The organism is Rhodococcus sp. RDE2, from assembly GCF_020885655.1.
Lineage (GTDB): Bacteria > Actinomycetota > Actinomycetes > Mycobacteriales > Mycobacteriaceae > Rhodococcus > Rhodococcus pyridinivorans.
In genome coordinates this window covers 3724551-3781311 of the sequence record NZ_AP025186.1, presented here as the reverse complement: position 1 = coordinate 3781311, position 56761 = coordinate 3724551, and the positions used below count along the sequence as shown (strand labels likewise).

59 protein-coding genes (2 of these 59 only partly in view) are annotated in these 56761 nt (G+C 69.2%); 49 read left to right on the top strand and 10 right to left on the bottom strand.

All coding sequences use genetic code 11. The annotated features are described in order from the left end of the window. The 11 genes from rplE to map form a co-directional block, all read left to right on the top strand. A protein-coding gene (rplE, locus tag LPH33_RS17705; protein ID WP_006554599.1) for a 50S ribosomal protein L5 crosses the window boundary here: on the top strand, positions 1-20 show its 3' portion. Its footprint begins 547 nt before the window's first position; the window shows 20 of its 567 coding nt (coding positions 548-567); its start codon lies off the left edge, out of view; its stop codon occupies positions 18-20. 4 nt (positions 21-24) lie between these two features. Continuing rightward, positions 25-210, top strand: coding sequence for a type Z 30S ribosomal protein S14 (locus LPH33_RS17700; RefSeq protein WP_006554598.1), 186 nt, complete (start codon positions 25-27; stop codon positions 208-210). Between the two features lie 172 nt (positions 211-382). Beyond that, entirely contained in the window at positions 383-781 is a 399-nt protein-coding gene (rpsH, locus tag LPH33_RS17695) for a 30S ribosomal protein S8 (protein ID WP_006554597.1), read from the top strand. Positions 782-796: 15 nt separating this feature from the next. Further along, on the top strand, positions 797-1336 hold the full coding sequence (gene rplF / locus LPH33_RS17690; RefSeq protein WP_016694616.1) for a 50S ribosomal protein L6: 540 nt from the start codon (positions 797-799) through the stop codon (positions 1334-1336). A 2-nt stretch (positions 1337-1338) separates the two neighbouring features. After that, on the top strand, positions 1339-1746 hold the full coding sequence (gene rplR / locus LPH33_RS17685; protein ID WP_229565289.1) for a 50S ribosomal protein L18: 408 nt from the start codon (positions 1339-1341) through the stop codon (positions 1744-1746). Positions 1747-1777: 31 nt separating this feature from the next. Then, positions 1778-2425 carry a 30S ribosomal protein S5 gene (gene rpsE, locus LPH33_RS17680; protein WP_006554594.1) on the top strand — a complete coding sequence of 216 codons (648 nt, stop codon included), beginning with the start codon at positions 1778-1780 and terminating at the stop codon, positions 2423-2425. Further along, on the top strand, positions 2425-2604 hold the full coding sequence (gene rpmD / locus LPH33_RS17675) for a 50S ribosomal protein L30 (protein ID WP_006554593.1): 180 nt from the start codon (positions 2425-2427) through the stop codon (positions 2602-2604). The genes rpsE and rpmD overlap by 1 nt, the downstream gene beginning before the upstream one ends. Before the next feature lie 2 nt (positions 2605-2606). Continuing rightward, a complete protein-coding gene (gene rplO, locus LPH33_RS17670) occupies positions 2607-3050 on the top strand; it encodes a 50S ribosomal protein L15 (RefSeq protein WP_006554592.1) in 444 nt (147 codons plus the stop codon). A 227-nt stretch (positions 3051-3277) separates the two neighbouring features. After that, a complete protein-coding gene (gene secY / locus LPH33_RS17665; RefSeq protein WP_059382411.1) occupies positions 3278-4591 on the top strand; it encodes a preprotein translocase subunit SecY in 1314 nt (437 codons plus the stop codon). After that, positions 4588-5133 carry an adenylate kinase gene (locus LPH33_RS17660; RefSeq protein ID WP_006554590.1) on the top strand — a complete coding sequence of 182 codons (546 nt, stop codon included), beginning with the start codon at positions 4588-4590 and terminating at the stop codon, positions 5131-5133. The genes secY and LPH33_RS17660 overlap by 4 nt, the downstream gene beginning before the upstream one ends. Positions 5134-5147: 14 nt before the next feature. Then, positions 5148-5945: a type I methionyl aminopeptidase gene (map, locus tag LPH33_RS17655; RefSeq protein WP_059382410.1), complete on the top strand. Its 798-nt coding sequence runs from the start codon at positions 5148-5150 to the stop codon at positions 5943-5945. Between the two features lie 79 nt (positions 5946-6024). Here the strand turns inward: map and dtd are convergent, their stop codons facing one another. Continuing rightward, the gene (dtd, locus tag LPH33_RS17650; protein ID WP_059382409.1) at positions 6025-6462 is read right to left on the bottom strand and encodes a D-aminoacyl-tRNA deacylase; all 438 of its coding nucleotides are present in this window, start codon (positions 6460-6462) and stop codon (positions 6025-6027) included. Between the two features lie 219 nt (positions 6463-6681). Here dtd and infA point away from each other — a divergent pair, with 219 nt between their 5' ends. From infA to LPH33_RS17605, 9 genes are all read left to right on the top strand, one after another. Then, positions 6682-6903 carry a translation initiation factor IF-1 gene (infA, locus tag LPH33_RS17645; RefSeq protein WP_006554587.1) on the top strand — a complete coding sequence of 74 codons (222 nt, stop codon included), beginning with the start codon at positions 6682-6684 and terminating at the stop codon, positions 6901-6903. A 92-nt stretch (positions 6904-6995) separates the two neighbouring features. Further along, on the top strand, positions 6996-7109 hold the full coding sequence (rpmJ, locus tag LPH33_RS17640; RefSeq protein WP_003938068.1) for a 50S ribosomal protein L36: 114 nt from the start codon (positions 6996-6998) through the stop codon (positions 7107-7109). Between the two features lie 209 nt (positions 7110-7318). Beyond that, entirely contained in the window at positions 7319-7687 is a 369-nt protein-coding gene (gene rpsM / locus LPH33_RS17635) for a 30S ribosomal protein S13 (protein ID WP_016694609.1), read from the top strand. Then, positions 7687-8100, top strand: coding sequence for a 30S ribosomal protein S11 (rpsK, locus tag LPH33_RS17630; RefSeq protein WP_006554585.1), 414 nt, complete (start codon positions 7687-7689; stop codon positions 8098-8100). Before rpsM ends, rpsK begins: the two co-directional genes overlap by 1 nt. A gap of 22 nt (positions 8101-8122) precedes the next feature. Further along, the gene (gene rpsD, locus LPH33_RS17625; RefSeq protein WP_006554584.1) at positions 8123-8728 is read left to right on the top strand and encodes a 30S ribosomal protein S4; all 606 of its coding nucleotides are present in this window, start codon (positions 8123-8125) and stop codon (positions 8726-8728) included. A 101-nt stretch (positions 8729-8829) separates the two neighbouring features. Further along, positions 8830-9891, top strand: coding sequence for a DNA-directed RNA polymerase subunit alpha (locus LPH33_RS17620; protein WP_016694607.1), 1062 nt, complete (start codon positions 8830-8832; stop codon positions 9889-9891). 30 nt (positions 9892-9921) lie between these two features. Then, positions 9922-10476, top strand: a complete 555-nt coding sequence (gene rplQ / locus LPH33_RS17615) for a 50S ribosomal protein L17 (RefSeq protein ID WP_006554582.1) — start codon at positions 9922-9924, stop codon at positions 10474-10476. 65 nt (positions 10477-10541) lie between these two features. Beyond that, positions 10542-11378: a tRNA pseudouridine(38-40) synthase TruA gene (gene truA, locus LPH33_RS17610; RefSeq protein WP_229565288.1), complete on the top strand. Its 837-nt coding sequence runs from the start codon at positions 10542-10544 to the stop codon at positions 11376-11378. Positions 11379-11413: 35 nt separating this feature from the next. Next, entirely contained in the window at positions 11414-12415 is a 1002-nt protein-coding gene (locus LPH33_RS17605; RefSeq protein ID WP_229568379.1) for an alpha/beta hydrolase, read from the top strand. A gap of 251 nt (positions 12416-12666) precedes the next feature. Here LPH33_RS17605 and LPH33_RS17600 read toward each other — a convergent pair whose 3' ends face one another. Next, positions 12667-13533, bottom strand: a complete 867-nt coding sequence (locus LPH33_RS17600) for a phosphotransferase family protein (RefSeq protein WP_229565287.1) — start codon at positions 13531-13533, stop codon at positions 12667-12669. A gap of 59 nt (positions 13534-13592) precedes the next feature. Then, the gene (locus LPH33_RS17595) at positions 13593-14735 is read right to left on the bottom strand and encodes an acyl-CoA dehydrogenase family protein (RefSeq protein WP_120279958.1); all 1143 of its coding nucleotides are present in this window, start codon (positions 14733-14735) and stop codon (positions 13593-13595) included. 69 nt (positions 14736-14804) lie between these two features. Between LPH33_RS17595 and LPH33_RS17590 the strand changes: the two genes are divergently transcribed. Both LPH33_RS17590 and LPH33_RS17585 read left to right on the top strand, forming a co-directional pair. Further along, complete coding sequence (locus LPH33_RS17590; RefSeq protein WP_145693362.1) at positions 14805-15410, top strand: TetR/AcrR family transcriptional regulator; 606 nt, start codon at positions 14805-14807, stop codon at positions 15408-15410. Continuing rightward, complete coding sequence (locus tag LPH33_RS17585; RefSeq protein ID WP_229565286.1) at positions 15407-15982, top strand: NADPH-dependent FMN reductase; 576 nt, start codon at positions 15407-15409, stop codon at positions 15980-15982. The genes LPH33_RS17590 and LPH33_RS17585 overlap by 4 nt, the downstream gene beginning before the upstream one ends. On the opposite strand, the gene eccE is transcribed toward LPH33_RS17585, so the two are convergent. Then, positions 15970-17643 (bottom strand): type VII secretion protein EccE, encoded by a 1674-nt coding sequence (eccE, locus tag LPH33_RS17580; protein ID WP_229565284.1) that lies wholly within the window; start codon positions 17641-17643, stop codon positions 15970-15972. The two genes, LPH33_RS17585 and eccE, sit on opposite strands and share 13 nt — an antisense overlap. Before the next feature lie 150 nt (positions 17644-17793). On the opposite strand from eccE, the gene eccB reads away from it, so the two are divergent. Then, the gene (gene eccB / locus LPH33_RS17575) at positions 17794-19248 is read left to right on the top strand and encodes a type VII secretion protein EccB (protein WP_229565283.1); all 1455 of its coding nucleotides are present in this window, start codon (positions 17794-17796) and stop codon (positions 19246-19248) included. A 1-nt stretch (position 19249) separates the two neighbouring features. Here eccB and mycP read toward each other — a convergent pair whose 3' ends face one another. Together mycP and eccD are read right to left on the bottom strand one after the other, a co-directional pair. Further along, positions 19250-20617 (bottom strand): type VII secretion-associated serine protease mycosin, encoded by a 1368-nt coding sequence (gene mycP / locus LPH33_RS17570; protein ID WP_229565281.1) that lies wholly within the window; start codon positions 20615-20617, stop codon positions 19250-19252. Continuing rightward, complete coding sequence (eccD, locus tag LPH33_RS17565; protein ID WP_229565279.1) at positions 20614-22068, bottom strand: type VII secretion integral membrane protein EccD; 1455 nt, start codon at positions 22066-22068, stop codon at positions 20614-20616. The genes mycP and eccD overlap by 4 nt, the downstream gene beginning before the upstream one ends. Before the next feature lie 194 nt (positions 22069-22262). Here eccD and eccCa point away from each other — a divergent pair, with 194 nt between their 5' ends. The 9 genes from eccCa (at position 22263) to LPH33_RS17520 (ending at position 32840) form a co-directional block, all read left to right on the top strand. Next, positions 22263-26246, top strand: coding sequence for a type VII secretion protein EccCa (gene eccCa / locus LPH33_RS17560; protein WP_229565277.1), 3984 nt, complete (start codon positions 22263-22265; stop codon positions 26244-26246). Further along, positions 26246-27784 (top strand): type VII secretion-associated protein, encoded by a 1539-nt coding sequence (locus tag LPH33_RS17555; RefSeq protein WP_229565275.1) that lies wholly within the window; start codon positions 26246-26248, stop codon positions 27782-27784. The genes eccCa and LPH33_RS17555 overlap by 1 nt, the downstream gene beginning before the upstream one ends. Positions 27785-27914: 130 nt before the next feature. Further along, positions 27915-28268, top strand: coding sequence for a WXG100 family type VII secretion target (locus LPH33_RS17550; protein WP_229565273.1), 354 nt, complete (start codon positions 27915-27917; stop codon positions 28266-28268). 60 nt (positions 28269-28328) lie between these two features. Then, complete coding sequence (locus tag LPH33_RS17545) at positions 28329-28619, top strand: WXG100 family type VII secretion target (RefSeq protein WP_016690931.1); 291 nt, start codon at positions 28329-28331, stop codon at positions 28617-28619. A gap of 289 nt (positions 28620-28908) precedes the next feature. Beyond that, positions 28909-29352, top strand: coding sequence for a 50S ribosomal protein L13 (gene rplM / locus LPH33_RS17540; protein WP_006550055.1), 444 nt, complete (start codon positions 28909-28911; stop codon positions 29350-29352). Beyond that, entirely contained in the window at positions 29349-29852 is a 504-nt protein-coding gene (gene rpsI, locus LPH33_RS17535; protein WP_006550056.1) for a 30S ribosomal protein S9, read from the top strand. Before rplM ends, rpsI begins: the two co-directional genes overlap by 4 nt. A gap of 152 nt (positions 29853-30004) precedes the next feature. Then, a complete protein-coding gene (gene glmM / locus LPH33_RS17530) occupies positions 30005-31345 on the top strand; it encodes a phosphoglucosamine mutase (protein WP_160874400.1) in 1341 nt (446 codons plus the stop codon). Positions 31346-31464: 119 nt separating this feature from the next. Next, positions 31465-31854 carry a hypothetical protein gene (locus tag LPH33_RS17525; protein ID WP_088897620.1) on the top strand — a complete coding sequence of 130 codons (390 nt, stop codon included), beginning with the start codon at positions 31465-31467 and terminating at the stop codon, positions 31852-31854. Next, entirely contained in the window at positions 31851-32840 is a 990-nt protein-coding gene (locus LPH33_RS17520) for a hypothetical protein (protein ID WP_088897621.1), read from the top strand. The genes LPH33_RS17525 and LPH33_RS17520 overlap by 4 nt, the downstream gene beginning before the upstream one ends. Before the next feature lie 24 nt (positions 32841-32864). On the opposite strand, the gene LPH33_RS17515 is transcribed toward LPH33_RS17520, so the two are convergent. After that, positions 32865-33713, bottom strand: coding sequence for a hypothetical protein (locus tag LPH33_RS17515; RefSeq protein ID WP_016690935.1), 849 nt, complete (start codon positions 33711-33713; stop codon positions 32865-32867). A gap of 128 nt (positions 33714-33841) precedes the next feature. Between LPH33_RS17515 and glmS the strand changes: the two genes are divergently transcribed. The 8 genes from glmS (at position 33842) to tsaD (ending at position 42310) form a co-directional block, all read left to right on the top strand. Continuing rightward, the gene (gene glmS, locus LPH33_RS17510; protein WP_229565270.1) at positions 33842-35707 is read left to right on the top strand and encodes a glutamine--fructose-6-phosphate transaminase (isomerizing); all 1866 of its coding nucleotides are present in this window, start codon (positions 33842-33844) and stop codon (positions 35705-35707) included. A gap of 28 nt (positions 35708-35735) precedes the next feature. Further along, positions 35736-37187, top strand: a complete 1452-nt coding sequence (locus LPH33_RS17505) for an NAD(P)H-hydrate dehydratase (protein ID WP_088897624.1) — start codon at positions 35736-35738, stop codon at positions 37185-37187. 58 nt (positions 37188-37245) lie between these two features. Further along, complete coding sequence (alr, locus tag LPH33_RS17500) at positions 37246-38418, top strand: alanine racemase (RefSeq protein WP_229565269.1); 1173 nt, start codon at positions 37246-37248, stop codon at positions 38416-38418. Positions 38419-38422: 4 nt separating this feature from the next. Then, the gene (locus LPH33_RS17495; protein ID WP_016690938.1) at positions 38423-39481 is read left to right on the top strand and encodes an alpha/beta fold hydrolase; all 1059 of its coding nucleotides are present in this window, start codon (positions 38423-38425) and stop codon (positions 39479-39481) included. Between the two features lie 22 nt (positions 39482-39503). Further along, positions 39504-39962, top strand: coding sequence for a tRNA (adenosine(37)-N6)-threonylcarbamoyltransferase complex ATPase subunit type 1 TsaE (gene tsaE, locus LPH33_RS17490; RefSeq protein ID WP_088897626.1), 459 nt, complete (start codon positions 39504-39506; stop codon positions 39960-39962). Positions 39963-40041: 79 nt separating this feature from the next. Next, complete coding sequence (gene tsaB / locus LPH33_RS17485; protein ID WP_106199146.1) at positions 40042-40710, top strand: tRNA (adenosine(37)-N6)-threonylcarbamoyltransferase complex dimerization subunit type 1 TsaB; 669 nt, start codon at positions 40042-40044, stop codon at positions 40708-40710. Further along, on the top strand, positions 40707-41237 hold the full coding sequence (gene rimI, locus LPH33_RS17480) for a ribosomal protein S18-alanine N-acetyltransferase (RefSeq protein ID WP_229565267.1): 531 nt from the start codon (positions 40707-40709) through the stop codon (positions 41235-41237). The genes tsaB and rimI overlap by 4 nt, the downstream gene beginning before the upstream one ends. Positions 41238-41281: 44 nt before the next feature. Beyond that, complete coding sequence (gene tsaD, locus LPH33_RS17475; protein WP_088897727.1) at positions 41282-42310, top strand: tRNA (adenosine(37)-N6)-threonylcarbamoyltransferase complex transferase subunit TsaD; 1029 nt, start codon at positions 41282-41284, stop codon at positions 42308-42310. 39 nt (positions 42311-42349) lie between these two features. On the opposite strand, the gene LPH33_RS17470 is transcribed toward tsaD, so the two are convergent. Continuing rightward, positions 42350-44104 carry an Hsp70 family protein gene (locus LPH33_RS17470; RefSeq protein ID WP_229565265.1) on the bottom strand — a complete coding sequence of 585 codons (1755 nt, stop codon included), beginning with the start codon at positions 44102-44104 and terminating at the stop codon, positions 42350-42352. A 311-nt stretch (positions 44105-44415) separates the two neighbouring features. On the opposite strand from LPH33_RS17470, the gene groES reads away from it, so the two are divergent. Continuing rightward, complete coding sequence (gene groES / locus LPH33_RS17465; RefSeq protein WP_006550071.1) at positions 44416-44718, top strand: co-chaperone GroES; 303 nt, start codon at positions 44416-44418, stop codon at positions 44716-44718. A gap of 87 nt (positions 44719-44805) precedes the next feature. Continuing rightward, positions 44806-46416: a chaperonin GroEL gene (gene groL / locus LPH33_RS17460; RefSeq protein ID WP_088897630.1), complete on the top strand. Its 1611-nt coding sequence runs from the start codon at positions 44806-44808 to the stop codon at positions 46414-46416. Between the two features lie 233 nt (positions 46417-46649). Here groL and LPH33_RS17455 read toward each other — a convergent pair whose 3' ends face one another. After that, entirely contained in the window at positions 46650-46943 is a 294-nt protein-coding gene (locus LPH33_RS17455; protein ID WP_006550073.1) for a WhiB family transcriptional regulator, read from the bottom strand. 523 nt (positions 46944-47466) lie between these two features. On the opposite strand from LPH33_RS17455, the gene LPH33_RS17450 reads away from it, so the two are divergent. The 3 genes from LPH33_RS17450 to LPH33_RS17440 all read left to right on the top strand — a co-directional run bounded on the left by LPH33_RS17450 (position 47467) and on the right by LPH33_RS17440 (position 50177). Then, entirely contained in the window at positions 47467-48402 is a 936-nt protein-coding gene (locus LPH33_RS17450) for a hypothetical protein (RefSeq protein WP_016690946.1), read from the top strand. A 127-nt stretch (positions 48403-48529) separates the two neighbouring features. Beyond that, positions 48530-49108 (top strand): sigma-70 family RNA polymerase sigma factor, encoded by a 579-nt coding sequence (locus LPH33_RS17445; protein WP_019288580.1) that lies wholly within the window; start codon positions 48530-48532, stop codon positions 49106-49108. Continuing rightward, the gene (locus LPH33_RS17440; RefSeq protein ID WP_229565263.1) at positions 49101-50177 is read left to right on the top strand and encodes an anti-sigma-D factor RsdA; all 1077 of its coding nucleotides are present in this window, start codon (positions 49101-49103) and stop codon (positions 50175-50177) included. Before LPH33_RS17445 ends, LPH33_RS17440 begins: the two co-directional genes overlap by 8 nt. Positions 50178-50287: 110 nt before the next feature. Here LPH33_RS17440 and LPH33_RS17435 read toward each other — a convergent pair whose 3' ends face one another. Next, the gene (locus LPH33_RS17435) at positions 50288-50698 is read right to left on the bottom strand and encodes a DUF5319 domain-containing protein (RefSeq protein WP_006550077.1); all 411 of its coding nucleotides are present in this window, start codon (positions 50696-50698) and stop codon (positions 50288-50290) included. 260 nt (positions 50699-50958) lie between these two features. Between LPH33_RS17435 and guaB the strand changes: the two genes are divergently transcribed. The 4 genes from guaB to guaA form a co-directional block, all read left to right on the top strand. Beyond that, positions 50959-52482, top strand: coding sequence for an IMP dehydrogenase (gene guaB, locus LPH33_RS17430; RefSeq protein ID WP_026060895.1), 1524 nt, complete (start codon positions 50959-50961; stop codon positions 52480-52482). A 71-nt stretch (positions 52483-52553) separates the two neighbouring features. Beyond that, positions 52554-53687 (top strand): GuaB3 family IMP dehydrogenase-related protein, encoded by a 1134-nt coding sequence (locus LPH33_RS17425; RefSeq protein WP_016690950.1) that lies wholly within the window; start codon positions 52554-52556, stop codon positions 53685-53687. A gap of 181 nt (positions 53688-53868) precedes the next feature. Then, positions 53869-55593, top strand: coding sequence for a GMC oxidoreductase (locus LPH33_RS17420; RefSeq protein ID WP_160874386.1), 1725 nt, complete (start codon positions 53869-53871; stop codon positions 55591-55593). 67 nt (positions 55594-55660) lie between these two features. Continuing rightward, a protein-coding gene (guaA, locus tag LPH33_RS17415; protein ID WP_145693352.1) for a glutamine-hydrolyzing GMP synthase crosses the window boundary here: on the top strand, positions 55661-56761 show its 5' portion. 474 nt of this gene lie beyond the right edge of the window; only the first 1101 of its 1575 coding nucleotides appear in the window; its start codon is at positions 55661-55663; its stop codon lies off the right edge, out of view.

Here is a 56761-nt window from a genome sequence, read left to right as displayed (position 1 = left end):
TCCCGTTCAAGGAGAACTGAGCCCATGGCTAAGAAGGCACTGGTCAACAAGGCCAACAAGAAGCCGAAGTTCGCGGTGCGCGCCTACACCCGCTGCCAGCGCTGCGGGCGCCCGCACTCGGTCTTCCGCAAGTTCGGACTCTGCCGCATCTGCCTTCGCGAGATGGCACACCGCGGAGAACTTCCGGGAGTTCACAAGAGCTCCTGGTGACGTGAGCGGTGGGCGGAGGACGAGATGTTCTCCGCCCACTGTCACGCTGTCATGGGTTCGTCGCCGATCCGGCCGACGAACCCGCTATCGAACCGAGTTTCGATGTAGGCCCACGGCCGGCACGTTCCGGCGTTGCATGGGAACCGCATCGAGAAAGGTGAACAGGTCAGCCATGACCATGACCGACCCCATCGCAGACTTCTTGACGCGTCTGCGTAACGCCAACACGGCGTACCACGACGAGGTCAAGCTCCCGTCCTCGAAGATCAAGGTGAACATCGCCGAGATCCTCAAGCGCGAGGGCTACATCTCCGACTACCGCACCGAGGACGCCGAGGTGGGCAAGACCCTCATCGTCGACCTCAAGTACGGACCTTCCCGTGAGCGCAGCCTTGCCGGCGTGCGTCGCGTGTCGAAGCCCGGCCTGCGCGTGTACGCGAAATCCACCAACCTGCCCAAGGTCCTGGGCGGCCTCGGCGTGGCGATCATCTCCACGTCCTCCGGTCTGCTCACCGATCGCCAGGCGGCCAAGCAGGGAGTGGGCGGGGAAGTCCTCGCCTACGTCTGGTAAAGGGAGGCCACCACAATGTCGCGAATCGGAAAACTCCCCGTTGCAGTTCCTTCGGGCGTCGAGGTCACCATCGACGGCCAGGATGTTGCAGTCAAGGGTCCCAAGGGCAACCTGTCCCTGACGATCGCCGAGCCGATCGCCGTCGCCAAGGGCGAGGACGGGGCAATCAACGTCACGCGCCCGAACGACGAGCGTCGCAGCCGCGCGCTGCACGGCCTGTCGCGGACGCTCGTGCAGAACCTCATCGTCGGCGTGACCGAGGGTTACACCACGAAGATGGAGATCCACGGCGTCGGCTACCGCGTGGCTCTCAAGGGCAAGGACCTCGAGTTCTCGCTCGGCTACAGCCACCCCGTGCTGATCGAGGCTCCCGAGGGCATCACGTTCGCCGTCGAGAACCCCACGCGCTTCTCGATCTCGGGCATCGACAAGCAGAAGGTCGGCCAGATCGCGGCCAACATCCGCCGGCTGCGCAAGTCCGACCCGTACAAGGGCAAGGGCATCCGCTACGAGGGTGAACAGGTCCGTCGCAAGGTCGGAAAGACGGGTAAGTGATCATGAGCCAGACCGAGAACCAGAAGGCCAAGCGCATCCCGCGCGGCAAGGACGCCTCCACCACGCGTCGCCTTTCGAAGACGCGTCGTCACTTCCGCCTCCGCAAGAAGCTCTCCGGCACCGCCGAGCGTCCCCGCCTCGTCGTCAACCGGTCGTCGCGCCACCTGCACGTGCAGCTGGTCGACGATCTGACGGGCACCACCCTCGCCGCAGCGTCGTCCATCGAACCCGATGTGCGCGCTCTCGAGGGCGACAAGAAGGCTCGCGGCGCGAAGGTCGGTCAGCTGATCGCCGAGCGCGCGAAGGCTGCCGGCGTGGAAGCCGTGGTCTTCGACCGCGGTGGCCACACCTACAGCGGACGCATCGCGGCCCTCGCGGACGCGGCTCGCGAAAGCGGGTTGAAGTTCTGATGACCATTTTCTCGAACGGAAGGAACGCCTGATGCCGGGACGTCAGCGGCGTGACGGCGGCAACGGCCCCGCCGGACAGAACCCCAACAGCGGTGACAACCGTGGCGGTCGCGACCGCCGCGACCGCGACTCGCGCGGCGGCAACGCTGCCGAGAAGTCGAACTACATCGAGCGTGTCGTCTCGATCAACCGTGTGTCGAAGGTCGTCAAGGGCGGTCGTCGCTTCAGCTTCACCGCTCTGGTGATCGTGGGCGACGGCAACGGCCTGGTCGGCGTCGGCTACGGCAAGGCCAAGGAAGTTCCCGCGGCCATCCAGAAGGGTGTCGAGGAAGCTCGCAAGAACTTCTTCCGCGTCCCGCTCATCGGCGGAACCATCACCCACCCCGTCCAGGGAGAGGCTGCAGCCGGTGTCGTCCTGCTGCGTCCGGCTTCCCCCGGTACCGGTGTCATCGCCGGTGGCGCTGTGCGCGCGGTGCTGGAGTGCGCGGGTGTCCACGACATCCTGTCGAAGTCGCTCGGCTCCGACAACGCCATCAATGTGGTGCACGCGACGGTTGCGGCCCTCAAGGGTCTGCAGCGTCCCGAGGAAGTCGCGGCTCGCCGTGGCCTCACCCTCGAGGAAGTTGCTCCCGCCGGCATGCTGCGCGCACGTGCACAGGCTGCTGGGAGCGTGAAGTAATGGCAGAGCTGAAGATCACCCAGATCAAGAGCACCATCGGGGCCAAGTCGAATCAGCGCGACAGCCTCCGGACCCTCGGTCTGCGGAAGATCCGCCAGTCCGTCGTCCGCGAGGACAACGCGCAGAACCGCGGCCTCATCAACGTGGTGCGTCACCTCGTCACTGTTGAGGAGGTCTGAGAATGACCATCAAGCTGCATCACCTGCGCCCGGCTCCGGGTGCGAAGACGGACAAGACCCGCGTCGGACGCGGTGAGGGTTCGAAGGGCAAGACCGCCGGCCGCGGTACGAAGGGCACGAAGGCACGCAAGAACGTGTCGCCGGCCTTCGAGGGTGGCCAGATGCCCATCCACATGCGTCTGCCGAAGCTCAAGGGCTTCAAGAACGCATTCCGTACCGAGTACCAGATCGTCAACGTCGGGGACATCGCTCGCGTGTTCCCCGAGGGTGGACAGATCGGTGTCGCGGACCTCGTGGCGAAGGGTCTGGTTCGCAAGAACCAGCTCGTCAAGGTCCTCGGCGAGGGCGAGCTGACGGTGGCCGTGCAGGTCACCGCCGACAAGTTCTCGGCCTCCGCTCAGGAGAAGATCGCTGCAGCCGGTGGCAGCGCGACCGTCCAGGCCTGACCTGTACTTTCGCGTGTGAGTCACGGCTGTCGAACGGCCGCGGTGCAGATATCTGCACCGCGGCCGTTCGCGCGTTCACAGCGGTGTCACAGGCTGCGTTCGCAGCGGTGACATAGGCTACCGGGCTACCCCTCTCATCGGGGCCCACTGTTAGAGTTTCAGAGTTGTCCACCGTCCGACGGATCCTTCTCGATCCGTCGTCCCCGATCGGCCCGCCAGGAGGATCTTTGCTTTCCGCCTTCGTCTCGGCCCTCAGGACACCGGACCTGAGGCGGAAGATTCTCATCGCCCTCGGGCTCGTGGCGCTGTACCGCCTCGGTGCTACCGTGCCGTCCCCGGGCGTCGACTACGGCAACGTCCAGGCCTGTGTCGATCAGCTCGCCGGCAGTGAGCAGGCCGGCATCTACTCGCTGATCAATCTGTTCTCCGGCGGCGCACTGTTGCAGCTGTCGGTCTTCGCGATCGGCATCATGCCGTTCATCACCGCGAGCATCATCGTCCAGCTGCTCACCGTGGTCATTCCACGCTTCGAGGAACTGCGCAAGGAGGGCCAGTCCGGCCAGGCCAAGATGACGCAGTACACGCGTTATCTCGCCGTCGCGCTCGCCGTCCTGCAGGCCACCGGCATCGTCGCCCTCGCCGCCCGAGGGCAGCTGCTGCAGGGCTGTTCGGAGCCGATCCTCGCCGACGACAGCATCTTCGGGATGGTCGTCATCGTGCTGGTGATGACCGCCGGTGCCGCCGTCGTCATGTGGTTCGGTGAGCTCATCACCGAACGCGGTGTCGGCAACGGCATGTCGCTGTTGATCTTCTCCGGTATCGCGGCCGCGCTGCCGAGCGAGGGTCGCATGATCCTCGAATCCCGCGGCGGTCTCGTCTTCGCGATCGTCTGCGTCGTGGCCCTGGCCCTCATCACCGGCGTCGTGTTCATCGAGCAGGGTCAGCGCCGCATCCCGGTCCAGTACGCCAAGCGCATGGTCGGCCGTCGTATGTACGGCGGGTCGTCGACCTACCTGCCGCTGAAGGTCAACCAGGCGGGCATCATCCCTGTCATCTTCGCGTCGTCGCTGCTGTACCTGCCCAACCTCGTTGCGCAGCTCACCGGTGCCACGACGAACCCGGATCCGAGTTGGTGGCAGCGGATCATCAACGAGTACCTGGTCAATCCGAACAACCCGGTCTACATCGCGATCTACTTCGCGCTGATCGTGTTCTTCGTCTTCTTCTACGTCGCCATCACCTTCAATCCGGAGGAGCGGGCCGACGAGATGAAGAAGTACGGCGGCTTCATCCCGGGCATCCGCCCCGGTCGCCCGACCGCCGAATATCTCAGTTTCGTGCTCAACCGCATCACGGTTCCGGGCTCGATCTACCTCGGTCTCATCGCGACGCTGCCGAACTTCTTCCTGTCCGGCAGCCAGACGGCCTCGAGCATCTTCGGTGGCGCCGCGGTTCTCATTCTCGTCAGTGTCGCGCTGGACACTGTCAAGCAGATCGAAAGTCAACTGATGCAGCGCAACTACGAAGGGTTCCTCAAGTGAGACTTGTACTGCTCGGTCCTCCCGGTGCCGGCAAGGGCACACAGGCCGCGATTCTGTCCGAGAAGCTCGGCGTCCCCGCCATCTCGACGGGCGATCTTTTCCGCGCGAACATCGGGCAGGGCACCCCGCTCGGAGTCGAGGCCAAGAAGTACATCGACGCGGGGGAGCTCGTTCCCGCCGAGATCACCAACAACATGGTGCGTGAGCGTCTGGCCGAGCCCGACGCCGCCAACGGCTTCCTCCTCGACGGCTTCCCACGCAGCGTGGAGCAGGCCAAGGAACTCGAGAACATCCTGAAGGATCTCGGCGTCGAGCTCGACGGCGTGCTCTCCTTCGTCATCGACGAGGACGTCGTGGTCGAGCGCATGCTCGCCCGCGGTCGCGCCGACGACACCGAAGACGTGATCCGCAACCGTCTCCGGGTCTACCGTGAGGAGACGGCCCCGCTGCTCGACTACTACGCCGACTCGATCATCACGGTCGACGCGATCGGTGAGGTCGAGGAGATCAATTCGCGGGCACTGTCCGCACTCGGAAAGTAGACGGGTAGTTCGATATGGGTTTCGGGCGCAAGCGCTCAGTGGTTCCGTTCCGCACCTCGGGTGAACTCGACGCGATGGCGGCGGCGGGAGCCGTGGTCGGTGCCGCACTCGTCGCAGTGCGTGAGGCGGCCAAGCCGGGCGTGAGCACCCTGGAACTCGACCAGGTGGCGGAATCGGTCATCCGTGATGCGGGGGCCGTTCCGTCCTTCCTGGGCTACCACGGCTTCACCGGTTCGATCTGTTCGTCGGTCAACGAGGTCGTCGTCCACGGCATCCCGTCCGCGTCGGTGGTGCTCGCCGAGGGCGACCTCGTCTCGATCGACTGCGGCGCGATCCTCGAGGGCTGGCACGGCGACTCGGCGTGGACCTTCGGGATCGGGGAGCTGTCGCAGGCCGACATCGACCTGAGCGAGGCCACCCGCCTGTCGCTCGAGGCCGGTATCGCGGCGATGCTCCCGGGCAACCGCCTGACCGACGTCTCGCACGCGATCGAGCAGGGCACGCATGCCGCCGAGAAGTTGCACGGCCGCTCGTACGGCATCGTCGACGGCTACGGCGGTCACGGCATCGGGCGCGAGATGCACATGGATCCGTTCCTCCCCAACGAGGGCAAGCCGGGCAAGGGCCCGAAGCTCGTCGTCGGGTCGGTGCTCGCCGTCGAGCCGATGCTCACCCTCGGTACCTACGAGACCGAGGTCCTCGACGACGAGTGGACGGTCGTGACCGTCGACGGCAGCCGGGCCGCGCACTGGGAGCACACGGTCGCGGTCACCGAGGACGGCCCCCGCATCCTCACCGTCCGGCCGGAGTGACGGCATCCTCACCGTCCGGCCGGAGTGACGGCATCCTCAGCGTCCGGCCGGAGTGACGGTCGCGGTCACGCCGCGTGGTTCAGACCTCGACGAGGAGCGTGACCGGTCCGTCGTTGACGAGGCTCACCTCCATGTGGGCCCCGAACTTCCCGGTCTCCACCGTCGCGCCGAGATCTCGTAGAGCGTTCGCGAACGCATCGACGAGAGGTTCGGCGATCGGGCGGGGAGCGGCGGCCGACCACGACGGACGCCGGCTCTTCCTCGTGTCGGCCATGAGCGTGAACTGACTGACCACCAGGATCGGGGCGCCGACGTCGGAGGCGGAGCGCTCGTCCTCGAGGATGCGCATCGTCCACACCTTCCGGGCGAGTGTCGCGGCCTTGGCCTCGTCGTCGTCGTGCGTGACGCCGACCAGCACGAGCAGGCCGTGACCACCTTCGGCCGGCGTGATACGGGCCACCTCGGCTCCGTCCACCGCCACTGCCGCCGTGGTCACCCGCTGGATCAACGCCCGCACGTGCGGTCCTCCTCCTGGTCGTGGGCACGAGTGTGCCCGAGCTCATTTGTCCTGGACGGTCAACTTCCCGTACCATTGATCGGTGGTGCGCGCTGCGCTCCGATCGGTCCCGTGTCGAATTCCTTCGAATCTCGGTTCGTGTCCGGTCCCGGAGTTGCCGAGCGTCACGGTAACGGATGCCGATGCAACCACAACGCCGAACAACGGATCGCGGAGGATATGGCTAAGAAAGACGGGGCAATCGAGGTCGAGGGCCGGGTAATCGAACCGCTGCCCAATGCGATGTTCCGCATCGAGCTGGAGAACGGGCACAAGGTTCTCGCCCACATCAGCGGAAAGATGCGTCAGCACTACATTCGTATCCTTCCCGAGGACCGCGTTGTCGTGGAGCTTTCTCCCTACGACCTCACGCGTGGACGCATCGTCTACCGCTACAAGTAACGAAGCTTCCCCGGCCACACGGTCGGGGAGAATCATGTCGCCGGGCCGGCTCTGCCGTGTCCGGCGGCGCACATACAGGAGATCGGACTTACGTGAAGGTTCAGCCTAGCGTCAAGAAGATCTGCGAGAAGTGCAAGGTGATCCGCCGTAACGGTCGGGTCATGGTGATCTGCGAGAACCTGCGCCACAAGCAGCGTCAGGGCTAGATCCACCTTCGTCTCGAAGATCTGCTTGGCAACAAGCACGAAGACCTTCCAGCACCAGTCGCGTGGTTACGATCCTCGATCCGTCGAGGAGCTGCGCGATCAACCCCCGGTACGGAGGCCGGGGCCCCACTGTGTTTATGAATCACACAGTTCTTCGACGCAGGGGACGGGCTGGGAGCAGACCTCCGCACACCGAATAGGAATGCCACATGGCACGTCTCGCAGGTGTCGATCTTCCCCGCGAAAAGCGGATGGAGATCGCACTCACGTACATCTACGGCATCGGCCGTACCCGCTCCAAGGAGATCCTCGAGGCCACGGGTGTCAACCCGGACCTGCGCAGCAAGGATCTGACGGACGAGGACCTCGCCAAGCTCCGCGAGTACATCGAGGAGAGCTACAAGGTCGAGGGTGACCTCCGTCGCGAGGTTCAGGCGGACATCCGCCGCAAGATCGAGATCGGCTGCTACCAGGGCCTGCGACACCGTCGTGGTCTGCCCGTGCGTGGACAGCGCACCAAGACCAACGCCCGCACCCGCAAGGGTCCGAAGCGCACCGTCGCAGGAAAGAAGAAGTAATGCCTCCCAAGTCACGCAGCACCGGTCCGAAGAAGACCCAGAAGGCACGGCGCAGGGACAAGAAGAACGTTCCGCACGGTGCCGCTCACATCAAGAGCACGTTCAACAACACCATCGTGTCCATCACGGACCCGCAGGGCAACGTGATCTCCTGGGCGTCCTCCGGCCACGTCGGCTTCAAGGGTTCGCGCAAGTCGACCCCGTTCGCCGCGCAGCTCGCCGCCGAGAACGCCGCCCGCAAGGCGCAGGAACACGGTGTCAAGAAGGTCGACGTCTTCGTCAAGGGCCCGGGCTCGGGCCGCGAGACGGCGATCCGTTCCCTCCAGGCCGCAGGCCTCGAGGTCGGCACCATCTCCGATGTCACCCCGCAGCCGCACAACGGTTGCCGTCCGCCCAAGCGGCGTCGCGTCTAACGGGAAAGGAAGGTAAAGAATAATGGCTCGTTATACCGGTCCCGTTACCCGTAAGTCGCGTCGTCTTCGCGTCGACCTGGTCGGAGGCGATCAGGCCTTCGAGCGTCGCCCCTACCCGCCCGGCCAGCACGGCCGCGCGCGGATCAAGGAGAGCGAGTACCTGCTCCAGCTGCAGGAGAAGCAGAAGGCCCGCTTCTCGTACGGCGTCATGGAGAAGCAGTTCCGTCGCTACTACGAAGAGGCCGCCAGCCGCCCCGGCAAGACCGGTGAGGTTCTGCTGGTCATCCTCGAGTCGCGCCTGGACAACGTCGTCTACCGTGCCGGCCTCGCCCGCACGCGTCGTCAGGCCCGCCAGCTGGTGAGCCACGGCCACTTCCTGGTCAACGGCAAGAAGGTCGACATCCCCAGCTACCGCGTCTCGCAGTACGACATCATCGATGTCCGCGAGAAGTCGCTGAGCACGCTGCCCTTCCAGGTCGCCCGCGAGACCCAGGGCGAGCGCCCGGTTCCGGGTTGGCTGCAGGTCGTCGGCCCGCGTTTGCGGGTGCTGGTCCACCAGCTCCCCGAGCGCGCGCAGATCGACATCCCGCTGCAGGAACAGCTGATCGTCGAGTACTACTCGAAGTAAGACACCTCGGTGTCGTGGTGTCCTCCGGTCCGTCCGGGCGGGAGGACACCGCTCCATTCCACTAGGGCGTCATATGGCGGACGCCCACAAGGAGGCAACAGATGCTCATCTCTCAGCGACCCACACTGACCGAAGAGGTCATCGCTGAAAACCGCTCGAAGTTCGTCATCGAGCCGCTCGAGCCTGGCTTCGGGTACACCCTCGGCAACTCGCTTCGTCGCACCCTGCTCTCGTCGATCCCGGGCGCCGCTGTCACCAGCATCCGTATCGACGGTGTTCTCCACGAGTTCACCACCGTTCCCGGCGTGAAGGAGGATGTCACCGACATCATCCTGAACCTCAAGGGTCTCGTGGTGAGCTCCGAAGAGGACGAGCCGGTCACCATGTACGTCCGCAAGCAGGGACCGGGCACCGTCACGGCCGGCGACATCGTGCCCCCGGCCGGTGTCACCATCCACAACCCGGATCTGCACATCGCCACCCTGAACGACAAGGGCAAGCTGGAGATCGAGCTCGTCGTCGAGCGCGGTCGCGGCTATGTTCCTGCCGTGCAGAACAAGGCGTCCGGCGCCGAGATCGGCCGTATCCCGGTCGACTCGATCTACTCGCCGGTGCTCAAGGTGACGTACAAGGTGGAAGCGACCCGCGTCGAGCAGCGCACCGACTTCGATCGGCTCATTCTCGACGTGGAGACCAAGAACTCGATCAGCGCGCGGGACGCGCTCGCCTCGGCGGGCAAGACCCTCGTGGAGCTCTTCGGTCTGGCTCGTGAGCTGAACGTCGAAGCAGAAGGCATCGAGATCGGTCCCTCGCCCGCCGAGGCCGACCACATCGCCTCCTTCGGACTTCCGATCGAGGACCTCGACCTCACGGTCCGGTCCTACAACTGCCTCAAGCGCGAGGGTGTCCACACCGTCGGCGAGCTCGTGGCACGGACGGAGTCCGACCTGCTCGACATCCGCAACTTCGGCCAGAAGTCCATCGACGAGGTCAAGGTCAAGCTGCACTCGCTCGGCCTGTCCCTCAAGGACAGCCCGGCATCGTTCGACCCCAGCACCGTCGCCGGCTACGACGCCGCGACCGGTACCTGGAGCGATACCGAGGCCGGCTCCTTCGGTGACAACGACGGCAACGAGGACTACGCCGAGACCGAGCAGCTGTAGCAGCTCACGGTCCGTTACTAGGAGAAAATCATGCCCAAGCCCAAGAAGGGCGCCCGCTTCGGCGGATCGGCCTCGCATCAGAAGGCGCTCATGGCCAACCTGGCCACCGCGCTCTTCGAGCACGGCCGCATCACCACCACCGAGGCCAAGGCCAAGGCCCTGCGCCCGTACGCCGAGAAGCTCGTCACGCACGCCAAGGCCGGCACGCTGGCCTCGCGTCGTGAGGTGCTGAAGGTCATCCGCAACAAGGACGTCGTCCACTCGCTGTTCGCGGAGATCGGTCCCTCCTTCGAGGACCGCAACGGCGGCTACACCCGCATCATCAAGACGATGCCGCGCAAGGGCGACAACGCCCCCATGGCCATCATCGAGCTGGTGCGCGAGAAGACCGTCACCTCCGAGGCCGACCGCGCACGTCGCGTCGCCGCCTCGCAGGCACCCGCCGAGGACAACGCGGTCCAGGCCGTCGAGGCCGAGGCCACCGACGCCGAGGTCGCGAACGCCGACGCCGTCGTCGAGGGTGTCGAGGACACCAACGCCACGGCTGCCGACGCACCCGAGGCGGACGAGGCCAAGAAGGACTAGTCCACTTGGTTTCGGCATCTGCTGAAGCTCACGAGCCCGCCGTCCCTTCCGAGGGCGGCGGGCTCGTGGCTTCTCACGAGACAACCCGTCTGCGACTCGACATCTCGTACGACGGCACCGACTTCTCCGGCTGGGCACGGCAACCCGGACGTCGCACCGTGTGCGGGGAGATCGAGGAGAGGCTCTCCGCGATCGTCCGTACCCCCGTGCTGCTCACCGTCGCCGGTCGCACCGACGCCGGCGTGCACGCGTCCGGGCAGGTCGCCCACGTCGACGTCCCCACCGCGGCGCTGCCCGACGATCCGTCGCGCTGGGTCCGCCGTCTCGCACGATTCCTGCCCCGCGACGTGCGGGTCACCGGGATCTCCGTCGCCCCCGAACATTTCGACGCCCGGTTCTCGGCGATCCGGCGTCACTACGAATACCGCCTCACCACAGCGGTGTACGGCGCCGAGCCGCTGCGTGCCCGCGACACCGTCGCGTGGCCCAAGGCCGTTGATCTCGATGCGATGCAACGCGCGTCGCAGTCGCTGCTCGGCCTGCACGACTTCGCTGCCTTCTGCAAGCGACGCGAGGGTGCGACGACCGTACGCGAACTGCAGCGATACGACTGGACCCGCAAGGGTGACATCCTCACCGCCTACGTCAGTGCCGACGCCTTCTGCTGGTCGATGGTGCGTAGTCTCGTCGGCGCGGCGCTGGCCGTGGGGGAGGGGCGCCGCAGCGTCGAGTGGATGACGGCTCTGCTGGAGGAACGTGAACGTGCGGCCTCCGTCGCGGTGGCACCGGCCCACGGCCTGTCACTGGTCCGCGTCGACTACCCTGCTGACGAGGAACTGGCCGCGCGCAACGCTGCGACGCGGGAGATGCGCGGGCCCATCACGCCCGGCTGTTGCGGATGAAGGGAACGAATGTGCGCGCACGACGGTTTGCGTTGATAGGGACGATCGGGGCGCTCGCCGTCTCGTCGCTGGTCCTGCCCGGTGCCGCGGTCGCCCACGCCGAGGACCTCCCGGCCGCCGCGACCGGCGAGACCCGGTCGCAGAGCGCGACTGTCGAACGCATCGAGAAGCACACCGACCGCGACTGGTCGCTGTTCGTGTACTCGCCGTCGATGGAACGCACCATCGAGCTGCAGGTGCTGCGCCCGGCCGACACGAGCGCGCCGCGACCGGTCTTCTACCTGCTCAACGGTGCCGGCGGGGGACTGGACCGGGCGACCTGGCGCGAGCAGACCGACATCGTGGAGTTCTTCGGCGACAAGAACGTCAACGTCGTCACCCCGGTCGGTGGCGCGTTCAGCTACTACACCGACTGGCTCGAGGACGATCCCGTTCTCGGACGCAACAAGTGGACGACCTTCCTCACCGAGGAGATCCCGTCGGTGGTCGACGAGACGCTCGACGCGAGCGGCCGCAACGCGATCGCCGGTGTGTCGATGTCGGCGACGTCGGCGCTGGCGCTCGCCCAGCAGGCGCCCGATCTCTACCAGGCGGTGGGTTCGTACAGCGGATGCGCCGAGACCGCGTCGGAGATCGGTTCGCGCTACGCGGAGATCGTCGTCGCGTTCGGCGGGGGCGAGGTCGAGAACATGTGGGGACCGGTCGCCGGTGAGCACTGGACCGAACAGGACGTCGTGCTCAACGCCGAGAAGCTGCGCGGCAAGGCCGTATACGTCTCCACGAGCAGCGGTGTCCCGGGCCCGTACGAACTGAAGGCATGGGAGCAGGACGGTGTCGCCGTCCTTCCCGACGTGGCTCTGCTCGGGCTCATCGAAGCCGGCGTGAACGACTGCACGACGCGACTGCGCGGTGCGCTGGACGCAGCCGGGGTCGAGGCGGCCTACTCGGTCCGTCCCGACGGCACCCACACCTGGGGCTACTGGCAGGAGGCCCTGCACGAGTCGTGGCCCGTGCTCGGCGAGGCCATCGGCGCCTGAGCCGGACGCGCCGAGAAAGACCCGAGGGGGTGAGGTCCGCGACCTCACCCCCTCGGGCGTTCTCACATGCTCGTCAGATCAGCCAGTCCAGGAAGTGGAGGACATTGCTGATGAGGGCGTCGAGCGAACCGAGAAGCATGTGGTGACCTCCATGTCGAAAACGAATCGGACGTATGTCCAGAACTGATTCAAGCGAAACTGCCGGTAACGGGCAACATCGGCGAATGTGACAAATATCCGTCGAGAAGTTGTTAACGCGCGCCTGTCGACGTGCGAGCAAGAGCCTCGGCGATCATGCGATGCCCCTCGGCCTCGTAACAGTCGTCGCCCACATGGAAGGCCCACACCGCGACCGCGACCGCCGCGCGGACACGTTGGCGGAACCACGCGTCCTCCTCGCGCGGGTCCTCGCCGTAACCGCGCAGGAAGGCCTGCTCGGCCCCGGGGACCCGGAGGAACTCGCGCACCGCGAGCCGCTCGAAGTCCTCACCCGCCGGGCGCATCGCGGCACGGCCGAAGTCGATCACCTTCACTGTGCCCGCGTCGTCGGCGAGCCAGTTCCGGCTCTGCCAGTCGCCGTGGGTGGGCACCAGGGTGGCCGTAGGCGTCGGCCACCCCTCGACCATCGAGCGCAACCGGCCGGCGACATCGGGGCCGATACGGTGCGGCGCCGCGAGCCACCGCAGCGTCTTCGTGTTCGCCGATCGCTCGTATCCCTCGTCCACCACACGTTCCTGGCGGTGGAACTGCGCGAGCAGCGCGCCGGCCTGTTCGTAGACGTCCGGACGGGACGACGCGGCCGTGCCCTGAACGAGCCGGCCCGGAAGGTATTCCGTCACGACGAGTTTCGCCGCGCGGTCGGCGAACACCATCCGGGCGGCGCGACCGCACCGGACCCACGGAGCGGTCCACCGTTCGTGGGCGCTGATCTCGCGGCCGATGTGCCGGTCCGGAGTTCCGCCCGCCTTCACGACCAGTCGCCCGTCGTCGGTGTCGACCGCGAGGACGGTGGTCGACACCAGGCCCCAACTCATGTCGGCGACCACGACGATGCGGCCGAACCGTTGCGTCAGCAGGTGGCGTTGCTGTGGAGTGAGCCGCTCCAGGGCGTCCGGCATGCAGGCACTCTAGCGATCTTTCGCCGCGGGAACCCCTGCCGCTTCCGGCTCGCGATCGATCACCCCGCGAGGGAGCGTGCGATCACGAGTCGCTGAATCTGATTGGTGCCCTCGAAGATCTGGGTGATCTTCGCGTCGCGCATGAAGCGCTCGACCGGGAAGTCGCGGGTGTAGCCGTATCCGCCGAGGACCTGGACCGCGTCGGTCGTGACCTTCATGGCGGCATCCGTCGCGACGAGTTTGGCCACCGATGCCTGTCGCGAGTAGGACAGGCCGGCGTCCTTTCGCCGGGCGGCGTCGAGATAGGTGGCACGGGCCGAGTCGACGGCCGCGGCCATGTCGGCGAGGACGAACCCGAGGCCCTGGTGGTCGATGATGCGCTTGCCGAAGGCCTGTCGTTCCTTGGCGTAGGCCGTCGCCTCGTCGAGCGCGGCCTGGGCCAGACCCGTCGCGACGGCGGCGATTCCCAGGCGTCCGGAATCCAGTGCGCTGAACGCGATCGGCAGTCCCTGTCCCTCGACGCCGATCCGGCGCTCGGCCGGGACGAAGGCGTCGTCGTAATGGGCGGAGGTGGTGGGGATGGCGTGCAGGCCCATCTTCTCCTCGGGCTTGCCGAAGGACAGGCCCTCGGTGCCGGCGGGCACGAGGAAGCACGAGATGCCCTTGCTGCCGGTGTCGGCCGTGCGGGCGAACAGGGTGTAGAAGTCGGCCTTGCCGCCGTTGGTGATCCACGCCTTCGAGCCGGTGATGCGGTAGCCGCCGTCGACGGGCTTCGCGCGGCACGCGAGGGCCGCGGCGTCGGATCCGGCCTGCGGCTCGGAAAGGCTGTACGCGCCGATGGTGTTGCCGCCAAGCATCTCCGGGAGCCACTTGTTCTTCTGCTCGTCGGTGCCGTGGGTGGCGAGCGCGAAACACGACAGTCCGTGCACGCTCACCGCGACCGCCACGGCCGCCCAGCGGGCGCCGAGTTCCTCGAGGACCTGCAGGTAGACCTCGTAGGGCTGGTCGCCGCCGCCGAACTCCTCGGGGTACGGCAGGCTCAGCAGTCCTGCGGCGCCGAGTGCGGGGAAGACGCCCTCGGGGAAGGTCTCCTTGCGCTCGTGCTCGTCGACGCGCGGGGCGAGTACCTTGTCGGCGACGTCGCGGGTGAGGTCGATCAGGTCGTAGGCCTCGCGGGTGGGAAGCAGACGCTCGACGGGCACGGTGGTTCCTCCTGGAAGGCTGGGGACCGAAAATAGTACTGAGGACGATACTGCAGTACTGTTTTCGGTATGGCAAGAGTCGGTAGCCGGCGACCCACCGCCCGGCAGGCGCAACTGTTCGACGATCTGGTCGCGTTGTTCCTGGCAGAAGGCTTCGCGCACCTGACCCTCGACGACATCGCCGCGCGCCTGCGCTGCTCGAAATCGACGCTCTACACACTCGCGGAGAACAAGGACCGGCTCGTCTACGCGGCGACCGTCCACTTCTTCAAGGGTGCCGCCGAACGGGTCGAGGCCGACGTCGCGCGGGCCGCGGACGCCCAGGCACGCATCGGCGTCTATCTCGAGGCCGTGGGGCGCGAACTCGAACCCGCCTCCACGCGGTTCATGGAGGACATCGCCCACACGCCGGTCGCGCGCGAGGTCTACGAACGCAACACCCGATTCGCCGCCGACCGCGTCCGCCAGCTCATCTCCGACGGCGTCACGGCCGGCGAACTGCGCGACGTCCACGCGGCGTTCGTCGCCGACGTCGTCGCCTCGGTCATGGTGCGTATCCAGCAACGGCAGGTGGCCGAGGCAACCGGTCTCGAGGACGCACGTGCCTACCGGGAACTCGCCGCGCTGCTCGCGCACGGGCTCTCGGCCGCACCGCACCTACGATCGACCCCATGACCACGGCTGCACCGAACGATCCGATCCGCCTCGAGGTCGTCGTCGCCAGTGTCCGTGCCGGTCGCATCGCCCCGGTCGTCGCCGACTGGTTCGCGGCCACCGCGCGACAGCACACCGAGTTCGACGTCGGCGTTCTCGATCTCGCCGAGACCCCGCTCCCGCAGGACCTCTCGGGCGGGCCCGTCGCCGACGACTTCACCCGTCGCATCGGTGCCGCGGACGCCTTCGTGATGGTGACCTCCGAGTACAACCACGGCTATCCCGCCGCGCTGAAGACTGCCATCGACACCGTCAAACGTGAATGGCGTACCAAGCCGGTCGGATTCGTCTCCTACGGTGGCCTGTCCGGCGGCCTGCGCGCCGTCGAGCAGTTGCGGCAGGTCGTCGTCGAGGTCCACATGGTGCCGGTGCGGCAGTCGGTGAGCTTCCACCGCGTCAAGCACGCATTCGCGGCCGACGGCACCACCACGGACGAGGCCGCGATCGACGGCGCGGAACGCATGCTCGACCAGATCGCGTGGTGGGCTCGCACCGTCCGCGCCGGAACCGCTCTCGACCGCTATCCCGGCTGAGGCGCCGGATCCGGCATGCGCGACCGGCCGAGATGGGTGCTCTCCGCCGCGATCGTCACGAGTGTGAGGGGCGTGCGTTCGTCGCCCGCCGTGAGCACGACGCGGTCCCCGGCCGCTCCGGGTTGCAGCAGTGACACCGTGGGACGCTCGCGCGGCCATCCGTCCGGGTGGATGTGCACGTGGATCGCGGTCGCGTGCGGCATGGACGAGGTGGGCGGGACGCCGTCGTGGACGACCGTGTCGAAATCGCGGTCGCCCGCGTACTCGCCCGCCAGACGCAGCCGGTCGGGTCCGGCCGCGGATCCGACCAGGCCGCGCCACGCGCCGGGGCGGTCGGTGTGGACGACGACCCGCGCCCCCACCGCGACGGCGCGGAAGACCACTTGCTGGGCGAGATACAACTCGCCTGCGATGTGGACCGATCGGACGCCGGGACCGGTGAGACGCGCGGTGACGGCGCGGCCGGCGTCGTCCGATCCGACGAGCTGCCCGCACCCACCGGCCGGAAGAGCGAGGGCGTCGAGTCCACCGGGGCGCGATTCGCGCAACGGAACCCGGTCCTCCAGCTGCGGAACCCCGAGGGGCAGCGCAGCGGTGAGGAGTTCCGCGTGACGTCCGTACGCCGGGAGCAGTCCGGCAACCGAGGGGACGTCCGCCTCGCGCGTGGTGAACCGTGCCAGCGCCCCGACCCGAACCGACCCGTCATCACCCGGTCGCAACCGGAGGACCAGCGTCGACGCCAGGGTCGGATGCGACCAGACCGCCGCCGTGTGGTGGCGGTCGATCCGCCGGGGGTCGAAGGCGCCGCCCGAGTCGAAGACGGAGGACAGGGAGACATGCCGGTGCGTCGGGACCCACTCCGTCGCCGGGACCCCGTGGGAGATGCGCAGCGCCGCCTGTTCGATCTCGCTCGCGGTGAGCAGTCGCGCACCGTACCCGGCGTCGGCGAGCGCGCGGATCACGCGCCGCGCCGCCGCGACGACGGTCCGGGCCGCACCCTCGGAGCCTCCGCCCCGACGGGCGGCAGCGCTCGCGCAGGACGTGACGTCGAGTCGGAGCACCACCCGCACCGTGCGTTCGGCCGCGGCGGGAAGCGGACCCAGCAACTGCGCGTAGGCCTGGCCCGCGGGGGTCGAGTCGCGAACCCGGCGCCCCTGCACCACGACATCGATCCCGTCCAGGACGACATCGTGCCGGTACAGGCACGCGGCGATCGCGTCGAGGGGAAGGGTTCGCCCCGTCTCCTCGCTGTCGCGCCCGAGCCGGGCGATCGCGCCGGCCGGGGAGGTCAGCTCGAGAACGACGGTCGCGTACGGGCCGTCCCATCGCACCCCCACCGGGACCGCCGACCCGACATGGAAGTCGCGGAGGACACCCGAGACGGGGACAGCATTCGTGCGTCGGCGCAGAACGGTCGCGATCCACTCGGACGTGCCGCGTCCGCCGACCCGCATGAGACACAGCGCGGCGGGCGGTACGGCGATCGCGCAGGCCACCCACACGGACGCCCCCGACACCACCGCCAGCGCCCACACGAGGACGGCGACGCACTGCGCACCCACGAGCCGCACGGCGACGCGACTTCTCGCCTCACCTGCTGTTGTGCGGACCCGTGCACTGTCGGGTGCTGTGCTGACCCGTGAATCCTCCGTCTCGGACACGGTCCGTTGCATCGATCCCCCCGAACGACGGCCGGCAATGATTCGGGCGCGGTGCCGACCTTCCCCCTGACCGCGCAGAGCGCGTGTGGTGAGCGCCCGACAGGACTGTACTGTGTTGCGCCAGAGAGCGTGCCGTACGGGGGGAGATCGATGGCAGCGCAACCGACCACGCGATGGCAGGTCAGTGGATACCGCTTCCTGGCGCGGCGCATGGATCATGCGTTGGTGCGGGGTGACGTACGAATGATCCACGACCCCATGCATTCCCAGTTCCGGGCGCTCGTCGTCGGCGTCGTCGTCGCGTGTGTCGTGCTGGGAGGCTGTGCCGCCCTTGCCCTGTTCCGGCCCCAGGACCGGATCGGTGATGCGTCCGTCGTCGTCGGCCGCGACTCCGGTGCGCTCTACGTCGCGATCGACACGACCTTCCATCCCGTCCTGAACCTCGCGTCGGCACGGCTGATCCTCGGATCACCCGCCGAACCTGCGGTCGTCGCCGACGAGGAACTGACGACACGACCGCGCGGACCGCTGGTGGGGATCCCGGGTGCGCCGTCCTCCCTGGCACACGATGCGGAGGTGGTGCCGTGGACGGTCTGCGACGTCGCCGATCCGAACGGCCTGCAGTCCTCGACCACCGCCGTGCTCGCCGGCACACCCGACCACCGGGCAGGCTCGGTGCTCGCCGACGACGAAGCGCTCCTCGTGACCGCGGACGGCAGATACCACCTGCTCTACGAGGACAGACGCGCCGAGATCGACCCGAACGACCGGTCCCTCGTGCGCCTGCTGGGCATCGACATCTCCCGCGCGCGCCCCGCGAGCCCCGGACTGCTCGCCGCCGTGCCGGAGGCACCGAAGCTGACGGCACCCGTCATCACCGGCGCCGGAGGCGTCCCGAGCGTGTCGATTCCGGGTGCGCGCGTCGGGTCGGTCGTCTCGGTGTCCGAACCGGACGGTCAGAGTTTCCACGTGGTGCTCGAGAACGGTGTGCAGGAGGTCTCGCGGGCCACCGCACATCTCATCCACTTCTCGGATTCGCAAGGAGCACCGGAGATCCCCGTGGTTCCACCCGACGTCCTCGCGGCCGCGCCGGTCGTGCACGAACTGCCGGTCGACACCTTTCCCGAGGTCGTCCCGCGGATCGTCGATCCGGGGGAGAGGCCCGTGGCGTGCTCGACCTGGCAGCCGGGCACGGCCGAGGACGACCGGCACCGCTCGGCTCTGCGGTTGTCCGCGGGGACGGCCCTGCCCACCGGCAAGGACGCCGTGCCCGTGGTCCCGGCCCAGGCCGACGGTGCCGGACCGCAGGTCGACGCGATCCACATCCCGCCGGGCCGCGGCAGATACGTGCAGACCACTTCGCTGACCTCGGACACCGACCGTCTCGGTTCGTTGTTCTACGTCGCCGACACCGGCGTGCGGTACGGCATCACCGATGCGGACGCCGCTGCGGCGCTCGGCCTCACGGATCCACCCGCCCGGGTCCCGTGGCCGATCCTGCAGTTGCTCGCTCCGGGACCCGCGCTCGGCCGGGAGCAGGCGCTGCTGGCACACGACGGTGTCGCCGCCGACCCGGGGGCGGTCCCCGTCCGGGCGGGCAACTGATTCAGGTCCGTGATCGGGCGAGTCGTCGTGCCGGTGCGGTGAGGACGAGAACGAGGGCGGTCGCGGCGATCACGGTTGCAGCCGAGATCAGTGCGATGGCGCGCGGCCGATGATCCGGTACCGGGGGAGGAGTCGGCTCGGCGACGGCAACCGCCGGCACCGGCTCCGCGCGCTCGGCCGGTAGCGGCGCGGTGACCGCGGCGAGCGGATCGACGACCCCGTGCCCCACCCGCGGATTCCATCCTTCCGCGGGTGAGTGGGCGGTGTTCTCGATGCGCGCCATCACCTCCCGGGCGGACAACTGCGGATGCCGCGAGCGCACCAGCGCGACCGTCGCCGCGACGAGCGGCGCCGCGAAACTCGTCCCGGATACCGGCCTGCCGCCCTGGGGTCCGGGGATCAGGTCGGCCAGACCGTCGGTGCCGGGATTGAGCGAGACGAGCCCACTCCCGGGAGCGGCGACGTCGACCCACGGCCCGGGCAGGCTGTACTCGGCCGGCGTGCCGTCGTCCTCGACCGCACCGACGGTGAGGACGTACTCGTCGTACCAGGCCGGTGATGCCAGGGTGACGACCGAATCCCACGGATCCGCACCGGGATCGGCCGGATCCACCGAGCGCGGATTGCCTTCGCGGCAGGTGTCGGTGTTGCCGGCCGCCGCGACGACGACCGCGTCGTGCACATCCGTCGCGTACTGCACCGCCGCGCCCAGTGGACCGTCGACGAGGCCTTCGGCGACCGTCCGACAAGCGACCTCGGAGATGTTGACGACGGTGGCGCCGAGATCCACCGCCTGCCGGACGGCCGCGGCGAGGGTCCGTACGTCGCCGTATCCGGAGGCGTTGCGCGCGGCATCGTCGTCCGACCGGGAGCGATCGGAGAAATGGCCACTGGACTGGCGGATGGCGATGATCCCGACGTCGGGTGCGCCACCGGCGAAACCCGACCCGGGTGTCGGTCGCGCCGCGATCAGGCCGGCGACGAGCGTGCCGTGCGCGTCGCAGTCCTCGGTGCCGTCGCCCGTGGACACGTAGTCACCACCCGGCCTCGGGGCCGGCAACCGCGGATGCGGATGGACCCCGGTGTCGATGACAGCGACCACCTGCCCCGCTCCCCGGGTGATCGGCCACACGGACGCGAAGTCGAGGATGCGTTGTGCCCGAGGGATCTGTGGCCCGTCCGGAGCATCCGGCAGTTCCGCGCACAGCACCCGCATCTCGGTGGCCTCGGGAGGTGCTGGCGTCGCGCCGGCGGGCAGTTGCGCCGGATCGGGTACCGGCGGCGCGGCCGTCGCGAGACCCGGCGTGGTGGTCGCTACCAGGGCAGCGAGGGCCAGGACCGCGAACCGGTGTGACAGCCGCACCGTCACAGTCCGCGGATCGCTGCGTACACACCGGCGACCCAGCAGGCCAACGGCACGACGGTGGCGATGGTTGCGTACTCCGCGATTTCGGCGATCCGGCGTTGTACCGGGGTGAACGTCCGTCGCGGCGCGACCACACCGAAGAGGAAACCGGCACACGTGAGACCCGTAGCGGATGCGAACACCGCCCACGGTGGCAACGCACCGCTCGCTGCCGCGCCGACGAGCAGCCCGAGCAACAGTACCGCGCCACCCGCCACGAGGGGAGCCGCCTGCGCGGTCGCGGTGTAGGTGCGGCCTCGGAAGACGAGGACCACGGCCGACGCGACGGCCAGTGCCACCGCGGGGACGAACACCTCTCCGTCCCACGGGTATGCGGCGCACCACGCCCCACCCGCCGTGAGGACGACGACGGCATGGACGATCCCGGTCAGCGCGCTGCGTGCCCGGTCGGCTCGGTCTTCGAGCTCCGCCGGTGACGGCAGACCGGACACGCTGCTGCTGTCGGTGCTCTCCGGTTCGAGCGGAGCGCCCGGAGCGGGCACCGGGGGGATGGGGAGTTTGGCGAGCATCGCCGCGAGACGCGGTGCCGTGCCGGCGAGCAGCAGCGCCGCCACGACCGTTCCGGCTCCGAGCGCACGCGCGTCGAGATCGGTGGTCGATGCGAGGGAGGCCGTCACGACGACACCCGCGGCGGTCGCGGCGACCGCCGTGCACGGTGCGAGGCCGATGCGGGTGACACGCACGGCGAGCACCGCGACCGCGCCGGTCAGAGCCGCCGCGAGGACGAGACGCGGCGCCGGCGAGTCGCCGGGAACGAGCAGCGCACCGGCCGTCGATGCGAGCGGGAAGATGCACCACAACAGTGCGGTGGCGGTCCGCCGATCGTCGTGCAGCCGGGCGAGGATGCCTGCGGCGAGCAGCACCAGGAGAGACAGCGCGGCACACACGGCTCCGAGGGCGAGACGACTCGCACCGTCGGGCAGGAACAGCACCGGTACGCAGCCCGCAGCGAGGGCGACCGGACCCAGGACGGCCACGATGAGACCCGACGGGCCCGCACCCCACGGCGTCATGGTCCGGTCCGACGCCGCGACGCTGTACATGACGTCGTCGAACAACGGTGGAGGAGCGGGGGATCCGGCATCCTCCAGGACGAGGATCTCCCCGTCGCGGACACCGTGCTCGTCGAGGCTCAGTGCCCCGGACAGCGGGGCCCGGCCGATCCGGGCGAGCGCCCAGCCGTCGGGCTCCGTGCGTTCGGGTGTCGCGTCGAAGTCGTTGTCGGGCCGGTGACCGGCGACGAGATCCACGATCCCCGGGAGCAGCAACGCCACCGGAACATCGAGGGGCAGCGCGAGATCGACCTCGGTGTGGCGGGCGAGCACGGTGATCCGGCACAGATCCGGGGCTCCCACCTGCCCCGGGGTCTCGGATCGCGCACGCACAGATGTCATCGGCCTCGGTTCCCCCCGTCACTGCAGTCCGAACGACGCAGACCATACGACATCGTCCCGACAAATGTCCTGCCCGAGTTGCCCGTCGGGGGACCGAGATGCGAGCAGGAGCACGGAAGGTCACCGCCATGGGTTAGTCTTCCACGACCGTGGGGCCGTAGGGGGCGGCCGACGGCGTCCCGGGGGGTGGCGAAGTGAGTACCGTGCGTTTCGTGCGCAGAGCACGGCGGGAGGCGCCGCGCGCTCCCGGCGGGGAGGTGAGTGTCCAACCGCCACCGGACATCCCCCGGGCCACACCCGGAAATCTGGTGACCAGGCTGCTCCCGCTCGTGATGGTCGCGGCGATGATCGGGATGGTCGCGCTGATGTTCACCACCGGCGCCGCACGCAGCCCCATGGCGATGATCTTCCCGCTCATGATGGTCGTGTCCCTGGTGGGCATGCTCGCCAACGGTGGTCGCAGCGGGGGAACGAAGACCGCCGAGGCGAACGAGGACCGCAAGGACTACCTGCGCTATCTCGACCAACTCCGGCGCGAGGTCACAGAGACGGCACACGAACAGCGTCGGGCGCTCGAATGGTCACATCCCGACCCGGCCCTGCTGTGGACCCTCGCCGGCACCGTCCGGATGTGGGAGCGGCGGGGCAGCGATCCCGATTTCGGTCACCTCAGGGTGGGGCGCGGCGGGCAGCGACTCGCGACCCGGCTCGTGCCTCCCGACACCGGACCGGTCGAGGATCTCGAACCCGTCGCCGCCCTGTCGCTGCGCAGGTTCGTGCGCGCGCACTCGGTGGTGCAGGCGCTGCCCACGGCCGTGTCGCTGCGGGGTTTCGCCGCGATCGGCATCGAGGGCGATCGCGGCGCAGCGCGCTCGCTCGCGCGGGCGATGCTCGCGCAGGCGTGCACCTTCCACGGTCCCGACACGCTGCAGGTCGCCGTCGTGTGCGGTCCCGACACCGCCGCGGAATGGGAATGGATCAAGTGGCTGCCGCACGCGCAGAACCCGGTCCTGCGCGACGGTGCGGGCAGTGCACGCACCGTGTTCGGTTCGCTGTTCGAACTCGAGACCGATCTCGCGGCGGTCCTCGCCGGTCGCAGCAGATTCGTCCGGAACACCCCGGCCGGCGAAGGTGTCGTGCACCTCGTCGTGGTCGTCGACGGCGGGGTCACGGGATCGGGTTCGGGCGTGCTCGACGACGGTCTCGACGCGGTGACCGTGCTCGATCTCTCGGGTTACGCCACACGACTCAGCGCGACGCGTGGCCTGCGCCTGGTGGTCGAGGACGGAGGGGTCGGGGTCGCCACCGGCACCGACGTCGACATCTTCGCCGAGGCCGACGGCATCGGGACACCGCAGGCACAGACGCTGGCCAGGCGGCTCGCGCCGTACCGGGTGGTGAGCGGGGCGGTGGACGAGAGCGCCGGTGACGAGCGGCCGTCGAGTTGGCAGGAGCTGCTGGGACTCGGGGACGTGGCCCGTTTCGACCCCGCCCAGGCGTGGGTGCCGCGCCGCGGACGCGACCGCCTGCGGGTACCGATCGGTGTCGGCATCGACGGTGCGCCCGTCGAGCTCGACCTCAAGGAGGCTGCCGAGAACGGGATGGGACCGCACGGATTGTGCATCGGCGCAACCGGTTCGGGGAAGAGTGAATTCCTGCGGACGCTGGTCCTCGGTCTCGTGGCGACGCACCCACCGGAGGCGCTCAACCTGGTCCTCGTGGACTTCAAGGGTGGTGCGACCTTCCTCGGTCTCGAGCGGCTCGCGCACGTCGCGGCGGTGATCACCAACCTCGCCGACGAGATCGCGATGGTCGACCGCATGAAGGACGCCCTCGAAGGCGAGATGAACCGACGGCAGGAACTGCTCCGGACCGCGGGCAACTTCGCCAACGTCGGGGACTACGAGAAGGCCAGGGCGGCGGGTACACCTCTCGACCCGCTGCCTGCGCTGTTCATCGTGGTCGACGAGTTCTCCGAACTGCTCTCGCAACAGCCCGAATTCGCCGACCTCTTCGCGGCGATCGGACGTCTGGGCCGGTCGCTGCACATGCACCTGTTGCTCGCCAGCCAACGACTCGACGAGGGGCGCCTCCGCGGCCTCGACAGCCACCTGTCCTACCGCATCGGTCTGAAGACCTTCTCCGCCAACGAATCGCGGAGCGTCCTCGGTGTTCCCGACGCCTACCACCTGCCGTCGACACCCGGCGCCGGATATCTGCGGACCGATTCCGCCGACATCCAGCGGTTCTCTGCGGCGTACGTCTCGGGACCGTACGAGCCCGGCCGCCCCACCCGGCGCGCCCGGTCGGCGGTGCCGGCCGGCACGTCCCGGCCCCGGCTCTTCACCGCGCGGGCGGTGCCGGTCGATGCCGGTCCGCCCGCCCCGGTCACGGAGCCGCTCCCGGTTCTTCCCGTCGGCGACGGACGGAGCGTGCTCGACGTGGTCGTCGACCGGATCCGGGGGCACGGAACACCAGCGCACGAGGTGTGGCTTCCTCCGCTCGACGCATCCCCGTCGCTCGATATGCTGCTGCCCAGGTCGGTGCTCACCGGCGACGTGCCGCGTCACGCGACCCTGCGCTGCGTCGTCGGTGTCGTCGACCGGCCGTTCGAACAACGCCGCGATCCGCTGGTGGTCGACCTGTCGGGGTCGGCCGGCAACGTCGTGGTGGTCGGCGGCCCGCAGTCCGGGAAGTCCACACTGCTGCGCAGCCTCGTCCTGTCGATGGCCCTCACACACACCGCCGAGCAGGTGCAGTTCTACGGTCTCGATTTCGGCGGTGGCACCCTGTCCGGTCTGGCAGGCCTGCCACACGTCGGTTCCGTCGCGGGACGACACGACACCGACCGGGTGCGCCGCACGGTCGCGGAGATGATGTCGCTGCTGCGTCGCCGCGAACGGTCCTTCGCCGACAACGGCATCGAGTCCATGGCCCAGCTGCGGCGGATGCGCGCCGACGCGATCGCACCGGCCGCCGACGATCCGTTCGGCGACGTCTTCCTCGTCGTCGACGGCTGGCCCAGCATCCGGCAGGACTTCGAGGCGCTGGAACAGACGATCGGGATCCTGGCCGCCCAGGGCCTGTCCTACGGCATCCACGTGGTGCTCAGCGCCCCGCGCTGGGGTGACGTCAGGCCCGCCATGCGCGACCTGTTGGGTACACGGCTCGAACTCCGTCTCGGCGACCCGTCCGACTCCGAGTACGGCCGCAAGAGAGCGGCGACGGTGCCGGAAGGGCGACCGGGACGCGGTATCGACCGCGACGGCCTGCACATCCTGGGGGCGCTGCCCCGAGTGGACGGAAGCTCCGATCCGGCCGATCTCGCGAGTGGCGTCGCAGCGGCGGTCGAGGCCGTCCGTGCGGCCACCCCGGGGCGTTCGGCGCCGCCGGTGCGCATGCTGCCCGAACGCATCGACCGACCCGACCTCCTCGCAGCGCTGCCGAGGGGGTGGCCGCCGCCGGCCGAGGCGTCCCCGACGGCCCGGCTCTCCGTCCCGATCGGCATCGACGAATCCGAGCTCGCGCCCGTATCGGTGGATTTCACCGACCATCCGCACCTGCTGATCTTCGGCGACTCGGAGTGCGGCAAGACCAATCTGCTGCGAGGACTGTGCCGCGGACTGGTCGAGGCCGGCAGAGGCGCGCAGACCAGGATCATCGTCGGCGACTACCGCCGCACGATGCTCGGCGTCGTCGGCGGCGACCATCTCGGGGGATACGCGCCGTCGGCGACGGTCCTCGCGGCCATGGTCCGCGAACTCGCCGGCATCTTCGAACGTCGGCTGCCGGGCCCCGACACGACGCAACAACAGCTGCGCGATCGATCGTGGTGGACCGGACCCGAGGTGTTCGTGGTGATCGACGACTACGACATGGTCGCCACCTCGGGCCAGAACCCGCTGCTGCCGTTGCTCGACTACCTTCCGCAGGGACGCGACATCGGCCTGCACCTGGTGGTCGCGCGTCGTTCGGGTGGTGCCGGACGCGCGATGTACGAACCGATCCTCGGACGTCTGCGGGAGTTGTCGACTCCGGGTCTGATCATGAGCGGTAGCCGCGACGAGGGAGCGCTCGTCGGCGCGGTCCGTCCGTCGCCGATGCCGCCGGGTCGCGGCACGCTCGTACGACGCGACGGCACGGCGCTCGTCCAGACCGCCTGGGTGCCGGAGGTGTGATGGCGGTCCGGGACGAGACGGTCGCCGCGGTCGCGTTCACGTTGACGCCCGGGTCCGTCCACATCGGGTGGCCCGGAACGACGCGCAGTGTGCCTGCTCTCGCAGCGGATCTCGGTGACCGGCGGGTGTACGGAGCGGCAGCGGTGGAGGAGTCGGATCCCGTCGGCCTCGGAAGGGTCGTGGATGTCACGGAACTCGTGGATGCGGCCGCGGTCGGAGGGGAAACCGAACTCGGAGAACTGCTGAGCGGACTCGTCTCCTACGCAGCAGCGACCGTGGGTGCACCGGACACCGGCGGGCTGGCGTGCGCGATACACCCCACCTGGTGGAACGAGCGGCGCCGTGATCTCTTCCGGACCGCTGTGCGGCAGGTCGCGGGCGATACGATCCTGCTCCCGGTCGCGGTGGCCGCCGCGCGCGCCGCCGATCCTGCGCCGCACGAGCGGTGTGCGGTACTCGAATTCGCCGCCGGGGGAACCACCGCCGTGAGCATCGGTCCGCCCGGACCCGACGGGCCGACCGTCGAACGACTCGCGCGTGATCCGGGCCTGTCGGTGCACTCTCCGGACGCTGCGACGCGACTCGAGAACCTGCTGACCTCGGTGTGCGGCGGGGCCGGGCCGGAGGTCGTGGTGGTGACCGGAGCGCCGGGCGAACCGTCCGGTGTCGAATCGTTCGCCCTCGTGGCAGATCTCGTGGGTGCGGGTCGGCGGGTCGTGCCCGTCGCGGCCTCGGAGATGCTCGTCGCGGTGACCGGTCCTCCAACGCCACCGGCCGGAATCGGACCGACCTCGAGGGCTCCGGCCGTCGCGTCGACGACCGACGGACCCGACAGGACACTGCCATGGCTGAGCGAGGTGCGCGCACGCCCGGATCCCCCTCGTGCCGGACGGGCCGGCGCGGTGCGCACGCTGGTCGTCGCCGGTGCGGTGATTCCATCCCTGCTCGCCGCAGCGATCTTCCTGTGGCCGCTTCTCGCCGGAGAAGGCGGAGATGCGGAGGCCCCGGATCCGCCGGAAGTCGTTGCTGCTGAGGAGACGCCGACCGACGTTGATGAGTCCGAGCCGGCCGCCGACACCGGTCCGTCCCCGTCGACGCGGATCGACGCCGGCCCACTGCACCTCGACCTGCCGGACGGCTGGCGTGTCCGCGACCCCGCGACCGTGCCCACGGGTCGCGCGGAACTCGTACCGGTCGGCGGAACCGATCGTCGGATCCTGGTCGTGTACCGCGATCTCCCCGGCGGGACCGACGAGCACTCGGTCGCCGCCGCGTTGGCGGAACGGGCCGCCGAACGTGCACCGGTCATCCGCGACCTCGACACCGACACGACCTTCGCCGACCGCAAGGTCGTGGCGTACACCGAGGTTCCCGACGACTACTCGGTGGTGCGGTGGTCGGTCCTGATCTTCCCCTCGTCGGCGACGCCGACCGGGCGCGGCCTCCAGGTGTCGGTGGGATGCCAGTACCTCGAGGAGGAATGGACTCGTATCCGCAGCGAATGCGAGCAGGCCGTCCACACCCTCCGGGTCGGGTGAGGAAAGAAGGTCCACGAATTTCGGAAGGGGTGGAACCGATACCGGATCGGGTGCGTCCAACCACATGTAGGAGCCAGGACCGGCTCGACGCCGAGCCGGACGACCCACGCACAAGCGAAGGAGTACGCCGTTGACCCAACCGACCGGCAATTCGAATCACCTCACCACCGATGTGGCGACCATGGAGGTCGTCGCGGGACAACTCCAGGACTCCCGCGCCGAACTCGACGCGATCCTCGGTCGACTGACGGGCGTGGTGCAGTCCGCGCCGTCGGTCTGGCGGAGCCGCTCGGCGGAACAGTTCGCCGGAATCATGGAGCGCTGGAACGTCAACCACACCAAGCTGTCGAACGCCCTGGACGAACTGGCCGAGGCCGTGCGCACCAGCGGACGGTCGTACGCCGCGGCCGAGGACCAGCAGGCACAGTCCCTGTCGGCGATCGACCCCGACGGCGGTTCGGTGCTCAACGGCTCGTTCACCTGATCCCGGTTCCTCCGGCACACAGCCCCTCCGGCACACATTCGAGAACAAGGAGAACGATCCGTGTCCGAGATCTATCAGAACTTCGCCGGCGTCGCCGACCTGCACGCCCAGCTCGTGTCCGGTCAGAAGGCGATCGAGGCGACGCTCGACCGCATCGAGGGGCAGGTCGCGCCCCTCATCGCCACCTGGGACAGCGGGGCGCAGGAGCGGTACGCCGCCACGCAGGCCCGCTGGAACGAGGCCGAGGCCGGTCTCATCCAGGTGCTGCACGACATCGGTCGGGTGGTCTCGACCGGTAACGACAACATGCAGGAGGTCGAGCGACTGAACCAGCAGCGTTTCCCGGGCTGATCCGGGTCCGCCGGATCCGGACCGATCCGGCGCTGTCACGTCCCGGTGGTGGAGAGGCCGCCGGGACGTGCTGCTGCTTCCGGAGCGTTGCGGCCGGGGGTGTGCCGGGTCGGGGCTGCTGCGGCGCTTTGACCGGCCCCGCGTCCGCCCGGTAGAGTGTCCCCTCGGCGTGTCGCACGTCGTCGTGCCCTGTGGCGCGACGAAAACCTCTCCCGGGTCCCAACTGGCCGCCGGGCGTGGCAACCGTCGGCATGCAGGCCAGCAGCGAAACGATAGACGAGGAAGATCTGTGTCTACGTACACACCGAAGGCCGGCGACGTGACCCATCAGTGGCACGTCATCGACGCCACCGACGTGGTGCTCGGCCGCCTCGCGGTGCAGGCGGCAAACCTGCTCCGCGGCAAGCACAAGCCCACATTCGCGCCGCACGTCGACGGTGGTGACTTCGTCGTCATCATCAACGCCGACAAGGTTGCCGTCTCCGGCAACAAGCGGACCGACAAGTTCCTCTACAGCCACTCCGGTCACCCGGGCGGTCTGCGGGCTCGTTCCGTCGGCGAGGTTCTCGAGAAGAACCCCGACCGCCTCGTGGAGAAGGCCGTCACCGGCATGCTCCCGAAGAACAAGCTCGGTCGCGCCATCGCGAAGAAGCTGAAGGTCTACGCGGGCCCGAACCACCCCCACGCCGCGCAGCAGCCGGTGCCGTTCGAGATCAAGCAGGTGGCACAGTGACGACGCCCGAGGAACAGAACGTGAACCCCGAAGAGTACGTCGAGAACGTCGAGGTCGCTGCAGACGAGTACGTCGAGGACGTCGTCGAGGCACCTGCTGCCCCGATCGTGTTCGACCGTCCGGTCCAGACCGTCGGTCGCCGTAAGGAGGCCGTCGTCCGCGTCCGCCTCGTGCCCGGCACCGGCAACTTCACCCTCAACGGCCGCACCATCGAGGACTACTTCCCGAACAAGGTGCACCAGCAGCTCGTGAAGTCGCCCCTGGTGACGGTCGAGCGCACCGAGTCGTTCGACATCCACGCACGCCTGCACGGCGGCGGCCCGTCCGGCCAGGCCGGCGCGCTGCGTCTCGCCATCGCGCGTGCACTCACCGAGGTCACTCCCGAGGATCGCCCCGCGCTCAAGCGTGCCGGCTTCCTCACGCGTGACCCGCGTGCCGTCGAGCGCAAGAAGTACGGCCTGAAGAAGGCCCGTAAGGCATCGCAGTACTCCAAGCGCTGATGTGCCGCCGACGCTGATTTCGTCAGAGTCGGCACCTGTTCCACCACGAGAGCAGGCGTCGGTAGACATCTCCTACCGGCGCCTGCTTTCGTGCATTCTGACCTCTATCGACATCCGCGGCGGGGGCCGCACACGACTGGGAGGCTGTGTACATGGGTCGGTTGTTCGGCACCGACGGAGTCCGGGGCTTGGCCAACGCCGAGCTCACATTGGAGCTGGCAGTACGTCTGGCAGGCGCTGCAGCAGCGGTCCTGGCCCCTCAGGGTGCCGACCGGCGACCGGTCGCGGTCGTGGGTCGAGATCCACGCGCGAGCGGCGAGATGCTCGAGGCGGCCGTCACGGCCGGACTCACCGCAGCCGGAGTCGACGTGGTCTCGGTGGGCGTGCTGCCCACGCCCGCGGTCGCGTACCTCACGGGTGACTACGGCGCCGACCTCGGCGTGATGATCTCCGCGTCGCACAATCCCATGCCCGACAACGGCATCAAGATCTTCGCGGCCGGCGGGCACAAACTCGACGACGAGGTCGAGGACCGGATCGAAGCGGTGCTGCACGGCGACGCCGAGAGCGCTGCACGCCCCACCGGCTCGGCCATCGGCCGGGTACGCGTCGTGTCCGACGCCCTCGACCGTTACCTCGCGCATCTCGCGACGGCCGTGCACAAGCCGCTCACCGGTACGACCGTGGTGGTCGACTGCGCGCACGGCGCCGCCTCACAGGCCGGCCCGGCCGCCTACGCGGCCGCAGGTGCGACGGTCATCGCGATCAACGCCGAACCCGACGGACTGAACATCAACGACGGCTGCGGATCCACGCACCTGTCCGTGCTGCAGCAGGCCGTGCTCGAGCACGGCGCCGACCTCGGTCTCGCGCACGACGGCGACGCCGACCGCTGCCTCGCCGTCGACGCGACCGGCACGGTGGTCGACGGCGACGCGATCATGGCGATCCTCGCCCTCGGCATGCACGAAGCCGGCGAACTTCCCGACGACACGCTCGTCGCCACGGTGATGAGCAATCTCGGTCTGCATCTCGCGATGCGCGCGGCGGGAATCCAGGTGCGCACCGTCGGTGTGGGCGACCGCTACGTGCTCGAGGAGCTCCGCCGCGGTGGCTACGGCCTCGGCGGTGAGCAGTCCGGTCACATCGTCCTGCCCGCGCACGGCACGACCGGCGACGGCGTGCTCACGGGTCTGCGCCTGATGGAGCGGATCGCCACTACGGGCCTGCCGCTCGCGAAGCTCGCCTCGGTGATGACGTCGCTCCCGCAGGTTCTCGTGAACGTGCGGGTCCACGACAAGGTCGCCGTCGCGAACGATCCTGCGGTGGCGGCTGCGGTCGCGGAGGCCGAGCGCGAACTCGGCGAGACCGGCCGGGTGCTGCTGCGTCCGTCGGGTACCGAACAGCTCGTGCGCGTCATGGTCGAAGCCGCCGACGACGATCACGCCCGGGCAGTCGCCGACCGTCTCGCGGGAGTCGTCGCCGCCGTCTGATCTGCGCGGTCACCGGCTCCTCGTAGCCGCATTCCACGGGTAGTCCCGCTGCGGTGGAACCGGATCGCCCTGCGCTGCGTCCTAACTCTTCGAGAGGGTTCGGTGGGCGAAGGGCGGACATGGACACACAGCAGCAGAGCGCGGCGACACAGCACGGCACGATCAGGTTCGACGGCGAGGCGGTGCGCGCCGTCGCGGCACGACTCGCGGAGGTCGCCGAGGACGCCGACGACGAGATCCGTCGCGGCTTCGGCGGTCTCGTCTTCGACGGCTCCGGTGCCGGATCGACGCACCGGGCGGCCGGCGTCCGCGTCGAGACCGGCTGTCGCAGGATGCGTGCTGCATGCGAGACCTGGGCGGCGACCGTGCAGGCGCATGCCGATGCGCTGCGCGCCGCGGCGGACACCTACCGCCACCAGGACGACGCGACCGGCATCGCCGTCACCGCTGTGACCGGCGCCGAACTCGACAGCGTCGGGTTCGGCGACGCAGGGACCCGGCAGCCGTGAGGACCCCTCCCGAGAGCGCAGGCGACATCCTCGATGCAGGAGCGCCCGGCCTGGCCCGTCTGACCGACCTCGTGCAGTCCCTGCATGCTCTCGGGCTCGAGTCCGGCTGTTGCGTCGCGGACGTCCGGGCACGTTACGACGAGGAACGAACCCTCGCGTTGCCCGCCCTCGCCGACGACGCCGCCACGACGCGCTCGCTGGCGACCTCCCTCGGTCGTCGGACCGACGAACAGCGTCGTCTCCTGCTGCAACTCGACGAGTCGTGGGACGGATCCGCCGCCGACCGGGCTCGCGCGGAGCTGACGGCCACCGTCCGTGCCGGAGTGGCGCTGTGTTCGTCGCTCACCGATCTCGCGGTCGCTCTGGAGTCGGCCGCCACCGCGATCGCCGCGGCCTTGCGTGAGAAGGCCCGCGTCGTCGGGGATCTCGCGGAAGGCACCGTCGACGGTCGCACGAGGGACGAGATCGACACGATCGTCGCCGGAGCGAGCGGGAGCCCGCACGGACCGAGCCCGGAGGAGCATGCCCGCTGGTTCGGCGACCCGCCCGGTTGCGACGTGGGCGACCCGCCCGGTGGCGACGTGGCCGACCCTGCCGCCGACTGTCGGAGATGGGTCGAGGAACGTCTGGTCCCGGCGGTCCGGGACGCCGTCGACGTGGTGCTCGGGGCGTGTGAGGAGGCCGGCCGCCGGATCGCCGGCAGTGTCACCGACCTGGCGACGACCACCGAACGCGTCGCCGAGGGTGCCGGGGCGGCCGGGGGCGCGTCCGGTACCGGGACGGTGGCTCCCGTCGTCGACGACGGGTCGATGCAGCACGGACCGAGCGACCCGCCGAATCAAGGTGCACTGCTGACGGTTCCCGGGATCCGCCCGGGCGAACGCAGACGCGAACATGCCTCCGGACCGCTCGAGGACGACCGTCGGCAGAACGAGAACGACGAGGGTGATACGGGAGTCGTGCTCGCGGAAGCCGGGCCGCTGTGACGCGAACGACGGAACGGAGGTCCGTCAGCGCCCGAGGAGCAGGTTGACCTGCGTGCCGAGATCACGATCGACGACGTCGGGGTCGGAGATCACCGTGGAGCCGGGCAGCTCCGTGGTGAGGTCGGAGAAGATCGCGTACGTCTTGTCGCCCGTGAGACGGTGCAGCAGGAAGCCGGTGAGCAGCGCACGAGTGCGTTCCTGGGTGCGACGCTCCGCACCACCGACGCCGAGAGCGCCGAGCAGGCGGCGCCCCTCGACGAGTCCTTCGTCGTTCGCCTTGTCGACGACCCGCAACTGCACGTCGTCGCTGCCCCAGCCCCGGGCGACCGCGACGGCATCGCTGGTCATCGACCCGATGCTCTTCTCACCGACGAGGACGAGGCCCGGTGCCCGCACGCGGCCCGCGGCGTCGGAGGCGGCAGGGGAGACGGGCGAGGGGTAGAGCGCGGCGACGGCCGCCACCTCACGCCTCGCTGCGGCGAGCACCGCCGCTCCGGCGCCCGAGCCGTGGCCCACCAGCGCGAGCTTCGACGGATGGACACTGATCCGCCCGGTGCCGAGACGCACGCCGGTGCAGATGTCGAGGGTGGTGAGCAGGTCGGTCGACAAGCCGATCGCCGACGGCACCGGTCCGCGCTCGGTGTTGGGGGCGCCCACCACGATTCCCCAGGACGCGAGGTGCTCGAAGAGCTTCGTGTACTTCGTGACCCCGGTGAGCCAGCCGTGCCCGAACGCGATCGCGGGCAGGTCGAAGCCTTCCGCGGGGGTGTACACGACACCCGGCTGACCGGCGAGCGCCAGGTCGCCGCGCAGCACCGAGTGCGGGCCGCGCCGGGAGAGTTCCTGAGCCAGTTTCTTGGGGTTCGCCGCCACGGCCTGAACGTTAGCGGATGGCGCTGCCCGCCGGGGTCGGTGCGTACCGGACGGCGTGCCCCGATGCAGGTGTACGGGCTCACCGGTGTGTTGTTCCCGGACGGGGGTCGACCAGTACCCTGCTAGGCATGTGCGGAATCGTGGGCTATGTCGGGCACCGTCGTGCTCTCGACGTCGTGGTGGAAGCGCTGCGGCGGATGGAGTACCGGGGTTACGACTCGGCGGGAATCGCCATCCTCGACGGCAAGGGTGGTCTGGCCGTCGAGCGGAAGGCGGGGCGGCTGGTCAATCTGGAGGCCGAGCTCGCCGAGATCGGCGAGGAGCACTTCGCCGGTACCGCGGGGATGGGGCATACCCGGTGGGCCACCCACGGTCGTCCCACCGACCGCAATGCGCACCCGCATCGCGACGCGACCGGCAAGGTCGCAGTGGTGCACAACGGCATCATCGAGAACTTCGCGCCGCTGCGTGAGGAGCTCGAGAAGTCGGGCGTGGAGCTGGCCAGCGACACCGACACCGAGGTCGCGGTGCACCTGGTAGCCCGCGCCTACGCCGAGGGCCCGACGGCGGGCAACTTCGTCGACAGCGCCCGCAGTGTGCTGCGCCGGCTGCAGGGTGCGTTCACGCTGGTCTTCGCGCACGCCGATCATCCGGGCACGATCGTCGCCGCGCGCCGGTCGACGCCGCTGGTCGTCGGGGTCGGCGACGGCGAGATGTTCATCGCCTCGGACGTCGCGGCGTTCATCGAGTTCACCCGCCAGGCGGTCGAGCTCGGTCAGGACCAGGTCGTGGTGATCACGAACAACTCCTACGAGGTCACCGACTTCGACGGCAACACCGACGTGGCGACGCGTCCGTTCACCATCGACTGGGATCTCGCCGCCGCCGAGAAGGGCGGCCACGACTACTTCATGCTCAAGGAGATCGAGGAGCAGCCGGCCGCGGTCGCCGACACCCTGCGCGGTCACTTCGTCGACGGGTGCATCGTGCTCGACGAGCAGCGCCTGTCCGATCAGGAACTGCGCGACATCGACAAGGTCTTCGTCGTCGCCTGCGGTAGTTCGTACCACTCGGGCCTGGTCGCCAAGTACGCGATCGAGCACTGGACCCGCCTGCCCGTCGAGGTCGAACTGGCCTCGGAGTTCCGCTACCGCGATCCGGTGCTCGATCGGTCCACGCTGGTCGTGGCGATCTCGCAGTCCGGGGAGACCGCCGACACCCTCGAAGCGGTCCGGCACGCCAAGGATCAGAAGGCGCGGGTGCTGGCGGTGTGCAACACCAACGGCGCGCAGATCCCGCGGGAGGCCGACGCGGTGCTCTACACCCGCACCGGCCCGGAGATCGGTGTGGCGTCGACGAAGGCGTTCCTGGCGCAGATGGCCGCGAACTACCTCGTGGGTCTGGCGCTGGCGCAGGCGCGCGGCACGAAGTATCCCGACGAGGTGGCCCGCGAGTACCAGGACCTGGCGGCGATGCCGGAGAAGATCGCCGAGTTGCTGACCGGCATGGAGCCGGTGCGGGCGCTGGCGCGTGAGCTGTCGGCCTCGCCGGCCGTGCTGTTCCTGGGCCGGCACGTGGGCTACCCGGTCGCGCTCGAAGGGGCGCTCAAGCTCAAGGAACTGGCGTACATGCACGCCGAGGGCTTCGCCGCCGGTGAGCTCAAGCACGGCCCGATCGCGCTGATCGAGGACGGGCTGCCCGTCATCGTCGTGATGCCGTCGCCGAAGGGCCGCGCCGTGCTGCACAGCAAGCTGCTCAGCAACATCCGGGAGATCCAGGCCCGCGGAGCCGTCACCGTCGTCATCGCCGAGGAGGGCGACGAGACGGTCCGGCCGTTCGCCGATCACCTCGTCGAGATCCCGTCGTCGGCGTCGCTGCTGCAGCCGCTGTTGTCGACGGTGCCGTTGCAGGTCTTCGCCGCGGAGGTCGCGCAGGCCCGCGGTTACGACGTCGACAAGCCCCGCAACCTCGCGAAGTCGGTCACCGTCGAATAGCGGCCCACCCGCCGGTGCAGGAGGGACGATGCGCAGTTTTCACCCGTCCGACGTGGTCCGTGCGGCGGAGGCGCCGCTGCTGGAGTCTCTCCCCGAGGGGGCGCTCATGCGGCGCGCGTCCTACGGACTCGCGCGGGTCGTGGCTTCCGAACTGCGCGAACGCACCGGTGGGATCGCCGGTCGGCGGGTGAGTCTGCTCGTCGGGTCCGGCGACAACGGCGGCGATGCGCTGTGGGCGGGAGCCTTCCTGCGTCGCCGTGGCGTGTCCGTCACCGCGCTGCTGTTCGCCCCCGATCGGGCGCACCCGGCGGGTCTGCGGGCACTGCGGAAGGCCGGCGGACGGATCCTTTCGGCGACTCCCGAGCACGTCGGCGACCCGGACCTCGTGCTCGACGGCATCGTCGGCATCTCCGGACGCGGCCCGCTGCGACCGGCAGCGGCCGCGGTCGTGGACGAGATCACCGCGCCGATCATCGCCGTCGACATCCCGAGCGGTGTCGATCCCGATACCGGTGCCGTCGACGGACCTGCGATCACGGCCGCGGTGACCGTCACCTTCGGCGCCTACAAACCGGTCCATGCGCTCGCCGCCGCGCGCTGCGGCCGTGTCGAACTCGTCGACATCGGACTCACACTCCCGGAGGCCGGGCTGGTCGCGGCGGAACCGTCCGAGATCGGTGCGATCTGGCCGGTGCCCGGCGCCGAGGACGACAAGTACTCCCAGGGTGTGGTGGGTATCCGTGCCGGCAGCGCCCGGTATCCGGGGGCGGGTGTGCTGTGCACGGGAGCGGCGGTCGCCGCGACCTCCGGCATGGTGCGCTACGCCGGGTCGGGTGCCTCCGAGGTGCTCGCGCGGTTCCCCGAGGTCGTCGTGTCGCCCTCGGTGGCCGAGACCGGGCGGGTGCAGGCCTGGGCCGTGGGGCCGGGTGCCGGTACCGACGACGAGGCCTGCGCGAACCTGCGCGACATCCTCGCCACCGACCTGCCGGTGCTCGTCGACGCCGACGGGCTCACGCTCCTCGCCCGGGAACCCGGTCTCGTGCGGGGCCGGTCCGCGCCCACCCTGCTCACCCCGCACGCCGGCGAGTTCGCACGCCTGACCGGGAACCGCCCCGAACCGGACCGGGTCGCGGCGGTACGTTCCCTCGCCGCCGACTGGGGTGTGCACGTGCTGCTCAAGGGGCGCGCGACTCTCGTGGCACGGCCCGACGGGCACGTCTTCGTCAACGATGCGGGCGGGTCGTGGGCGTCGACCGCGGGTGCCGGGGACGTGCTGGCCGGTGTCATCGGGTCGCTGCTTTCGTCGGGCATGCCGGTGGACCTGGCCGCGGCGGCCGGTGCACGGGCCCACGCGCTCGCCGCGAACCTGGCCGCGCAGGACCCGGAGTCCCCCGGAGCGGCGCCGATCTCGGCGAGCGCGATCCTCTCGCGACTCGGCGACTCGATTCGTCTGCTGCGCACCCACATTGCCGAATCGTGACGTGGCACACGGGGACACGACGTCGGCGTCCGACGGCACAGTGGCAGGATCGACAGATGTGACCACGACCCAACGCACCCCGCGACCTGCACGTACCGTCCTTCCCCAAGCCGAAGCCGTCATCGATCTCGATGCCGTGGCGGAAAACGTACGAGCGCTCCGGGAGTACGCGGGTCCGGCTGCGGTCATGGCCGTCGTCAAGGCCGACGCCTACAACCACGGGGCCGTGCCGGTCGCGCGTGCAGCGCTCGCCGCAGGCGCCCGCGAACTGGGTGTGACGACGCTCGGCGAGGCCCTCGCACTCCGTGCCGCGGGTATCGAGGCTCCGATCCTGTCGTGGCTGCACACCGCCGACTCCGATTTCGCTCCCGCCGTCGAGGCCGGGGTCGAACTGGGCCTGTCCTCGCCGCGGCACCTCGCGGCCGTCGTCGAGGCGGCCCGTCGGGTCGGGGTCACCGCGACCGTCACGGTCAAGGTCGACACCGGTCTCAACCGCAACGGTGTCGCCGTCGACGAGTGGGACGACATGCTGCGCGACCTGGGCCGGGCACAGGCCGAGGGTGCCGTGCGCGTGCGCGGAGCCTTCTCGCACCTCGCCCACGGCGACGAACCCGAGCATCCGGGTAACGCCGAGCAGCGCGATCGGCTGAGCGAGGCCGTCGCGGATCTGCGGCGGCACCAGCTGGCTCCCGAAGTGGTGCACCTGTCGAACTCCGCCGCCACCGTCACCCGTCCCGACCTGCGATTCGACATGGTTCGGCCCGGAATTGCGATGTACGGATTGACACCGATCCCGGAACTCGGAGATCTGGGCTTCCGGCCGGTGATGACCGTGCGGGCGAGGGTGGTGCTGGTGAAGAAGGTGAAGGCGGGGGACGGCGTGTCCTACGGGCACACCTGGACCGCTCCCGCGGATACGACGGTGGCGCTGCTGCCCATGGGATACGCGGACGGGATCCGCCGCAATCTCAGCGGGCGCATCGAGGTGCAGCTCGGTGGGCGCCGGTGCCCGCAGATCGGGCGCGTGTGCATGGATCAGGTCGTTGTCGACCTCGGCCCCGACGGTGCAGGAGTAAGCGAGGGCGACGAGGCGTTGTTCTTCGGTGACGGGCGTCACGGAGAGCCGAACGCCCAGGACTGGGCCGACAAGCTGGACACGATCAACTACGAGATCGTGACCGGCATCGGCGGACGGACCGTCCGGACCTATGTCGGAGCGAAGGGAGCGTGACGTCATGTCCCTCGTGAACAGGATGGGACTCCTCGGTGCGAGCCTCGCGACGCTCGCATCGTCGGCGGGACTGTACGCGGTCAGGACCGCGGGCGCGCCCGCCCCCGAGATCTATCAGAACGAGGACTTCGACGAGATCCTCCGGCTCCCGCGCCGCATCGTGGCCACCGAGGACGGTGTTCCGCTCGTGGTCCGCGAGAGCGGCTCGTCCCTGGCTCCGCTCACCGTCGTGTTCGTCCACGGCTACTGCCTGCGCATGCAGGCCTGGCACATGCAGTACCGGCACCTGCGCGAACAGTGGGGACGCGACGTGCGCGCCGTCTTCTACGACCAGCGTGGCCACGGCGAATCCGGTTTCTCCGGCGCCGCGACGTGCACCATCGCGCAGCTCGGCCGCGACCTGGGCCGGGTGATCGACGAGGTCGCGCCCACCGGTCCGGTGGTGGTCGTGGGCCACTCGATGGGCGGCATGACCGCGATCGCCCTCGCTTCCCAGCGACCCGACCTGTTCGGCGAACGCATCGTGGGGGTCGGTCTCCTCGCGACCACCGCAGCAGGTCTGAGCAAGACCGGTATCGGACGCAATCTCGAGAACCCGGTGATCGACGCGTTCCGGTACGCGGCGCGTACCGCACCGGGATTCGTGCAGTTCGCGCGCGGCGCGGCCCGTGCCGTCGTGACCCCGATCCTGCGCGCGGCGTCCTACGGTACGGTCGTGAGCCCTCGCCTGGTGAAGTTGTCCGACCGAATGCTCGACGAGACGTCGGTGCTCACCATCGTCAACTTCCTCCGCACCCTCGAACTGCACGACGAGTCCGCGGCGCTTCCGGTCCTGGGCACCGTGCCCGTGTTGGTGTTGTCCGGCGACGCCGACATGGTCATCCCGTACGCGAGTTCCGAGGCGCTGGCGGAGGAACTGCCCGACGTCGAACTCAAGCGGGTACGCGGTGCCGGGCACCTCGTGCAGCTGGAGTTCCCCGAGGTGGTCGACCGTGCCCTCGATCGCCTGATCCAGCGGAGTTTCACGCAGGGAGTGAACGGAAGGCAGATCGCAATTGGGTGAGTCGCAATCGAGTGGGCCACAGGTGGGGGAGCAGACCATCGAACTGCCGACCGTGGAGGACACCGAGGCGTTCGGGCGGCGGCTTGCAGCCGAGTTGCGGGCCGGCGACCTCGTCGTGCTCGACGGACCGCTCGGCGCGGGTAAGACGGCGTTGACCCGTGGGATAGCCGCCGGCCTCGGGGTGGAGGGACGCGTGACCTCCCCGACCTTCGTCATCGCCCGCGAACACCGTCCCGGTAGTCCGGAGGGACGCGAACCGGTCGGGCTCGTCCATGTCGATGCCTACCGTCTCGGCGACGGCCCGGACGCCCTCGACGAACTCGACGCGCTCGACCTCGACACCGACCTGACCGACACCGTCGTGGTGGTCGAATGGGGCGGTGGCCTGGTCGAACAGCTCGCCGAACGGCATCTGAGGGTCCGGCTCCGGCGCGACCCGGGCACCGACGTCCGCCGTGCCTCGTGGGAGTGGATCGGCTGACCCAGCGGAAGCCCACATGCCGGTGGCTTCCGTCACTGCGCACCGACCGGGCAGGTCGTGCGGGGTAGGCTGGTACATCGTGCTCGTGCTCGCCGTCGATACCGCCACCCCCGCCGTGACCTCGGGAGTCGTCCGTCTCGACCGCGGTCGGGACGATCCCCGGCCCGAGACGGTCGCCGCGCGCGTGCTCGACAATCCGCGAGCGCACGCCGAAGTCCTCACCCCGCAGATCCTCGAATGTCTCGCCGAGGCCGGCGCCGCACCCACCGATCTCGACGCGATCGTCGTCGGCATCGGACCAGGCCCGTTCACGGGTCTCCGCGTCGGCATGGCCACCGCTGCGGCCTTCGGTGATGCTCTCGGCATCCCCGTGCACGGTGTGTGCAGCCTCGACGCGATCGCCGCGGACGTCCACCGGGAACACGGTACGGACGCCGATCTGCTCGTCGTCACCGATGCCCGTCGGCGCGAGGTCTACTGGGCACGCTATTCCGGCGGCCGCCGCGTCGAAGGACCCGAGGTGCGCAAGCCCGCCGACGTGCCCGCCGAGCCGTCGGTGCGGGTGGCCGGCTCGCCGACGCACGTCGCGCTGTTCGACCTTCCGGCGGTGGACGTGCAGACGCCGTCCCCGGCGGGCCTGGTGACCGTTGCCGCCGACGCCCTGTGCGCGGACGCCGAACCGGAGCCGCTCGTGCCCCTGTACCTGCGTCGTCCCGACGCGGTGGAGACCGCGAACCGCCGAGCATGAACGCCACACCCGAGGAGAATCCGGCCGCGGAGAATCCGGCCGCCGAGAACGCGGTCGTCATCGACGCACTGCGCCCCGAGGACGCACCCCGCTGCGCCGAACTGGAACAGATCCTGTTCCCCGGCGACGACCCGTGGAGCGCCGACGCCTTCCGTTCGGAGCTGGCCTCGCCCCACAACCGCTACTTCGCCGCGCGCGACCCCCAGGGCCGGCTGATCGGTTACGCGGGACTCGCGCGACTCGGTACGGCCATCGAACCCGAATCCGAGGTGCACACCATCGGCGTGGACCTCGCGGCGCGCCGCCGGGGGATCGGCGGAGTCCTGTTGGGGGAGCTACTGGCCGTCGCCGACCGCTGGGGCGGGCCGGTCTTCCTCGAGGTACGCACCGACAACGACGCGGCGATCGCCCTGTACCGGCGCGAGGGCTTCGAGATCGTCGGAACCAGGAAGCGTTACTACCAGCCGAGCGGCGCGGACGCGTACACGATGCGTCGTCCGGACCCGCGAGAGGAGTCACCGGCGTGAGCACCACCAGCCCCCGATTCGAGCTGCCCGAGCGCCCCGTCGTGATGGGCATCGAGAGCTCGTGCGACGAGACCGGTGTCGGCATCGTCCGCTGGGTGGGTGACGGCACCCTCGAGCTGATGGCCGACGCCGTCGCGTCGAGCGTGGACGAGCATGCCCGCTTCGGCGGTGTGGTGCCGGAGATCGCATCCCGCGCCCACCTCGAGGCCATGGTGCCGACGATGCGGCGCGCCCTCGACGAGGCCGGGATCGAGAAGCCGGACGCGGTGTGCGTGACCATCGGGCCGGGCCTCGCGGGAGCACTTCTCGTCGGTGTCGCCGCCGCCAAGGCCTACGCGGCAGCGTGGAACGTGCCGTTCTTCGCGATCAACCACCTCGCGGGCCACGTCGCGGTCGACACCCTCGAGCACGGACCGATGCCGCCCTGCGTGGCGCTGCTCGTCTCCGGTGGCCACACACATCTGCTGCACGTCGAACATCTCGGCAAGCCCATCGTCGAACTCGGCACCACCGTCGACGACGCCGCGGGTGAGGCCTTCGACAAGGTCGCGCGGCTTCTGGGACTCGGTTATCCGGGCGGTCCCGAGGTCGACAGGCTGGCCCGGGAGGGCGACCCCACCGCGGTCGTCTTCCCGCGGGGTATGACCGGTCCGCGCGACGCGCGTCACGACTTCTCGTTCTCCGGTCTCAAGACCGCGGTGGCCCGCTTCGTCGAGGCGAAGGAACGTGCGGGCGAACCGGTGCCGGTCGCCGATGTCGCTGCGGGTTTCCAGGAGGCGGTGGCGGACGTGCTCACCATGAAGGCCGTGCGGGCCGCCCAGGATCTCGGTGTCGACACGCTCGTCCTCGGTGGCGGAGCGACCGCCAACAGCCGGCTCCGCGAACTCGCCGAGGAACGGTGCGCTGCCGCAGGTATCACCCTGCGTGTGCCGCGACCGAAGCTGTGCACCGACAACGGCGTCATGATCGCGTCGCTGGGCGCGCATCTCATCGCCGCGGGGGCGCAGCCGTCCTCGCTGGGCGCTGCGACGGATCCGGGCCTGTCGGTGTCGGTGTCGCAGATCGTGGCCTGACCGTTCCCGACCGACTGCCACCCGAGGAGGGCGCGCTGCCTAGGTGGGAGCGATCTCCGAGGTCCCGGAGCCGGTGGTGGTCTCTCCGGTGGTCGTGTCGTCGCCCGTCGTGGTCTGTCCGGTGGACGGCACGGTCGTGCTCTCCTCCGTGACGGACGCGATCGTCGAGGACACGTCGGTCGGATATGCACCGGTGGACGATGCGGACGGCGACTCGGTCGGCGATGTGGTCGACGGGGGTGTCGGGCTCACACCGGTGCTCGGTTCGGTCGTCTCCGGATCGGTGGGCGCAGGGCTCGTCGTCTCCGGCGGTGTCGTCGGCTCGGTGGTGTCGGGAGCGGTGGTGTCCGGTGCCGTGGTGTCCGGAGCGGTGGTGTCCGGTGCCGTGGTGTCCGGAGAGGTCGTGTCCGGAGCCGTGGAGTCCGGATCGGGCCTCGGTGCGGTCTCGGAATCCGGCGATGTGAGCGGTCGGTCCGTCTCGGACTCTTCCTCCGCTGTCGACCCGGGAGTCGGCACCTGATCGATCGGGGTGGGCGTCACCGTGGTGCTCGTCGACTCGGGCGCGGTGGGCCACGGATCCTGGGTCGACGGAACGGTGTGCTCGACGGTCGGCAACGGCCAGGGAACCGTCGTCGGCGCGGGTGCGTCCTGGGTGCTCCGGGACGTCACGGGTTCGGGCGGCGGGTCGTGGGACGGGACGGCCGACTCGCCGGGACCGGCCTCCTGCGTGGGGACGTCGCCGCTCGTGAAACGCGGCGAGACCTGGGCGTCGCTGCTCTCGCGTTCGGTGAAGTGCTGGGTGGCGAAGCCGGCCATGATCGCACTGAGCACCAGGAGCCCGGCGACCGCACCGGAGACACGACCCGAGGATCGGTTGCCGGTGCGCGACAGGGCACCGACCACGGTGTATCCGACCGAGGACGGGGAATCGGCCGACAGTGCCGCACCGATCGCGGCAGCCGCTCCCGGCTCGGGGACGGTGACGATCTCGCCGTCGAACTCCGCCGAGATCGCCGCGGCGAGGACGGGGGACGCGGCCGCACCTCCGATGAGGGCCATGGTCTCGGGAACCGGATCGGTGTTCGAGCAGATGCGCCGGGTGAACGCCGCCGCTTCGTCGGCCAGATCGGTCGTCAGTTCGTCCAGTTGCGCGCGGGTGAGGGTGACCGTCGCGTCGGGACCGGCCTCGGCGATGTCGATGCGGGTCGTCGGCGCCGAGGAGAGGGCCTCCTGGGCACCCTGGCACCGGGCCGCCAGCAGGCCGGGGTCGATCTGCCGCCGGGTGCGCATCCGCTCGGTGGCGTTGCGGACATGATCGAGTACACGTGCGGTCAGGGCATCACCGCCGACGGTCTCGGTGCGTGCGGACCGCAGCAGGGTGCCGGTTTCGCGGTCGAGGACGGAGACGGTCGTGCCGGTGGCTCCGATGTCCACGAGCGCGATCGCGCCGGGTTCGCGACGGACTCCCACGGTGTAGAGGTATTCGAGGGCGGCGGTGGTCTCCGGAACGAGACGGACCATGTGGCCCGTCCGCTCGGCGGCCGTGCGGATCTCGTTCGCCTGCTCCTCGGTGCGGTATGCGACCGTGATGATGTCGGGGCCGTCGGCTCCGCGGGCGGTTCCGCGAGGAGACGTGAGCGAGACGGCGTCGAAGACGAGATCTCCGAGATCGCGCCCGGGCTGGGACTCGGAGGCGAGTCTGCGGAATTCCGTTGTGGGCGCGTGTGCAGCATCGACGCGCAGGGCCGAGCCGACGCCGGAGGCGCCGACGGAGATGCCGAGCGACGTGGGCATTGTTCACCTTCCGTGCGTGATCGACGACCAGGCGTCCAGGGCCTACCTCGGCTGAGGTCACCGAACGATCACGCTCATGGGTTTCCGTTATTCAACCGTAACATGACGCCGGGTTCGATGCAGGTCGGCGTGTTTGCACCCGTTGCCCTTGAGCGCTGGCACTCGCGTGTATAGAGTGCTAGTGACACCGAGCGCCGGCCCGGCACCCGCGACGACGGGACGCGTGCGGAGTCACCGTGATGACTGAACACACCCGTGTTCGAGAACACCGGTTCTCGGACCCCATTACCCCTGAAAGTGGAGGGCTCATCGTGGCGAGCGTGAACATCAAGCCGCTCGAGGACAAGATCCTCGTCCAGGCCAACGAGGCCGAGACGACGACTGCCTCCGGCCTGGTCATCCCGGACACGGCGAAGGAGAAGCCCCAGGAGGGCACCGTCGTCGCCGTCGGCCCCGGCCGCTGGGACGAAGATGGCGACAAGCGCATCCCGCTCGACGTCAAGGAAGGCGACGTCGTCATCTACAGCAAGTACGGCGGAACCGAGATCAAGTACGCCGGCGAGGAGTACCTGATCCTGTCTGCGCGCGACGTCCTGGCTGTCGTCGCCAAGTAGGCCGCTTGCATTCCGCCCCGGTGTCCCGTTTCGGACCCGGGGCGGAATACGTTGGGGAACATCCGAGTCCAGGAGTAGTCGCAGAACATGTCCAAGCAAATCGAGTTCAACGAGACCGCGCGCCGGGCTCTCGAGCGCGGTGTCGACCAGCTGGCCGACGCCGTCAAGGTGACGCTCGGCCCGCGTGGCCGGCACGTCGTGCTCGCCAAGGCATTCGGTGGTCCCACCGTCACGAACGACGGTGTGAGCATCGCCCGTGAGATCGAGCTGGAGGATCCGTTCGAGAACCTCGGCGCCCAGCTCGTCAAGAGTGTCGCGACCAAGACCAACGACGTCGCGGGTGACGGCACCACCACCGCGACCGTTCTCGCCCAGGCGCTGGTCAAGGCCGGCCTGAAGAACGTTGCCGCAGGCGCCAATCCGATCTCGCTCGGAGCCGGTATCGCCCAGGGTGCGGACAAGGTGAGCGAGGCACTGCTCGCGTCCGCCACTCCCGTCGAGGGCAAGACCGCCATCGCGCAGGTCGCCACCGTGTCCTCGCGCGACGAGGAGATCGGCGAGATGGTCGGCGAGGCGCTGACCCGCGTGGGGAAGAACGGTGTCGTCACCGTCGAGGAATCCTCCACGCTGCACACCGAACTGGTCGTCACCGAGGGCGTGCAGTTCGACAAGGGCTTCCTGTCGCCCTACTTCATCACCGACATCGACGCGCAGGAAGCCGTCCTCGAGGACGCGCTCGTCCTGCTGTACCGCGAGAAGATCAGCTCGCTTCCCGACTTCCTCCCGCTCCTCGAGAAGATCGCAGAGTCCGGCAAGCCGGTCCTGATCATCGCCGAGGACATCGAGGGCGAGCCGCTGTCGACCCTCGTGGTCAACGCGATCCGCAAGACCCTCAAGGCCGTTGCCGTCAAGGCCCCGTACTTCGGCGACCGCCGGAAGGCCTTCCTCGAGGATCTCGCCGTCGTCACCGCGGGTACGGTCATCAACTCCGATCTGGGTCTGTCCCTCAAGGAGGCCGGACTCGACCTGCTCGGTTCGGCCCGCCGCGTCGTCGTCACCAAGGACAGCACCACGATCGTCGACGGTGCCGGCACGGCCGAGGACATCGAGGCACGCGCCGCCCAGCTGCGTCGCGAGATCGAGGCCACCGAGTCCGACTGGGACCGCGAGAAGCTCGAAGAGCGTCTGGCGAAGCTCGCCGGTGGCGTCGCCGTCATCCGCGTGGGTGCTGCAACCGAGACGGACCTCAAGGAGCGCAAGTTCCGCGTCGAGGACGCCGTCAATGCCGCGAAGGCGGCCATCGAGGAGGGCATCGTCCCCGGTGGTGGTTCGGCTCTCGTTCAGGCCTCGCGCGCGCTCGAGGAGCTCCAGGCGTCCCTCTCCGGCGACGCCGCCACGGGCGTCGCCGCGCTGCGCACCGCGCTCACCGCGCCGCTGTACTGGATCGCCACGAACGCCGGCATCGACGGTGCGGTGGTCGTGAGCAAGGTCGAGGAGACGGGTAAGGGTTTCAACGCCGCGACCCTCTCCTACGGCGACCTCGTCGCCGAGGGCGTCGTCGACCCGGTGAAGGTGACGCGCTCCGCCGTCGTCAACGCTGCGTCGGTGGCACGCATGGTGCTCACCACCGAGAGCGCCGTCGTCGACAAGCCGGAAGAAGAGGCCGAGGCCGGGCACGGCCACGGTCACGCGCACTGAGCGACAGGTCAGGGCCGCGGACCCGCCGCCCGGCGGGTCCGTAGGTCGAGCCGGACGTGAAAGTCGTTCCGGACGGCACGAATACAGCGAGGCCCCGCAAGGAATGTTCGCATTCCCTGCGGGGCCTTCGTCGTATCGACGCATCTCCTCCAACCGACCTCCCGGTCGTACCGTCACGGTCGTGTCGACATGGTCACGACCGTGACGGTGTCATCACGGGGCGGGTGACCGCCTCACACAGCGACCTTCCGCCGTCGTTGCCTCGTGTACATCTCCCGCTCGGTCTCCGACATGCCGCCCCAGATGCCGTACGGCTCGGCGACGGCGAGGGCGTGGTCGCGGCAACGGGCCAGCACGGGGCAGGTGCGGCACAGCTCCTTCGCGCGGTTCTCCCGCTGGGCGCGGGCACGACCGCGCTCTCCGTCGGGGTGGAAGAACACCGAGGAGTCCACACCACGACACTTACCGTGCATCTGCCAATCCCAGAGGTCCGCGTTGGGGCCGGGCAGTGTGTGTGGTGCAGGCATGTGGCACTCCTTTGCAGCAAGCTCGCGTGAGTTGTGCGAGCGGACCGTGGACACATCGGGATTCCCGCTGTGATCCGAATCAAACAAACTCACCGTAGGATCTGTATCGATTCGTCGTCAATATTTTCGATGAGTGGGATAGTCCATAACCGAACGGCCAAGATTTAACCGCGGAAATATTTACTTTCGTGAGGAGTCGTGCCTGTGCGCTGCGGGCGGGGGTGATCCGCGGTATTCTCCGCTCCCGACGTGGGTAGAAGGTCCCTTACTCGCTGGTAACCCGGCCTTTCGGCGGCCGGATGTGGCTCCGACTCGGGCTCGGAGGGCAGGGGCGGCACCCTACATGCACCACGCATGTTTTAACGCGATGTTTAACAAAATGTTCGGAAATGTCTTCTGTGCATCCTGCGTTCCAATCGTCGAGACTATTTGCGCTCACGGTGATAATTTCTCTCCGACAAATGCCCGGCGTCGGCCCGGAGCCCCGCGTATCGCCGGTATCCGCTGGTGCGATGATTCCGCGATGGCACCTTCCGACGCCCGCCGGCACACGGCACCGACACCGTCCGACCGCCACGCGATCCTGGTCGCCGCGGCCTTCGGGCCGACCCCGGGGGCACATCCGCTCCCTGCGGCGCACGGACCCGAACAGAATTGGTTGCGGGCCGTCGCGCTCGGTGGGCAGGGGCGTTACGCCGCTGCGCGGGCCGAGCTGACTCGAGTGCGTGGCACCGGAGGAGCGTGGTCGTCGTTCGGAGCGAGCACCGAGGCCTCCCTCCTCCGTCAGCTGGGTGGGCATCGTGCCGCCGCAGTGCTGGACGGACGCGCTCTCGTAGAGGCGGGGTCGCTGCGAACCGGCTCCGGGAACACTGTCGCCGCACGCGACTCCGACACTGTCGCCGCATCGCGCGACGCGGATGCTGTCGCTGCATGGTGCGACGCTGCCACGGGGTTGGCGGCCGATGCGCTCGGGCGGGGCCGTCTCGCGGTGTGCGGGTCGCTCCTCGACCGATGCGCAGCCGCACTCGACGCTGCCGAATCGGAAGCGGGGGAGAAGGCCTTCGTGCGGCAGCGGATCCGTCTCGCGTGGGTCGGGGCCGAATCCGCTCTCGCGGCAGGCGACTTCACCCGTGCTCGCAGCCGGGCGGACCGCGCGGTGGAACTCGCGGACGGATTCGGATCGATCCGGCACTCCGTGAAGTCCGACCTCGTGCGGGCGGCCTCTCTGACCGGACTGCCCGACCACGGTCCGGCCGTGGAACAGGCCGCCGACGTCCTCACGCGCGCGGAGGAACACGGACTGGTTCCGTTGCAATGGGCCGCGGCGATGCTCCTCGACGGACTCGGAGAGGGTGATGCGGGTCGCGTCCGTGATCTCGATGCGGGTCGCGTCCGTGATATCTGCGCGACCACCATCGTCGGGCGTGGGGGCCGGTTCGTGACCTCGTCCGCCTGCTGAGTTCCACTCGCGCGCGGGGGGTGACCCGACCGGTCGGTCGTTGTAGTTACTCTGGGGGTGTTCCACGGTCAGGTGGAAGCCCGCCCGGGGGGTGGTGCCGTCTGTAACGCCAGGACTTGCGCAATCGATGACTGTTATGGGTGAGGAGTTGGACTCCGCGGTTGCTGCGGCTGCGCAAGGCGACCGGGCGGCTCTCGCTCAGGTTCTTGCAAGTGTCCGGCCCCTCGTCGTGCGGTACTGCCGCGCACGGGTCGGATCTGCAGAGCGCGGCCAGCTCTCTGCAGACGACGTTGCACAGGAGGTGTGCCTGGCCGTGATGACCGCTCTGCCGAGATATCAGGACCAAGGCCGCCCCTTCATGGCGTTCGTGTACGGGATCGCTGCTCACAAGGTCGCCGACGCGCACCGAAGTGCGGCCCGCAACCGCGCGGAACCCGTGGCGGATGTGCCGGAGGTGATGTCGCTCGACGACAGCCCCGAGGAATACGCGATCAACTCCGAGGCGGGCCGGCAGATGAAGCAGCTGCTGGGCATCCTCCCGGAGAAGCAGCGCGAGATCCTCATCCTCCGTCTCGTCATGGGATTGTCGGCCGAAGAGACGGCCGCAGCAGTGGGAAGTACTGCAGGAGCGATCAGGGTGGCCCAGCACCGGGCCATCGCGAGACTCAAGAAGGAAGTCACGAGAGCAGGTGAGCGGAATGGGTAGGGGGCGTTTCTCGGGCGACGGCTTCGACGACGAGTTTCCCGACGACGAAACCTCCGTGGACCTCGCCGCCGTGCGTCGTGACGACGCGCTGATCGATGCGATCTCCGGTAACGGGCTCGTCGAGACGAAGGGCAACGAGGAGTACGAACTCGCCACTCTGCTCGCCGATTGGCGTGCAGAGATCCTCGCCGAACCGATGCCCGCCGGCCCCGACCTCGACGAAGTGGTCGCCGCCGTCCACCGGGAACTGGGAACACGGGAAACGCTCGCTCCGGCCCCGGAGGTCACCCCTCTGCGCCCGAGATCGAAGGGGCAACTCCGGTTGCTCCGTCCGCTCGCAGGTGCAGCAGCGCTCGTCGCCGTCGCCGTCGGCAGCGCGACCGCCGTGTCCTACGGCGCCGAGCCCGGCGACCCGTTGTGGGGCGTCAAGCAGGTCGTGTTCAGTGAGCAGGCGCAATCCACCGAGGCCCGGATCGACACCACATCGACCCTGGAGCGTGCCGAACAACTCATCGCCGAGGGCAACACGGAGGAAGCACGTGAGTTGCTGACGTCCGCGGAGTCCCGTTCGGGCGACGTCCGGGACGCGGAGGAGCGCGATGCGCTCGGCGACTGGGTGCAACGCCTCGCCGAGGAACTCGGCCGGTTGGTGCCGCAGGTGCCTCCGCCGCCTGCGGTACCGGTGGCACCCGAGGTTCCGGTGGTTCCCGGTGCCGTCGTGCCCCCGCCGGTCACGACGCCCGGCACCGAAGGGCAGCAGCCCGCTCCCACGACGGGCACCGGCACGGGCACCACCGCGCCGCCGACGTCGTCGACGACCGTGGATCCGACCATCCTGCAGGCGCCGCCGCCGGTGACCGGCACGTCCGCGCCGTCGCAGACCGCGCCGCCGCCGTCGTCGTCGTCCAGCACGCAGCCGTCACCTGCGCCGAGCGAACCGCCGCCGCCGGCGACGTCGGAGTCCCAGACCCCTGCACCCACCACGACCGCGTCGTCGCCGCGGTCGACGCAGGACGGGCCGGCCGCCGATATGGCACCGGCGTCGCTCACGACGCCGGAAGGCGAGTAGAAGCAACGAGAGAACGGGCCCGGCAGCAGATGCTGCCGGGCCCGTTCTCTCGTTGAAGTGCCGTGATGCGTGGTTCGCGGTGGGCTGAGGAATTCAGGAATCCAGGGGACTCAGGAATCCAGACCGTAGGGGTCGACGGGAAGAGCCTCGTTCATGGACGCGTCCGCGTAGCCGCGGCAGTAGTCCCAGGTGACGTAGGCGTCGGGGGACGGATCGAAGGCCGGCTCGTGCGGTCTGACGGTGCCGTCGACGAGCAGCTGCAGCAGGTTCGCCCGCAGCATGTCCCAGTCGTGGTAGTGGTCCTGGTGGCAGTCCTCGCAGCACACGACGAGTCCGCGGACGCCGCGGGGAGCCAGCAGCGCCTCGTAGACGGCCAGGTCTGCGAGGTCCTCTTCCACCGCGAGCCGCTCCGCAGGATCCAGGGGCTGGCCCGGTTCGATCGCGTCCAGTGCTGCGGACGGATCGTCGGGGTCTCCTGCGAACGGGTCCGGTGGGAGTCCGGGAGGCAACTGATCACGCACGACTCCACGGTACGCAGACCGAGGGGGTCTGCGCCAGCGGTCGCCAGGGGACACGCCGTGAAATCACACGAGGTGATGTGACGAACATCGGGGAACAGGGTGGGAGCCGAGCTTGTTCCCCGGAACAGATAACATGAATGGGTGCGTGCCGCTCTCCAACCGCCCGTCGGTGCGACGAGCGTGCACAGCCTTCATTCATTCCCGCTGCCGGACGGTTCTGCCGTCCGCTCCCATCGACTGTCACGGAGGGTCCGAACCGCATGAGTAGTACCGGAGGGCGCGTGCACACCGGCGGTGACGACCCGAACAAGGTCGCAATGCTGGGTCTGACCTTCGACGACGTGCTGCTGCTTCCCGCGGCTTCCGACGTCGTCCCGAGTCAGGTCGACACGTCGAGCCAGCTCACCCGCGAGATCCGCCTGCGGATCCCGCTGGTCAGCTCCGCGATGGACACCGTCACCGAGTCCCGCATGGCCATCGCGATGGCCCGGGCCGGTGGCATGGGCGTGCTGCACCGCAACATGCCCACCGAGGTGCAGGCCGCGCAGGTCGAGACCGTCAAGCGGTCGGAGGCCGGCATGGTCACCGATCCCGTCACCTGCAAGCCGACCGACACGCTGGCCGAGGTCGACGCGAAGTGTGCGCGATTCCGCATCTCGGGTCTGCCGGTCACCGACGACGAGGGTCAGCTCGTCGGCATCATCACCAACCGCGACATGCGGTTCGAGGTCGACCAGAACCGCCCGGTCGCCGAGGTCATGACGAAGGCTCCGCTGGTCACGGCCCGCGAAGGCGTCACCGCCGAGGCCGCGCTCGGTCTCCTGCGTCGCCACAAGATCGAGAAGCTGCCGATCGTCGACGGTCAGGGCAAGCTCACCGGCCTGATCACCGTCAAGGACTTCGTCAAGACCGAGCAGCACCCCAACGCCACGAAGGACCGCGACGGCCGTCTGCTCGTCGGCGCTGCTGTGGGTGTCGGCGACGACTCCTGGACCCGCGCCATGACGCTGGTCGACGCCGGAGCCGACGTCCTCGTCGTCGACAGCGCCCACGGCCACTCGGCCAACGTGCTGTCGATGATCTCCAAGCTCAAGAGCGAGGTCGGCGACCGCGTGCAGATCATCGGCGGCAACGTCGCGACCCGCGCGGGCACCGAGGCGCTCATCGGCGCGGGTGTCGACGCGGTCAAGGTCGGTATCGGCCCCGGCTCGATCTGCACCACGCGTGTCGTCGCGGGTGTCGGCGCGCCGCAGATCACGGCGATCCTCGAAGCGTCCACGGTGGCGCGCGCCCACGGCGTGCCGGTCATCGCCGACGGCGGTATGCAGTTCTCCGGCGACGTCGCCAAGGCCCTGGCGGCCGGTGCGTCCACCGCGATGCTCGGTTCGCTGCTCGCCGGCACCACCGAGTCCCCGGGTGAGTTGATCCTGGTGAACGGCAAGCAGTTCAAGAGCTACCGCGGCATGGGTTCGCTCGGTGCGATGCAGAGCCGTGGCGAGGCCAAGTCGTACTCGAAGGACCGCTACTTCCAGGACGACGTGCTCTCCGAGGACAAGCTCGTGCCCGAGGGCATCGAGGGACGCGTGCCGTTCCGCGGCCCGCTGCAGCAGGTCACGCACCAGCTCATCGGTGGTCTGCGCGCAGCGATGGGCTACACCGGCGCGACGACGATCGAGCAGCTGCAGGAGGCACAGTTCGTGCAGATCACCGCCGCCGGCCTCAAGGAGAGCCACCCGCACGACATCACGATCACCGCCGAGGCACCGAACTACGTGGTCCGGTAGTTTTCGCGTCCGCAGCAGGGTCCCGTTCCGAGTAGGGCGGGAGCATCGTCCAAGAGGAGAAAGGGGCGCGCGTGCGCGACCTCGTTGAAATCGGCATGGGTCGCACGGCCCGACGTACGTACGAGCTGGGCGACGTCGACATCGTCCCGTCGCGCCGGACGCGTTCGTCGAAGGAGGTGTCGACGGCCTGGCAGATCGACGCCTACCGTTTCGACATCCCGGTGCTGGCGCACCCCACCGACGCGCTGGTGTCGCCCACCTTCGCGATCGAGTTGGGCAAGGCCGGCGGTCTCGGCGTCATCAACGGCGAGGGCCTGTGGGGTCGTCATGCCGATGTCGACGCCGTCGTCACCCGTCTCGCGGAGATCGCGAGCACGGATCCGCGTGCGGCCGTCCGCTACCTGCAGGAACTGCATGCGGCTCCGCTGCAGGGCGATCTGCTGGCCGCGGCCGTCGCACAGGTGCGGGATGCGGGTGTCACCACCGCGGTCCGCGTCAGCCCGCAGAACGCGCGCGCCCTCACACCCGAGCTCGTCAAGGCGGGCATCGATCTCCTCGTCGTCCAGGGCACCATCATCTCGGCCGAGCACGTGGCCCACGGTGAGGACGAGCCGCTGAACCTCAAGACGTTCATCTCGGAGCTCGATGTGCCGGTCATCGCCGGTGGCGTCAGCGACCACCGCACCGCGCTGCACCTGATGCGCACGGGTGCGGCCGGTGTCATCGTCGGCTTCGGCTCCACGAAGCAGGCGACCACCACGTCCTCCTCGCTCGGCATCGGCATCCCGATGGCCACGGCCATCGCCGACGCCGCTGCGGCCCGGCGCGACTACCTCGACGAGACCGGGGGCCGCTACGTCCACGTGCTCGCCGACGGCGACATCGAGAATGCCGGCGACCTCGCGAAGGCGATCGCGTGCGGGGCCGACGCGGTCGTGCTCGGCGCGCCCCTGGCTCTCGCCGAGGAGGCCGCGGGCAAGGGCTGGTACTGGCCGTCCGTGGCCGGGCATCCGTCGATGCCGCGCGGCGCGGCCGTCCGGGTCGCCGAGGACGGACGACCGGGCCTCGGCCGGGTGCTGTTCGGCCCGTCCGACGACCCGTCGGGCTCGCTCAATCTCGTGGGCGGTCTGCGTCGATCGATGGCGAAGGCCGGCTACTCCGATCTGAAGGAATTCCAGAAGGTCGGTCTGTCGGTCCGCGGATAAGGACCTTCCCGGTACATTCCGATGGCCGGTCACAGCGTCGCAGGACGCGGTGACCGGCCATCGGCATTTTCACCCTTCGTTTTCGTGCAACTCCACGTAACGGGTAGAGTCGGGGCTGTGCCTGTAGTCACACCGCCGAGGTGCATACTGGCCGGTAACAACTCTCGTCGCTGGAGGTTCCATGGGTAAGCAACGGGTCACGGACTACGACGTCCTGATCGTCGGATCGGGTTTCGGTGGAAGCGTCACGGCGTTGCGCCTCGTGGAGAAGGGTTACAAGGTCGGCGTTCTCGAGGCCGGTCGCCGCTACGCCGACGCCGACTTCGCGAAGACCAGCTGGGACCTGCGCCGCTTCCTCTGGGCACCGAAGTTCGGTTGCTTCGGCATCCAGCGCGTGCACCTGCTGCGCGACTGCCTGATCCTCGCCGGTGCCGGCGTGGGCGGAGGGTCGCTGAACTACGCGAACACCCTGTACAAGCCTCCGGCGCCGTTCTTCGAGGACCGCCAGTGGGCGCACATCACCGACTGGCAGGACGAACTGAGCCCGTACTACGACCAGGCGAAGCGGATGCTCGGCGTGGTGCAGTACGGCCGGATGACCGACGCCGACAAGGTGATCAAGTCGGTGGCCGACGACATGGGAGTCGGCGAGACCTTCATCCAGACGCCCGTGGGCGTGTTCTTCGGCGAACCCGGCCGCACGGTCGCCGACCCCTACTTCGGTGGTGTGGGCCCCGACCGCACCGGCTGCATCGAGTGCGGCGAGTGCATGACGGGATGCCGCCACGGCGCCAAGAACACCCTGGTGAAGAACTATCTGGGTCTCGCCGAGCGGGCGGGAGCCGAGATCGTCCCGCTGACCACCGTCACCGATCTCCGTCAGGTCGCCGACGGCACCTGGGACGTGATCACCGAACGGACCGGCGCGTGGGTCCGCAAGCGGCGGCGCACCTACACGGCCGCGCACGTCGTCCTCGCTGCCGGAACGTGGGGCACGCAGCACCTGCTGCACCATCTCAAGGACACCGGTGCGCTGCCCGAACTGTCCGACAAGGTCGGCGAACTGACCCGCACCAACTCCGAATCGATCGTCGGTGCCGGGAAGATGAGGATCGACCCCGATCTGAAGCTCACCGACGGTGTCGCGATCACCTCGTCGTTCCATCCCACCCCCGACACGCACATCGAGCCCGTGCGGTACGGCAAGGGATCGAACGCGATGGGCCTGCTGCAGACGCTCATGACCGACGGCGACGGACGCACTCCCCGCTGGGTGAAGTTCCTCGGGCAGGTCGCGCGGAACCCCGTGAAGATGCTGCGGATGCTCTCGGTGCACCGATGGAGCGAGCGCACCATCATCGCGCTGGTGATGCAGAACCTCGACAACTCCATCACCACCTACACGACCAAGGGTCTGTTCGGCCGTCGCAAGGTCACCAGCAAGCAGGGCCACGGACAGCCGAATCCCACCTGGATCCCGGCCGGCAACGAGGCCACGCGTCGCATCGCCGAGAAGATCGACGGTGTCGCGGGCGGCACGTGGGGTGAGATCTTCAACATTCCGCTCACCGCACACTTCCTCGGCGGTGCCGTGATCGGATCCGATCGCGACCACGGGGTGATCGATCCGTACCACCGCGTCCACGGCTACCCGACGCTGAGCGTCGTCGACGGGGCCGCGGTCTCCGCGAACCTCGGCGTGAACCCCTCGCTCACCATTGCGGCGCAGGCCGAACGCGCTGCGTCGTTGTGGCCCAACAAGGGTGAGGACGACCAGCGCCCCGAGCAGGGGCAGCCCTACCGTCGTGTCGCGCCGGTCGAACCGAAGAACCCGGTGGTGCCCGTCGACGCGCCCGGTGCGTTGCGACTGCCGGTCGTCGAGGTCAAGCACAGCGGCGTCGCGTAGCGACCCGGAAACGATCGGATGAGCGGCCGCGTCGGGAACACCCGGCGCGGCCGCTTAGACTGTTCGGGTGTCGTCGCAAAGCCAGCAGTCCAGACCGGTCGTCGTCGTCGATTTCGGAGCTCAGTACGCGCAGCTGATCGCTCGGCGCGTTCGTGAGGCCAACGTCTACTCGGAGGTCGTGCCGCACACGGCCGGTGTCGAGGAGATCGCGGCGAAGAATCCGCGCGCAGTGGTGCTGTCCGGTGGCCCCGCCAGCGTGTACGAGGAGGGCGCACCGCGCCTCGATCCTTCTCTGTTCGATCTCGACGTCCCCGTCTTCGGCATCTGCTACGGCTTCCAGGCGATGGCGCAGGCGCTCGGCGGCACGGTCGCGCACACCGGCTCGCGCGAGTACGGTCGCACCGAACTGTCGGTGTCCGGAGGTGTGCTGCACGACGGCCTGCCCGAGACGCAGCCCGTGTGGATGAGCCACGGCGACGGCGTCACCGAGGCTCCCGAGGGCTTCGAGGTCACGGCCACCAGCGCCGGCGCCCCGGTCGCGGCGTTCGAGGACCGCGCCCGCCGCCTCGCCGGTGTCCAGTACCACCCCGAGGTGCTGCACTCGCCCCACGGCCAGCAGGTGCTGAGCCGGTTCCTGCACGACATCGCCGGGATCCCGGGCGACTGGACCGCAGCGAACATCGCCGACGCGCTCGTCGAACAGGTCCGTGAGCAGATCGGCGACGGCCGTGCCATCTGCGGCCTGTCCGGTGGTGTCGACTCCGCCGTGGCGGCAGCGCTGGTGCAGCGCGCCATCGGCGACCGTCTGACCTGTGTGTTCGTCGACCACGGCCTCATGCGTGAGGGCGAACGGCAGCAGGTCGAGAAGGACTTCGTCGCCGCGACGGGTGCCCGCCTGGTCACCGTCGACGCGTCCGAGACCTTCCTGCGCGAGCTCGCCGGTGTCACCGATCCCGAGACCAAGCGCAAGATCATCGGCCGCGAGTTCATCCGTTCCTTCGAGGGCGCGGTCTCCGAGGTGCTCGGCGAGGGTGCCGACAAGGGCGAGACCGTGAAGTTCCTCGTGCAGGGCACCCTGTACCCGGACGTCGTGGAGTCCGGCGGCGGTTCCGGCACCGCGAACATCAAGAGCCACCACAACGTCGGTGGACTTCCCGAGGACCTCGAA

Excerpts from the sequence above, each read along its gene's own strand:
- LPH33_RS17700 (WP_006554598.1), top strand. The coding sequence starts at position 25 with ATGGCTAAGAAGGCACTGGTCAACAAGGCCAACAAGAAGCCGAAGTTC.
- rpsH (WP_006554597.1), top strand. The coding sequence starts at position 383 with ATGACCATGACCGACCCCATCGCAGACTTCTTGACGCGTCTGCGTAAC.
- rplF (WP_016694616.1), top strand. The coding sequence starts at position 797 with ATGTCGCGAATCGGAAAACTCCCCGTTGCAGTTCCTTCGGGCGTCGAG.
- rplR (WP_229565289.1), top strand. The coding sequence starts at position 1,339 with ATGAGCCAGACCGAGAACCAGAAGGCCAAGCGCATCCCGCGCGGCAAG.
- rpsE (WP_006554594.1), top strand. The coding sequence starts at position 1,778 with ATGCCGGGACGTCAGCGGCGTGACGGCGGCAACGGCCCCGCCGGACAG.
- rpmD (WP_006554593.1), top strand. The coding sequence starts at position 2,425 with ATGGCAGAGCTGAAGATCACCCAGATCAAGAGCACCATCGGGGCCAAG.
- rplO (WP_006554592.1), top strand. The coding sequence starts at position 2,607 with ATGACCATCAAGCTGCATCACCTGCGCCCGGCTCCGGGTGCGAAGACG.
- map (WP_059382410.1), top strand. The coding sequence starts at position 5,148 with ATGGGTTTCGGGCGCAAGCGCTCAGTGGTTCCGTTCCGCACCTCGGGT.
- infA (WP_006554587.1), top strand. The coding sequence starts at position 6,682 with ATGGCTAAGAAAGACGGGGCAATCGAGGTCGAGGGCCGGGTAATCGAA.
- rpsM (WP_016694609.1), top strand. The coding sequence starts at position 7,319 with ATGGCACGTCTCGCAGGTGTCGATCTTCCCCGCGAAAAGCGGATGGAG.
- rpsK (WP_006554585.1), top strand. The coding sequence starts at position 7,687 with ATGCCTCCCAAGTCACGCAGCACCGGTCCGAAGAAGACCCAGAAGGCA.
- rpsD (WP_006554584.1), top strand. The coding sequence starts at position 8,123 with ATGGCTCGTTATACCGGTCCCGTTACCCGTAAGTCGCGTCGTCTTCGC.
- LPH33_RS17620 (WP_016694607.1), top strand. The coding sequence starts at position 8,830 with ATGCTCATCTCTCAGCGACCCACACTGACCGAAGAGGTCATCGCTGAA.
- rplQ (WP_006554582.1), top strand. The coding sequence starts at position 9,922 with ATGCCCAAGCCCAAGAAGGGCGCCCGCTTCGGCGGATCGGCCTCGCAT.
- LPH33_RS17600 (WP_229565287.1), bottom strand. The coding sequence starts at position 13,533 with ATGCCGGACGCCCTGGAGCGGCTCACTCCACAGCAACGCCACCTGCTG.
- LPH33_RS17590 (WP_145693362.1), top strand. The coding sequence starts at position 14,805 with ATGGCAAGAGTCGGTAGCCGGCGACCCACCGCCCGGCAGGCGCAACTG.
- LPH33_RS17585 (WP_229565286.1), top strand. The coding sequence starts at position 15,407 with ATGACCACGGCTGCACCGAACGATCCGATCCGCCTCGAGGTCGTCGTC.
- eccB (WP_229565283.1), top strand. The coding sequence starts at position 17,794 with ATGGCAGCGCAACCGACCACGCGATGGCAGGTCAGTGGATACCGCTTC.
- eccD (WP_229565279.1), bottom strand. The coding sequence starts at position 22,068 with ATGACATCTGTGCGTGCGCGATCCGAGACCCCGGGGCAGGTGGGAGCC.
- LPH33_RS17555 (WP_229565275.1), top strand. The coding sequence starts at position 26,246 with ATGGCGGTCCGGGACGAGACGGTCGCCGCGGTCGCGTTCACGTTGACG.
- glmM (WP_160874400.1), top strand. The coding sequence starts at position 30,005 with ATGGGTCGGTTGTTCGGCACCGACGGAGTCCGGGGCTTGGCCAACGCC.
- LPH33_RS17525 (WP_088897620.1), top strand. The coding sequence starts at position 31,465 with ATGGACACACAGCAGCAGAGCGCGGCGACACAGCACGGCACGATCAGG.
- glmS (WP_229565270.1), top strand. The coding sequence starts at position 33,842 with ATGTGCGGAATCGTGGGCTATGTCGGGCACCGTCGTGCTCTCGACGTC.
- LPH33_RS17505 (WP_088897624.1), top strand. The coding sequence starts at position 35,736 with ATGCGCAGTTTTCACCCGTCCGACGTGGTCCGTGCGGCGGAGGCGCCG.
- LPH33_RS17495 (WP_016690938.1), top strand. The coding sequence starts at position 38,423 with ATGTCCCTCGTGAACAGGATGGGACTCCTCGGTGCGAGCCTCGCGACG.
- rimI (WP_229565267.1), top strand. The coding sequence starts at position 40,707 with ATGAACGCCACACCCGAGGAGAATCCGGCCGCGGAGAATCCGGCCGCC.
- tsaD (WP_088897727.1), top strand. The coding sequence starts at position 41,282 with ATGGGCATCGAGAGCTCGTGCGACGAGACCGGTGTCGGCATCGTCCGC.
- LPH33_RS17470 (WP_229565265.1), bottom strand. The coding sequence starts at position 44,104 with ATGCCCACGTCGCTCGGCATCTCCGTCGGCGCCTCCGGCGTCGGCTCG.
- groL (WP_088897630.1), top strand. The coding sequence starts at position 44,806 with ATGTCCAAGCAAATCGAGTTCAACGAGACCGCGCGCCGGGCTCTCGAG.
- LPH33_RS17455 (WP_006550073.1), bottom strand. The coding sequence starts at position 46,943 with ATGCCTGCACCACACACACTGCCCGGCCCCAACGCGGACCTCTGGGAT.
- LPH33_RS17450 (WP_016690946.1), top strand. The coding sequence starts at position 47,467 with ATGGCACCTTCCGACGCCCGCCGGCACACGGCACCGACACCGTCCGAC.
- LPH33_RS17445 (WP_019288580.1), top strand. The coding sequence starts at position 48,530 with ATGACTGTTATGGGTGAGGAGTTGGACTCCGCGGTTGCTGCGGCTGCG.
- LPH33_RS17440 (WP_229565263.1), top strand. The coding sequence starts at position 49,101 with ATGGGTAGGGGGCGTTTCTCGGGCGACGGCTTCGACGACGAGTTTCCC.
- guaB (WP_026060895.1), top strand. The coding sequence starts at position 50,959 with ATGAGTAGTACCGGAGGGCGCGTGCACACCGGCGGTGACGACCCGAAC.
- LPH33_RS17420 (WP_160874386.1), top strand. The coding sequence starts at position 53,869 with ATGGGTAAGCAACGGGTCACGGACTACGACGTCCTGATCGTCGGATCG.